Annotated in this window: 48 protein-coding genes, 1 pseudogene and 1 riboswitch (1 of these 50 cut by a window edge); of the genes and pseudogenes, 29 read left to right on the top strand and 20 right to left on the bottom strand. The window is 72.3% G+C overall.

Features of this window, described 5'->3' with window-relative positions:
- Positions 1-916, top strand: the 3' portion of a protein-coding gene (locus AB0E77_RS28815) for a LysR family transcriptional regulator (RefSeq protein WP_361576133.1). The gene continues 8 nt to the left of window position 1, outside the view; only the last 916 of its 924 coding nucleotides appear in the window; its start codon lies beyond the left edge, outside the window; it ends in the stop codon at positions 914-916.
- Between the two features lie 18 nt (positions 917-934).
- Here the strand turns inward: AB0E77_RS28815 and AB0E77_RS28810 are convergent, their stop codons facing one another.
- A complete protein-coding gene (locus tag AB0E77_RS28810; RefSeq protein WP_361576130.1) occupies positions 935-1,456 on the bottom strand; it encodes an N-acetyltransferase family protein in 522 nt (173 codons plus the stop codon).
- Here AB0E77_RS28810 and AB0E77_RS28805 point away from each other — a divergent pair.
- Complete coding sequence (locus tag AB0E77_RS28805; protein ID WP_361576127.1) at positions 1,455-2,105, top strand: helix-turn-helix domain-containing protein; 651 nt, start codon at positions 1,455-1,457, stop codon at positions 2,103-2,105. The two genes, AB0E77_RS28810 and AB0E77_RS28805, sit on opposite strands and share 2 nt — an antisense overlap.
- A gap of 263 nt (positions 2,106-2,368) precedes the next feature.
- Here AB0E77_RS28805 and modA read toward each other — a convergent pair whose 3' ends face one another.
- From modA to AB0E77_RS28760, 9 genes are all read right to left on the bottom strand, one after another.
- Positions 2,369-3,196, bottom strand: coding sequence for a molybdate ABC transporter substrate-binding protein (gene modA, locus AB0E77_RS28800; protein WP_361576124.1), 828 nt, complete (start codon positions 3,194-3,196; stop codon positions 2,369-2,371).
- Between the two features lie 59 nt (positions 3,197-3,255).
- Complete coding sequence (locus tag AB0E77_RS28795) at positions 3,256-4,905, bottom strand: hypothetical protein (protein ID WP_361576122.1); 1,650 nt, start codon at positions 4,903-4,905, stop codon at positions 3,256-3,258.
- A gap of 178 nt (positions 4,906-5,083) precedes the next feature.
- Positions 5,084-5,593: a nucleoside deaminase gene (locus AB0E77_RS28790; protein WP_361576120.1), complete on the bottom strand. Its 510-nt coding sequence runs from the start codon at positions 5,591-5,593 to the stop codon at positions 5,084-5,086.
- Positions 5,594-5,862: 269 nt separating this feature from the next.
- Complete coding sequence (gene xdhC / locus AB0E77_RS28785; protein ID WP_361576162.1) at positions 5,863-6,672, bottom strand: xanthine dehydrogenase accessory protein XdhC; 810 nt, start codon at positions 6,670-6,672, stop codon at positions 5,863-5,865.
- A gap of 1 nt (position 6,673) precedes the next feature.
- A complete protein-coding gene (xdhB, locus tag AB0E77_RS28780) occupies positions 6,674-9,061 on the bottom strand; it encodes a xanthine dehydrogenase molybdopterin binding subunit (protein WP_361576117.1) in 2,388 nt (795 codons plus the stop codon).
- On the bottom strand, positions 9,058-10,551 hold the full coding sequence (locus AB0E77_RS28775) for an FAD binding domain-containing protein (RefSeq protein ID WP_361576114.1): 1,494 nt from the start codon (positions 10,549-10,551) through the stop codon (positions 9,058-9,060). Before AB0E77_RS28775 ends, xdhB begins: the two co-directional genes overlap by 4 nt.
- Positions 10,552-11,297: 746 nt before the next feature.
- Complete coding sequence (locus AB0E77_RS28770; protein ID WP_361576111.1) at positions 11,298-13,361, bottom strand: SpoIIE family protein phosphatase; 2,064 nt, start codon at positions 13,359-13,361, stop codon at positions 11,298-11,300.
- Between the two features lie 162 nt (positions 13,362-13,523).
- On the bottom strand, positions 13,524-14,687 hold the full coding sequence (locus AB0E77_RS28765; RefSeq protein ID WP_361576108.1) for an SMI1/KNR4 family protein: 1,164 nt from the start codon (positions 14,685-14,687) through the stop codon (positions 13,524-13,526).
- A gap of 154 nt (positions 14,688-14,841) precedes the next feature.
- The gene (locus AB0E77_RS28760) at positions 14,842-15,441 is read right to left on the bottom strand and encodes a discoidin domain-containing protein (protein WP_361576105.1); all 600 of its coding nucleotides are present in this window, start codon (positions 15,439-15,441) and stop codon (positions 14,842-14,844) included.
- Positions 15,442-15,688: 247 nt separating this feature from the next.
- On the opposite strand from AB0E77_RS28760, the gene AB0E77_RS28755 reads away from it, so the two are divergent.
- Positions 15,689-16,150: a VOC family protein gene (locus tag AB0E77_RS28755; RefSeq protein WP_361576102.1), complete on the top strand. Its 462-nt coding sequence runs from the start codon at positions 15,689-15,691 to the stop codon at positions 16,148-16,150.
- A 12-nt stretch (positions 16,151-16,162) separates the two neighbouring features.
- Here the strand turns inward: AB0E77_RS28755 and AB0E77_RS28750 are convergent, their stop codons facing one another.
- A complete protein-coding gene (locus AB0E77_RS28750; protein ID WP_361576099.1) occupies positions 16,163-19,519 on the bottom strand; it encodes a CHAT domain-containing protein in 3,357 nt (1,118 codons plus the stop codon).
- A gap of 291 nt (positions 19,520-19,810) precedes the next feature.
- On the opposite strand from AB0E77_RS28750, the gene AB0E77_RS28745 reads away from it, so the two are divergent.
- From AB0E77_RS28745 to AB0E77_RS28670, 16 genes are all read left to right on the top strand, one after another.
- Entirely contained in the window at positions 19,811-20,404 is a 594-nt protein-coding gene (locus AB0E77_RS28745) for a hypothetical protein (RefSeq protein ID WP_361576096.1), read from the top strand.
- Between the two features lie 116 nt (positions 20,405-20,520).
- The gene (locus tag AB0E77_RS28740) at positions 20,521-21,222 is read left to right on the top strand and encodes a hypothetical protein (protein ID WP_361576093.1); all 702 of its coding nucleotides are present in this window, start codon (positions 20,521-20,523) and stop codon (positions 21,220-21,222) included.
- Positions 21,222-21,917 carry an RES family NAD+ phosphorylase gene (locus AB0E77_RS28735; protein ID WP_361576090.1) on the top strand — a complete coding sequence of 232 codons (696 nt, stop codon included), beginning with the start codon at positions 21,222-21,224 and terminating at the stop codon, positions 21,915-21,917. The genes AB0E77_RS28740 and AB0E77_RS28735 overlap by 1 nt, the downstream gene beginning before the upstream one ends.
- 99 nt (positions 21,918-22,016) lie before the next feature.
- Positions 22,017-23,141 carry a hypothetical protein gene (locus AB0E77_RS28730; RefSeq protein WP_361576087.1) on the top strand — a complete coding sequence of 375 codons (1,125 nt, stop codon included), beginning with the start codon at positions 22,017-22,019 and terminating at the stop codon, positions 23,139-23,141.
- A gap of 144 nt (positions 23,142-23,285) precedes the next feature.
- The gene (locus AB0E77_RS28725; RefSeq protein ID WP_361576085.1) at positions 23,286-23,516 is read left to right on the top strand and encodes a hypothetical protein; all 231 of its coding nucleotides are present in this window, start codon (positions 23,286-23,288) and stop codon (positions 23,514-23,516) included.
- Positions 23,509-24,279 (top strand): hypothetical protein, encoded by a 771-nt coding sequence (locus AB0E77_RS28720; RefSeq protein ID WP_361576082.1) that lies wholly within the window; start codon positions 23,509-23,511, stop codon positions 24,277-24,279. Before AB0E77_RS28725 ends, AB0E77_RS28720 begins: the two co-directional genes overlap by 8 nt.
- Positions 24,276-25,154: a protein phosphatase 2C domain-containing protein gene (locus tag AB0E77_RS28715; protein ID WP_361576079.1), complete on the top strand. Its 879-nt coding sequence runs from the start codon at positions 24,276-24,278 to the stop codon at positions 25,152-25,154. Before AB0E77_RS28720 ends, AB0E77_RS28715 begins: the two co-directional genes overlap by 4 nt.
- 2 nt (positions 25,155-25,156) lie before the next feature.
- Positions 25,157-26,221, top strand: a complete 1,065-nt coding sequence (locus AB0E77_RS28710) for a hypothetical protein (protein ID WP_361576076.1) — start codon at positions 25,157-25,159, stop codon at positions 26,219-26,221.
- Positions 26,218-26,865, top strand: a complete 648-nt coding sequence (locus AB0E77_RS28705) for a 4Fe-4S single cluster domain-containing protein (protein ID WP_361576073.1) — start codon at positions 26,218-26,220, stop codon at positions 26,863-26,865. The genes AB0E77_RS28710 and AB0E77_RS28705 overlap by 4 nt, the downstream gene beginning before the upstream one ends.
- Positions 26,862-28,316: a hypothetical protein gene (locus tag AB0E77_RS28700; protein WP_361576070.1), complete on the top strand. Its 1,455-nt coding sequence runs from the start codon at positions 26,862-26,864 to the stop codon at positions 28,314-28,316. Before AB0E77_RS28705 ends, AB0E77_RS28700 begins: the two co-directional genes overlap by 4 nt.
- Positions 28,313-30,469, top strand: a complete 2,157-nt coding sequence (locus AB0E77_RS28695; RefSeq protein WP_361576067.1) for an AAA family ATPase — start codon at positions 28,313-28,315, stop codon at positions 30,467-30,469. Before AB0E77_RS28700 ends, AB0E77_RS28695 begins: the two co-directional genes overlap by 4 nt.
- A complete protein-coding gene (locus AB0E77_RS28690) occupies positions 30,466-32,478 on the top strand; it encodes an Hsp70 family protein (protein ID WP_361576064.1) in 2,013 nt (670 codons plus the stop codon). The genes AB0E77_RS28695 and AB0E77_RS28690 overlap by 4 nt, the downstream gene beginning before the upstream one ends.
- Complete coding sequence (locus tag AB0E77_RS28685) at positions 32,478-33,668, top strand: hypothetical protein (RefSeq protein ID WP_361576061.1); 1,191 nt, start codon at positions 32,478-32,480, stop codon at positions 33,666-33,668. Before AB0E77_RS28690 ends, AB0E77_RS28685 begins: the two co-directional genes overlap by 1 nt.
- Entirely contained in the window at positions 33,665-36,187 is a 2,523-nt protein-coding gene (locus AB0E77_RS28680) for a GTPase-associated protein 1-related protein (protein ID WP_361576058.1), read from the top strand. Before AB0E77_RS28685 ends, AB0E77_RS28680 begins: the two co-directional genes overlap by 4 nt.
- A gap of 6 nt (positions 36,188-36,193) precedes the next feature.
- Positions 36,194-37,744 (top strand): hypothetical protein, encoded by a 1,551-nt coding sequence (locus AB0E77_RS28675; protein ID WP_361576055.1) that lies wholly within the window; start codon positions 36,194-36,196, stop codon positions 37,742-37,744.
- 77 nt (positions 37,745-37,821) lie between these two features.
- The gene (locus AB0E77_RS28670) at positions 37,822-38,478 is read left to right on the top strand and encodes a TetR/AcrR family transcriptional regulator (protein ID WP_361576052.1); all 657 of its coding nucleotides are present in this window, start codon (positions 37,822-37,824) and stop codon (positions 38,476-38,478) included.
- Positions 38,479-38,689: 211 nt separating this feature from the next.
- Here the strand turns inward: AB0E77_RS28670 and AB0E77_RS28665 are convergent, their stop codons facing one another.
- Complete coding sequence (locus tag AB0E77_RS28665; RefSeq protein WP_361576049.1) at positions 38,690-39,301, bottom strand: TetR family transcriptional regulator; 612 nt, start codon at positions 39,299-39,301, stop codon at positions 38,690-38,692.
- A 107-nt stretch (positions 39,302-39,408) separates the two neighbouring features.
- Between AB0E77_RS28665 and AB0E77_RS28660 the strand changes: the two genes are divergently transcribed.
- Positions 39,409-41,025: an MFS transporter gene (locus tag AB0E77_RS28660; RefSeq protein WP_361576046.1), complete on the top strand. Its 1,617-nt coding sequence runs from the start codon at positions 39,409-39,411 to the stop codon at positions 41,023-41,025.
- Between the two features lie 7 nt (positions 41,026-41,032).
- On the opposite strand, the gene AB0E77_RS28655 is transcribed toward AB0E77_RS28660, so the two are convergent.
- From AB0E77_RS28655 to AB0E77_RS28630, 6 genes are all read right to left on the bottom strand, one after another.
- A complete protein-coding gene (locus AB0E77_RS28655) occupies positions 41,033-41,872 on the bottom strand; it encodes an ATP-binding cassette domain-containing protein (protein WP_361576043.1) in 840 nt (279 codons plus the stop codon).
- Complete coding sequence (gene cbiQ, locus AB0E77_RS28650) at positions 41,869-42,618, bottom strand: cobalt ECF transporter T component CbiQ (protein ID WP_361576040.1); 750 nt, start codon at positions 42,616-42,618, stop codon at positions 41,869-41,871. Before cbiQ ends, AB0E77_RS28655 begins: the two co-directional genes overlap by 4 nt.
- Positions 42,619-42,966: an energy-coupling factor ABC transporter substrate-binding protein gene (locus AB0E77_RS28645; RefSeq protein ID WP_361576037.1), complete on the bottom strand. Its 348-nt coding sequence runs from the start codon at positions 42,964-42,966 to the stop codon at positions 42,619-42,621.
- Positions 42,963-43,658, bottom strand: a complete 696-nt coding sequence (locus AB0E77_RS28640) for an energy-coupling factor ABC transporter permease (protein ID WP_361576034.1) — start codon at positions 43,656-43,658, stop codon at positions 42,963-42,965. Before AB0E77_RS28640 ends, AB0E77_RS28645 begins: the two co-directional genes overlap by 4 nt.
- A gap of 29 nt (positions 43,659-43,687) precedes the next feature.
- A riboswitch (cobalamin riboswitch) is annotated at positions 43,688-43,873 on the bottom strand.
- Between the two features lie 60 nt (positions 43,874-43,933).
- Positions 43,934-44,467, bottom strand: coding sequence for a potassium channel family protein (locus AB0E77_RS28635; protein WP_361576159.1), 534 nt, complete (start codon positions 44,465-44,467; stop codon positions 43,934-43,936).
- Positions 44,468-44,526: 59 nt separating this feature from the next.
- Positions 44,527-45,912 carry a chloride channel protein gene (locus AB0E77_RS28630; RefSeq protein ID WP_361576031.1) on the bottom strand — a complete coding sequence of 462 codons (1,386 nt, stop codon included), beginning with the start codon at positions 45,910-45,912 and terminating at the stop codon, positions 44,527-44,529.
- A gap of 298 nt (positions 45,913-46,210) precedes the next feature.
- Here AB0E77_RS28630 and AB0E77_RS28625 point away from each other — a divergent pair, with 298 nt between their 5' ends.
- Entirely contained in the window at positions 46,211-46,603 is a 393-nt protein-coding gene (locus AB0E77_RS28625) for a cell division protein SepF (protein ID WP_361576028.1), read from the top strand.
- Between the two features lie 116 nt (positions 46,604-46,719).
- Here AB0E77_RS28625 and AB0E77_RS28620 read toward each other — a convergent pair whose 3' ends face one another.
- Positions 46,720-46,845: a hypothetical protein gene (locus tag AB0E77_RS28620; RefSeq protein ID WP_361576025.1), complete on the bottom strand. Its 126-nt coding sequence runs from the start codon at positions 46,843-46,845 to the stop codon at positions 46,720-46,722.
- Here AB0E77_RS28620 and AB0E77_RS28615 point away from each other — a divergent pair.
- From AB0E77_RS28615 to AB0E77_RS28585, 7 genes and pseudogenes are all read left to right on the top strand, one after another.
- On the top strand, positions 46,844-47,977 hold the full coding sequence (locus tag AB0E77_RS28615) for an ATP-binding protein (RefSeq protein ID WP_361576022.1): 1,134 nt from the start codon (positions 46,844-46,846) through the stop codon (positions 47,975-47,977). The genes AB0E77_RS28620 and AB0E77_RS28615 overlap by 2 nt on opposite strands.
- Entirely contained in the window at positions 47,974-48,327 is a 354-nt protein-coding gene (locus AB0E77_RS28610; protein ID WP_361576020.1) for a nucleotide pyrophosphohydrolase, read from the top strand. Before AB0E77_RS28615 ends, AB0E77_RS28610 begins: the two co-directional genes overlap by 4 nt.
- Positions 48,328-48,520: 193 nt before the next feature.
- On the top strand, positions 48,521-48,991 hold the full coding sequence (locus tag AB0E77_RS28605; RefSeq protein WP_361576156.1) for a DUF6099 family protein: 471 nt from the start codon (positions 48,521-48,523) through the stop codon (positions 48,989-48,991).
- 125 nt (positions 48,992-49,116) lie between these two features.
- The gene (locus AB0E77_RS28600) at positions 49,117-50,040 is read left to right on the top strand and encodes an LLM class F420-dependent oxidoreductase (RefSeq protein ID WP_361576017.1); all 924 of its coding nucleotides are present in this window, start codon (positions 49,117-49,119) and stop codon (positions 50,038-50,040) included.
- Positions 50,041-50,206: 166 nt separating this feature from the next.
- Positions 50,207-51,757 (top strand): 3' terminal RNA ribose 2'-O-methyltransferase Hen1, encoded by a 1,551-nt coding sequence (locus tag AB0E77_RS28595; protein ID WP_361576014.1) that lies wholly within the window; start codon positions 50,207-50,209, stop codon positions 51,755-51,757.
- Positions 51,754-54,261: a polynucleotide kinase-phosphatase gene (locus tag AB0E77_RS28590; RefSeq protein WP_361576011.1), complete on the top strand. Its 2,508-nt coding sequence runs from the start codon at positions 51,754-51,756 to the stop codon at positions 54,259-54,261. Before AB0E77_RS28595 ends, AB0E77_RS28590 begins: the two co-directional genes overlap by 4 nt.
- A pseudogene (locus AB0E77_RS28585) lies at positions 54,218-54,397 on the top strand (lincosamide nucleotidyltransferase Lnu(A)); the annotation flags it as partial. The gene AB0E77_RS28590 and the pseudogene AB0E77_RS28585, both read left to right, overlap by 44 nt.
- A gap of 927 nt (positions 54,398-55,324) precedes the next feature.
- Here AB0E77_RS28585 and AB0E77_RS28580 read toward each other — a convergent pair.
- Entirely contained in the window at positions 55,325-56,329 is a 1,005-nt protein-coding gene (locus AB0E77_RS28580) for a protein rep (protein ID WP_019467630.1), read from the bottom strand.
- Between the two features lie 220 nt (positions 56,330-56,549).
- On the opposite strand from AB0E77_RS28580, the gene lnu(A) reads away from it, so the two are divergent.
- The coding region (lnu(A), locus tag AB0E77_RS28575; protein ID WP_361576008.1) for a lincosamide nucleotidyltransferase Lnu(A) at positions 56,550-56,950 on the top strand (401 nt) is incomplete at its 3' end.

Below are 56,950 nucleotides of genomic sequence, written 5' to 3'. Positions count from 1 at the left end.
GGCATCGGGGCGGGGGGCGCGGGTGGAGCTGCGTGACATCGAGATCTTTCTGACCCTGGCCGAGGAGCTGCACTTCGGCCGTACCGCGGACCGTCTGCACGTGTCGCAGGCGCGCGTCAGTCAGTCGATCGCCAAGCAGGAGCGGCAGATCGGCGCCCGCCTCTTCACACGGAACAGCCGCAGGGTCGAACTGACCGCCATCGGGGAGCAGTTGCGCCATGACCTCGGCGCCGGGTACCGGCGCATCCTCGACGGCACCCGTGCGGCGGCGGCCGCGGCCGGCCGTGCCACGAGAACGCTGACCCTCGGCCTGCACGGTCCCCAGCCCCTTGACCAGGCACACATCCTCGACCTGTTCCGCAGCCGGCACCCGGAGATCGACCTGCGGATCAAGGAGATGACCTTCGCGGACCCCTTCGGCCCGCTGCGCGACGGCTCGGTCGAGGTGGCGACGGCCTGGCTGCCCGTCCGGGAACCGGATCTCACCGTCGGCCCGGTCGTGGTCGCGGAACCGGCGGTCATCATGGTCGCCGCGGAACACCCGCTGGCCCGGCGCGACGCGGTCAGCATGGAGGACCTGGCCGACTGGACACTGCCGCACTGCGCGACGCCCATCCCGGAGTACTGGCAGCAGACCCTGGTGCCCACGCACACACCGGGCGGACGGCCCATCCGGCGCGGCCCGAAGGTCTCCACCTTCCAGGAGGTCGCCGCGGTGGTCGCGGCGGGTACGGCGATCTGCGTCGTCCACGGCGTGGCCGCCCGCTACTACCCGTGGCCGGGCCTGCGTTACCTGCGCCCGGTCGACGCCCCGACCGTGGGCTGGGCCCTCATCTGGCCGACGGCCGGAGAGACGGCTCCCGTCCGCGAACTCGCGCGCGCGGTACGGGACGCGGAACCACCCACCGCCGTCTGACCCCGCGTCGGCCGCGGATCAGGTCAGCGGCAGTCGCATGAGCGTCAGGTCGAGCCAGCGGCCGAACTTCGTGCCCACCTCAGGCACCGTGCCGACGTGCCGGAACCCGTGCCGCTCGTGCAGCCGGACCGACGCCGTGTTCTCCGCCTCGATGCCGGCGACGACGACATGGTGGCCGGCGTCGCGCGCCGCCGCGACGAGCCCGGTGAGCAGGGCGGAGCCGATGCCGAGCCCGTGCCTGCCCTCACGGACGTAGACCGAGTCCTCCACCGTGTGGCGGTATCCGTCCAGCTGGCGCCAGGGGCCGTAGACCGCGAACCCGGCGACCTCGCCGTCCACCTCGGCCACGAACGCCGAGCCGCGCTCCAGATGAGCGGCCAGCCAGACCGCCCCCTCGGCGGGGGACTGAGGGGTCTCGGTCCACAGGGCCGTCGAGTGCTCGATCGCGTCGTTGCGGATCGCGCGGACCGCCTCGCCGTCACCGGGGCGCGCGGGACGCACCGTCACGGCGGTCCGGCGTATCTCATATAGTGGATTCATGGCTAATATAGTAGACCCGCTGGTGGGGCAGATCGCGGCCCGCGTCCGCACCGAGCGGGAACGCCGCCGGTGGACCCTGGCACAGCTCGCGGACGCCTCCGGTGTCTCCCAGGCCATGATCAGCCGGATCGAGCGCGGCGAGAGCAGCCCCACCGCCGTCGTCCTGGGCAAGCTGTCGGCCGCCTTCCAGCTCAGCGTCGCCTCCCTGCTCGCCCTCGCCGAAGGGTCCCTCGCCGACGGGACCCGGGCCGACGGGGTGCAGACCGAAGGGACGCGGGAGGAAGGGGCGGGGGGCCACGGGGGCGCCGCCGGGGGAGTGCGTCGCCGGGACGACGCGGCCGAGTGGCGCGACCCCGCCACCGGCTACGAGCGCCGCCAGATCACCAGCCCGCGCTTCCCCGCGGAGATCGCAGAGATCCGCCTGCCCGCCGGTGCCCGCGTGCCGTACCCGGCCGCGGCCTTCGCGTTCGTCCGGCAGGTCGTCTGGGTCCTCGACGGCCGTCTGACCTTCCACGACGGCGACACGGTCCACGAACTCGGCGCGGGGGACACCATCGAACTCGGCGCGCCCGTCGAGCGGGTCTTCGCCAACACCACGGACGCCGTGTGCCGTTACGCCGTCGTCCTCACCCGCGGCGCACGGCCGTGACCCGTCCGCCCGTGCGCCTCGTCGGCCGGGCCGGCCGACGAGGTGACGACTGCGCAAGGTGACGGCTCTCTCCGGGGCGGCGTGGTGGCGCGCCTCGGTAGCCGTCGTCGCGGACGTGGCGTTTGTCGGCGGCGGGCCGACGGACGTACCCACCCCGTGCACAGGCGACGGCGGCGCCGTGTGAGACCGAGCGGAGTCCCACACGGCGGTGCCGCGGACCGCCCGGACGGCGGCGGCCGCGGCACCGGTCTCGTGCGGCCGGGTCACGGCGCGGTGAACCCGGCCCCGGTCAGGACCCGCTGGCCCTCGGCGGACCGCACCAGCTCGATGAACGCCCTGCCGGCCGCGGCGTTGGGGGCGTCCTCGAGCAGGGTGATCGGGTAGTCGTTGACGGCCTTCGCCGACTCGGGGAACTCGACGCCCTCCACCTTGTCACCGGCCGCCTTCACGTCGGTCCTGTAGACGACCGCGGCGTCGGCCTCCTTGAGGACCACCTTGTTCAGCGCCGACTTGACGTCCTCCTCGTAGGAGACCGGGGTGAGCTTCAGGCCGGCGGCGGTCAGCGCCTTCTGGGCCGCCGCGCCGCACGGCACCGCCTCGTCGCACAGCACGACCTTCACATCCGAGTCCGTGAGGTCCTTCAGAGAGGCGATCTCGTCCGGGTTGCCGGGCAGGGTCGCGATCTCCAGCCGGTTGCGGACGAAGGTGGCCGGCGTCCCTGCGGCGTCCCCGGCGTCGGTGACGATCTTCATCGTCCTGGGGCTGGCGGACGCGAACACGTCGGCCGGCGCGCCGCTGGTGATGCCCGCGGCTAGCGAGTCGCTGCCGCCGAAGTTGAAGACGACCTTGGTGCCGGGATGCCGCTTCTCGAACTCCTTCCCCAGCTCGGTGAAGCCCTCCGTCAGCGAGGCCGCGGCGAAGACGTTCACCGTGCCGGACACCTTGTCGGCACCCCCGGGCGACGAGGAGGCGCCGGAGCCGGCGGCGGAGTCGTCGTCGGAGGAGGAGCAGGCGCTCAGGGCCAGCAGTGCGGCGGCGCCCGCTCCGGTCACCTGGAGCATCCGGCGGGTCCGACGCGCGGAACGGGTCATCACGGTTTCACTCCCTCGGGGTCCTCGACGGGCGCATCTGCGGTCCGCCGACCACCCGATCATGCCGCACATGCGAGGATCAAGTCTCCTGTTGCTTCGCATGAGCATGCACTTTCGGTCCTGGAGCATGGCATGTGCGTTTGTACGGCAGGGATGTCGGGTGCGGTCCACGTCCTGCTCGCCGCGGGGCCCGCCACATCAGCGGCATCGACGCGATCCGCGTGGACGGTGGCCACACCGCCGCCCGGGACTGACGGCGCACGAAGAGGAGGGACCTGGACGAGAAGAGGAGGGACCTGGACGAACAGCCGCCGCGCCTGCCTCGCGCGGCTGAGTCCCGCCGGGTAGGGCAGGGCGCGGGCCAGGTCCGTGGCCAGGGCGAGGGTCCGGGCGGCGGACTCCGCCTCGCCCAGGCGGGACAGCGCGGCGGCGTGCACGAGGCGGGCCTCCACCTCCGCGAGGCGCTCGCCCGTGCCCGCCGCGCGGTCCGCCTCCCGGCCGGCGACGGCGCAGGCGGGCCCGGGCCGGTCCGACAGGAGCTCGGCCCACGCCGTCAGGTCAGGCGCGCCGACGGCGGCGCCGTCGAGGACACGCAGGGCCTCTGCGGGGCGCCCGGTGCGCAGGGCCAGTTCGGCCCGGGCCCGGACCGTCTCGTGGCGGGCCTGCTGGTCGCCGGACCGGTCGGCGTGGGCCTCGGCCCGGTCGAGGAGCTCCTCGACCGCGGACGCCTCGGCTCCGGTCCGCAGCCGTACCCGGGCCAGCGCCGTCAGCGCGAACGGCAGGCACCAGGCGCCGTCCAGGTCGGCACCCGACACCGCGGCCTCGGCGAGTTCCCGGGCGGCCTCGAACTCCTCCAGCAGAAGACGCAGTTCGGCGAGGTTCGAGCGTTCGAATGCGGCGGCCGTGGTGTCCCCCGACCGTTCCGCCTGATCGAGGGCGCGCTGCCCGAAGCCCACCGCGTCGTGCAGCCGGCCGTGGCGCCGCGCGTTCTCGCGCAGCGTGGACAGGACCGAACCGAGCAGAGTCGGGTCGCCGTACGCCTGGGCCGGGGCGAGCGCCAGGTCGCCGGCCTCGCGGGCCTCGCCGAACCGGCCGGCCAGGCCCAGGTTGACGGCCTGCGTGGCGTAGGAGCGGGCGAGCAGCAGCTGCCCCGCCGTCCCCCGCACCCGGCGGGCCGGCCCGAGGGCCCGGCGCGCGGCCTCGTACCCGTCCTCGTAGCGGCCCTGGATCCGGCGGGCCACGGCCCACGCGAGGCCGTGCAGGGCGACGGGCTCCGCGGCGGTGGTCTCGCCGGGGGAGTGGGCCCCGAGCACCTCCACGAGCTGCAGGTCACCGGTGACCTGGACCACGTTGGCGATCCAGTAGTCCCGGTGGCCCACCGTCCTGCGGTCGAGGAAGGAGTGCAGCGAACGCTGTCCCTCCTCGGCGGTGGCGCGCAGTTCCTGGTAGGCGGTCCTCGCGGCCTCGGCGTGCGAGGTCTTCTTCCCGGCCCGGCTCAGGTCCGCCTGGTCCTGGAGGACGACGAAGAAGGTCGCGTCCGCGCCGCCGCGGACGGCGCTTCGGAGAGCCGAGTCCACCTTGGCGGAACTCGTCGGGGAGTCGGCGGCCGTGGCCGCGGGCAGGGGGCCGGTCAGCAGGGCGGTCGCGGTGGTCAGCGAGGCCGCCGCCCACATGGCGCGTCTGCGCCGGGACGGTCGGGGCAGGTGCATCGGGTGCTCCTCCGGGGGCGGTACGGGGGAGCACGGACGCCAGGCAGCGGCCGTTACTGCGGTATTACAGGCCGGCCGGGGCAGGGAGGACCGTCGGCGCGGGCAGCGGTGATGTGCGGGCTCACCGCTGTTCCGGGCACGGCGAGGGGCTGCCGCCGGCGTGTGGGGCGGGCCGGGATCAGTAGTCGACGCGGTCCGACTTGGCCAGCCACGCGTCGAACGGAGCCGTGCGGTTCGGCAGGTCGAGGTGCTCGATCCCCATCGGCCAGTTCGCCTGCGGCTTCTTGTCGAACAGGTCGTAGAACTTGCGGTCGTCGAAGCCGGCCACAGCGGCGTCGTGCCGGTCGGCGGAGTACACGATCCCGTCGACGCGCGCCCACAGCGCGGAGGACAGGCACATCGGGCACGGCTCGCACGAGGTGATCAGCACGCAGCCCTCGAGGGAGAAGGTGTCCAGCTCCTTGCAGGCGGCCCGCAGCGCGCTCACCTCGGCGTGCGCCGTCGGGTCCAGGGTCGCGGTGACCTGGTTGTTCCCGAGTGCCACGACCTTGCCGTCCTTGGCGACCAGTGCGCCGAACGGGCCGCCGCCGTTGCGCACGCTGGTGGTGGCGAGGTCGATGGCCTCTTCCATCCAGGCGCGCTTGAGGTCCTGGATGCTCGCTTCTTGGGTGTGCACGGTCACGGTCACTCCTTCTCGGACAGGGTGGGGACTTCCCCGGACGCTCCGCCCCGTGCGGGGCGGAGCCGCATCTCTCGGCCTGCACCGTCGATCGGCAGGAGGAGAGCGGCTCGTGAGAGGAGTACACAGCCGGTCGAGGGGTGTCAGCTAGGGGTGGAAAACATGAAAACCCCGCAGGCGGCGACCGGCTCTTCGGAGATTTCTACAAGGACGGTCCGTCGTCGTCCCTGTCGCTTGACTCGAGACCCGGGCCGGTCGGCACCCGCCACCGGCACCGCTCAGCGTCCGTCCTGTTCGAAGGCGCGCAGCAGGTCCGCGGCGACGCTCACCGCGATCGTGGCGGGCTCCTTGCCCGTGATCTCGGCCAGTCCGATCGGGGTCTTGATCCGGTCGATGGTGGCGGCGTCGTGGCCGCCCTCGGTGGCCAGGCGGTGCCGGAACCGGGTCCATTTGGCAGCCGATCCGATCAGGCCGATCGAGCCGAGCCCGGGGGTGCGCAGGGCGGCGTCGGCCAGCGCGGCGTCCTCCGCGTGGTCGTGCGTCATGATCAGCACGTGGGTGCCCGGCGCCAGCTCCTCGAGCACCTCCTCCGGAAGCAGCGGCGTGTGGTGCACATGGACCTGCGCCACCGCGTCCGCCAGTACCGCGAGCCGCTCGTCGGTGAGCATGTCCGGGCGGCTGTCGACCAGGTGCAGGTCGAGGTGGTGGCGGGCCAGGATGCGGGCCAGCTCCAGCCCGACGTGACCGACGCCGAACACCGCCACGGCCGGCACCACCGGCAGCGGTTCGAGCAGGACGGTGACGGCGCCGCCGCAGCACTGGACGCCGTGCCGGTTGGTGACCTTGTCGTTGAGCTTGAACTCCATCAGCTCCGGCTCGGCGTCATGTCTGCCGATCAGCTCGCGGGCCCGGTCGATCGCGACCGCCTCGATGTTGCCGCCGCCGATGGAACCCCACGTCCCGGACGGTCCCACGACGAGCTTGGCGCCGGCCTTGCGGGGGGCGTGACCGCGCACGGCCGCGACGGTCACGAGCACGCCGGCTTCCCGGCGTGCCCGCAACCGCGCGACCGCGGCCACCCAGGTCATGTCAGGCATGGCTCAGCGCGTCGGCGTCGGCGGTGATCCCGCGGGCCTCGCCGTCGCCCCCCTTGCGGGCGGCGTCGATCGCCCAGTACACGGCCTCCGGGGTCGCCGGGGAGGCCAGCTCCAGGCTGATGCCGGCCGGCCCGAACGCGGCGGCGGCCTGCCGCAGCGCCTCGCGCACCGAGAACGCCAGCATCAGCGGTGGCTCACCGACCGCCTTGGAGCCGTAGACCGCGCCCTCCTCGGTGGCGTTCTCCAGCAGCGTCACGTGGAACTCCTCGGGCATCTCCGAGAAGCTCGGCAGCTTGTACGTGCTCGCCGCCTGGGTCAGCAGCCGGCCGCGGTGCGGGCCGTCGCCGGTGTCCCAGCGCAGGTCCTCCAGCGTCAGCCAGCCCGCACCCTGCACGAACCCGCCCTCGACCTGACCGATGTCGATCATCGGGGAGAGGCTGTCGCCGACGTCGTGCACGATGTCCACCCGCCGGATGCGGTACGCGCCGGTGAAACCGTCCACCTCCACCTCGGTCGCCGCGGCGCCGTGGGCGAAGTACTTGAACGGGGAACCCCGGAACGTCTTCGCGTCCCAGTGCAGCCCCTCGGTCCGGTAGAAACCGGCCGCCGACAGCTGCACCCGCTGGAAGTACGCCGTGTGCACCAGGTCGTCCCAGGCCAGCTCCCTGTCGCTGCCCAGGGCGCGCGCGACGCCGTCGACGATGCGGACGTCCGAGGCGTTCGCGCCGAGCTGGGAGGCGGCCACCTGGAGAAGCCGCTCGCGCAGCTGCTCGCACGCGTTCTTCACCGCGCCGCCGTTCAGGTCGGCTCCCGAACTCGCCGCGGTCGCGGAGGTGTTGGGCACCTTGTCGGTGCGCGTCGGGGCGAGGCGCACCTTGTGCAGCGGGATGCCCAGCGTGGTCGCGGCCACCTGGAGCATCTTGGTGTGCAGGCCCTGGCCCATCTCGGTGCCGCCGTGGTTGATCAGGACCGAGCCGTCCTTGTAGATCAGCACCAGCGCGCCGCCCTGGTTGAAGGCGGTGAGGTTGAACGAGATGCCGAACTTGATGCCGGTGACCGCGAGGGCCCGCTTGGTGTGCGGGTGCGCGGCGTTGAACGCGGCGATCTCGCGCCTGCGGTCGGCGATGCCGGCGTTCTCCTGGACCTGCTGCCAGACGGTGGAGATCCGCTCGGGCTGTGTGACCGGCTGCCCGTACGGCGTGGTCTGGCCCTGGCCCGGCCGGTAGAAGTTGCGCTCCCGCAGCTCCATGGGGTCGAGGCCCAGCAGCGGCGCGCAACGGCCCAGGACGTCCTCGATCACCAGCATGCCCTGCGGCCCGCCGAAGCCGCGGAAGGCGGTGTTGGAGACCGTGTTGGTGCGGGCGATGAGCCCGGCGACGCGCGCGTTGGGGATCCAGTAGGTGTTGTCGATGTGGCACAGCGCGCGGGCCAGCACCGGCTCGGACAGGTCCAGGCTCCAGCCGCCGTCGGCGACCAGGGTGGCGTCCAGCGCCTGGATACGGCCGTCCGCGTCGAAGCCGATCTTCCACCTGGCGTGGAAGCCGTGCCGCTTGCCGGACATGGTCAGGTCCTGCGTCCGGTTGAGCCGGAAGCGGACCGGCCGGCCGGTGAGCTTGGCGCCGAGCGCGGCGACGGCCGCGAACCCGTGCGGCTGCATCTCCTTGCCGCCGAAGCCGCCGCCCATCCGCAGGCACTGCACGGTGACCTCGTGCGAGGGCACGCCGAGCACGTGCGCGACGATCTCCTGCGTCTCCGACGGGTGCTGGGTGCTGCTCTGGATGAACACCTGGCCGTTCTCGTCGACCTGGGCCAGCGCCGCGTGCGTCTCCAGGTAGAAGTGCTCCTGGCCGGAGAACTGGAACTCGCCGGTGAACACGTGCGCCGAGTCGGCGAAACCGGCGTCGATGTCGCCGGCCTCCATCACGGGCCGGGCGCCGTGGTAGCTGTCCGCCGCGATGGCGTCCTGGAGCGTGATCAGGGAGGGCAGTTCCTCGAGCTCCACCTCGACGGCCGCCGCGCCGAGCCGGGCCGCCTCCAGGGTCTCGCCGAGCACCCAGGCGACGGCGTGGCCGTGGAACATGACCTCGTCGGGGAAGAGCGGCTCGTCGTGCTTCATGCCGGCGTCGTTGACACCGGGCACGTCCGCCTTGGTCAGCACGCGCACCACACCGGGCACGGCGAGCGCGGGCGCGGCGTCCAGGGACAGGATCCGGCCGTGGGCCTTCATGACCTGCACCGGGTAGGCGTGCAGCACGTCCTTGGTGCGCTGGACCAGGTCGTCGGTGTAGAGCGCGGTGCCGGTGACGTGCAGGGTCGCGCTCTCGTGCGGCATCGAGACACCGACGACGGGCTTCTCGGGACGCTCGGACAGATGGCTCATGACGACACCGCCTCACGGGTCTGTGCGTACAGCTTCAGCAGGCTCTGGCCGAGCATCGCGGCGCGGTACTCGGAGCTGGCGCGGTGGTCGCTCATCGGCGTGCCCTGGGCCCGGAGCACCTGCGCCGCCGCCTCCACGGTCTCCGTCGACCACGGCTTGCCCTCCAGGGCCGCCTCGGTGGCCAGGGCGCGGATCGGGGTGGCGGCCACGCCGCCCAATCCGATGCGCGCCTTGCGGACGACGCCGTCCTCGATGTCGAGGGCGAACGCGACCGCCACGCTGGAGATGTCGTCGAAGCGCCGCTTGGCGATCTTGTGGAAGGCCGTGACGGGCGACAGCGGAAGCGGGACGCGCACCGCGCGGATCAGCTCGCCGGGGCGGCGCACGCTCTGCCGGTACCCGGTGAAGTAGTCGGCCAGCGGGACCACGCGCTCGCCGTCGGCGTCGGCCAGCACCAGCGACGCCTCCAGCGCGAGCAGCACCGGCGGGCTGTCACCGATCGGGGAGCCGGTACCCAGGTTGCCGCCGAGGGTCGCGCTGTTGCGGATCAGCCGGGACGCGAACTGCGGGAACAGTTCGGCCAGCAGCGGTACCTCGCCGTCCAGGCGCCGCTCGATCTCGGTGAGCGTCTGTGCCGCGCCGATCTCGATGTGGCCGGACTCGACGCGCAGCTCGCGCAGTTCGGGCAGCCGGTCGACGGCGACGACGTAATCGGCCCGGCGGGAGCGGATGTTGACCTCCACGCCCCAGTCGGTGCTGCCGGCGACCACCACCGCGTCAGGCCGCTCGCGCAGCAGCCGGACGGCCTCGTCGAGGGAGCCCGGCCGGACGAAGGTGCCCTCGTCCCGGGTGTACTCGGTGGCGACCGGCGCCGGCGGGGCCTGCTCGCGGCGCCGCGCCAGCGGGTCGTCCTCGGTGGGCGCGCCGACGGCGAACGCGGCGTCGCGGATCGGGCGGTAGCCGGTGCAGCGGCACAGGTTTCCGCTCAACGAGTGCAGGTCGAACCCGTTCGGGCCGTGCTCGGCGTCGGCGCCGTGGGCGGCGTCGCCGTCCGTGCCCGGCTCCGTCTTCACCTCCGCATGCGCGCAGCGGTCGGGCCGGTAGTACTCGGCGGCCATGCTGCACACGAAACCGGGCGTGCAGTAACCGCACTGCGAGCCGCCGCGGACCGCCATCTCCTCCTGCACCGGGTGCAGTGCGGGCGGCGTACCGGGTGCGCCGGCGGTGGCCAGGCCCTCGGAGGTGACGATCTCCTGACCGTCGAGGGAGGCGACCGGGACCAGGCAGGCGTTGACCGCCACCCAGTCGGTGGGCTTGTTCACCCCGGGGCGGGCCACCAGGACCGAACACGCGCCGCATTCGCCCTCGGCGCAGCCTTCCTTGGTCCCGGTGAGACCGCGGTCGCGCAGGAAATCCAGGACCGTCGTCTGGGGTGCGGCCGGGGAAATCGGTGTGCTCTTCCCGTTGACCGTGATCCGTGCCTCTACCATGGCACATCCTCATTTCGGAGCGCGGTCGTACAGATGGTGCTCGTCGCCATTTCAGGGACTTTCTTTTTCGGTGACGCAGTTGAGGCGTGTGAATTCCGGCGGAAAATGCAGCATGCGAGGGCGTGCCGCCGACGGGCGAGAAGATCAGAGGACACCGGGGCCGTTGAGCAGGCGCGCCGGTGAGAAGAGGCTGTTCAGCAGCCGTGTGCGACGCGACCCGGGACCCAGACGGTCCGCTGCGCGAGGCGATGCAGGTCGGAGATGATCGACATCCGACTTCGCCTCCTTCCAGCAGCTCACGAGTCCGTTCGGTCGAAAATACGGTGCCGCGGCGCCGCCGGTCAAGGCTCCGTTGCGGGCCGGCACCGGTCCGGGCTGCCGTCCTGTAGGAGTGCACATACACGGGGGCCGCGGGCAGGGTGATCCGACGATCGGGGCGGATGCCTCCCATGGAAGTCGACCTCGCATTTACCAGGGGCTCCAGCGTTATTCCACCGCATATGCGATGCGAGGCGAAGAAATTGCGGGGCGCGTATTCCTCCCTTCGCCGGCCGCCGGGACGCGCGGGTGCACGGGTCCGAGCGGGGCCGGCGGGACGGGCGGGGCGGGTGATCCGGCGTCAGGGGGCGTTGTCAGTGCCTCCGCCGATGGAGATCCGCCCCTTCATCGACTCCCACCCGGGCGTCACCTGTGAACGCGGCGCCTGCTGCTCCGAGACCCGCCTGCCGGTCATGCTCTGGGCGCGGTCAGGGCTGGGGCGGCGCCCCGTTCGTCACCCGTAGGGCCAGCATCGCCACGTCGTCCGTGCTGCCCTCCGGCAGCAGGGTGGCCAGGAGGTCGTCGCACAGGACCTCGAGGGGCTGTTCCGCGGCCTTCGACGCCGCACGGCGCAGTCGGTCCAGGCCCTGCTGCAGGTCCTCGTCGCGGCGTTCCACCAGGCCGTCGGTGTAGAGGAGCAGCGTGCAGCCCTGCGGAAGGGGCTGCTGGGCGCTGGTGTAGCGGGGGTCCGGCACCAGGCCGATGAGGGGGTTGCGGGCGTCGGTCAGGAAGCCGGCGGTGCCGTCGGGGGCGACGAGCAGCGGCGGCGGGTGGCCGGCGACGGAGTACTGGAGGCGGAAGCCGTCGGGGCCGGGCCGCTCCACGCGGGCCAGGATGCAGGTGGCCGTCCCCTCGGGGTACAGGGTCTGCACGGAGATGTCCAGGCGGTGCAGGATCTCCCCGGTGGGCTCCTCCCGGTCCAGGGCGAGTCCGCGCAGCATGTTGCGCAACTGGCTCATGGTGACGGCGGCCGGCAGATCGTGCCCGGCGACGTCGCCGATGGTCACGACGACGGCACCGTCGCGCAGGACGAAGGAGTCGTACCAGTCACCGCCGACCTCGGCGCCGACGGTGCTGGGCCGGTAGCGCACGGCGATGTCCAGCCCCGGCACCTCGGGCGGGGCGGTCAGCAGGCTGCGCTGGAGGGCGAGGGCGACCTGCCGGGTGCGCTGGTACTCCAGGGCGCTGCGCAGCGGCGCGTGCGTCTGCTCGGCCAGATCGCGCAGCAGGTCCACCTCGGGGCGGCCGAGCGGCGGCCGGTCGTCGCTGACGGAGGCGGTGAGCAGGGCCGCGGTGGTGCCGTCCACGACGACGGGCAGCAGGACGATGCTGTTGACGCCGCCGGACAGCCACGGCGCGTCCGCCGGTCCCGCCAGGTCCGGCGGCGGCTCGCCCGGCGGGAAGGCTGCGTACAGGGGACTGCCCTGCTCGATGGCGCGGGCGAGCAGGCTGTCGGGCCGCAGGTGCTCCTCGCGGTGCGGAGGCAGGTCGGGCATGCCGGGGCGGGTGAGGGCGACGACGCGTTCGGCGGTCAGCGCGCCCCCGGCGGGACGGTCCAGGGTCTGCGGCAGCAGGTAGACGCGGCAGGCGTCGGCGACGTCGGGCACGATCACATGACTGAGGGCGTCCAGCATCTCCTGGAGCCGCACCGTGTCGGCCGTGGCGGCCGCGGCGCGGGCCAGCAGGGTGTCGCGGCGGTCGGCCTGCCACTGCTGCTCGATGTCGGCGCAGGTGCCGACCCATTCGATGACGGTGTCGCCGTCGCGCACGGGGGCCGCGTAGATGGAGAAGTGCCGGTAGCCGCCGCCGGCCAGCCGCAGCCGGTAGACGTGCGTGAAGTCGGTGGGGACGTCGGCCAGGGCGCGGTTCCACTCCCTGACGATGTCCTCCCGGTCGTCGGGGTGGACGGCGTCGAGCCAGCCGTCGCCGCGGAACTCCTCCCAGGTCTGCCCGGTCACCCGCTCCCACCCGGGGCTGGGCTCGATCACGCCGCCCTCGGGCGCGGTCACCCACACCATCTGGCTCCCGGCCTTGACCAGGCTGCGGTAGCGCAGCAGGGCGCGGCGGCGCTCCTCGGCCAGGACCCGGATGCGTTCGGCGGCCTCGACCTGCTCGGTGACCTCGACGATGACGGCCAGAATGCCGTGCTCCCCCGCGCCGAACGTCGACCGGGAGATGCTGAAGTCGAAGTAGCGCGTGACGCCGTGGGCCTCGCCCGGATAGGTCACGTCGACGGGGGCCGTGGAGACCCGTTCGGCGTGGCCGGTGGTGAGCACGCGGTCGAGGATGTCGAAGTAGCCGGTCTGCGCCAGGTCGGGGAAGGCCTCCCGCAGGGACCGGCCGAGCGGGCGGTCGCCGAAGGTCTGCCGGTAGAGCGTGTTGGTGTAGACGATGCGGTGGTCCGGGCCGCGGGCGAGGAGGACGCCCACGGGGGCCGGATCGAACACGTCGAGTCCGATCCCGCTCGTCAGGCGCTGCGTCTCTTCGCTCATCAGGTGTCTCCCGCATCGCCGCTTATGAGGACATATGCGGCCTCGGTCACCTTATGTCAGCTATGCCCACCGAAGCGTCGGAGCCGCACCCGGCGGCGTGCCGGACGGATCGGGCACGCCGCCGGGTGCGGGGCAGAGCGGGTCATGAGGGCGACGGGGTGGTCACCACCGGGGTCGGTCCTGGCCTCGGGCGTACTGAGCTGCGTACCAGCTGGAGTCGATGGCGGGGTTGCTCAGGGTCCCCAGGAACCGTTCGTCGGGCAGCGGGGGCAGTGGCGGACTGCCCAGGTCCGCGTGGAGGTCCGCACGCCAGTCGACGGTGAGGCGGCTCCGGATCGTCGCGCTCTCGTACACGGACCGGTAGGGCGAGCCCCAGATCCCGTGCGGCATCTTCTCCGCGGCCCACCTGCGCGTGCTGTCCCGGTGGGCTTCGGCCTGCACGAGCACCGCGCGCAGTCGCAGGGCGAGCGGGCCGGCCTGGTCCGGCGGGGAGGGGGCCTCGCCGCGCTCCAGCGCGTCCAGGGCCGATTCGACCTCCGGGTACTTGTGCAGGCCCGTGTCGACCGCCAGTCTGCGCAGCTGCCTGCGAGCGGCCTCGGCCACCCGCTCCCGCGGGAGGACCGCGATGAGCGCACCGAGCTCCTCCAGTGCGTTCAGGTGGCTCGCGTGGAGGAGGTCGGTGGGGCTGCAGGAGAGGTCCAGCTCCGGTAGCCGCTCGTCCCGGGCGGGGAGAGGGTCGTCCGCACTGCCCCACTCCGGGCGGGCGGACATGGCCCACTCCCAGATCAGCCGGCCGTTGAACGTGACGGCACCGGCATCCCGGCCGCGCTCGAGCTCGTCGGCCAGCTCCGCCAGGTACTCACCCAGGGAGCCGGCCTTCCCGAAACCGGTGCCGGTCTCGTCGAAGAACCGTCCGACCGCACCGAAGGAGTCCCGCCCGGTGCGGCAGTCGACCATGAGTCCGTCCGAGGTCGCCTCGTAGGAACCGAACTTCACGTAGTCGTGGTGCCAGTAGTACTCGGCGTCCTCGTCGTCGAGGCCGTCGGCGGTGTTGCGCAGGAACCCGGTGTCCGCGAGCACCCCGCTCACCGAGAGGAGCCGGTCGTGCGTGCTGAACAGGAAGGCCTCCGGTCCCTCCGACGCCCCGTCGTGGCAGAGCAGCGAAGCGACCAGGTCCGGGGGAAAGGTGACACCCAGCTCCTCCTGTGCTGCAGCTATCTCCTCGTGCTCCGCGGGCGGCCGGAGCGTGGCGAACGTGCGAGGCGCGTACTCGCGAAGCCACGCGTCGATGCGGCGCCACGAATCCCGGACCAGGTCTGCTGTCATGCGGCCGACTCTAGAGCCGGCCACTGACAGGTGATCGTCGCCCGCCCACAGCCTGGTGCCGCGGGCCCCGACGAGGGCGCTGACGGCGCGCGGTCCGGGAGTCGCGCCGCGTCGGGCAGGACGCGGCGACGTCCAGGCGCTCGACTCCCGGGCCTCAGGAGGCCGGGGCCCCGTAGGCGCCCAGCTCGTGGATCGAGTAGCCCCAGGTGGTCCTGCGCTCCACGCCCTGCATACGGACGTACCGGACCGGGTCCGTGCCGGGGAGGCGGACGACGTCGTCGCCGCAGCTCTCGGGGCGCTGCGTGGAGACGGTGGTCCAGTGCGTGCCGTCCTGCGAGGTCTGGACGGTGTACTGCTTCGCGCAGGCGCTCTCCCACGCGAGGGTCACCGCCGCGACCCTCGCCGGGGTGGCGAGCTCGACCTGCACCCATGCGTCGTCCGCGTAGCCGGATGCCCAACGGGTGCCGAGCAGACCGTCGTTGACATGGCGCGGGGCCTGACGGTCGAGGTCCTGCTCCACGCTGGACGCGGACGCCGTGCCCTTGAGGGCGAGGTTCTCCCCGCCGCCCGCGACGTCCCACGACCGGAGCCGGACGCCGGCCTGCACGAGGAAGGCGTCCAGCACTCCGTCACCGGCCTTGGGCTGCACCGAGCCCCAGGAGTTGCGCGGCGGGTCGACCCGCACCGCGCGGGCCCGCTGCCGGAGGTCGTCCGACTCGGCCACCAGCCGGTCCGGGGCAGTTGCCTGGACCATCAACCGGGTGCTGTGCTCATAGAAGATGGGGTGACGCGGCGAGGAACATAAGACGTATGGGTCTAGACCTCTTTCTCGATCGGCTTTACTCCGGGCAACGTCGGCGTCGACGCGGCGCCCATGCCCGTGCCGTGGTCGCCGGCGGCTCGGCCGGTCTTTTCTTCGTGTCGCGCCGGAGATGTAGGACGGGATCCGACCGCGTGGGGTGTCAGGGTGGGACCCGGCCCTCTGCGAACGGAGCAACCCGATGAGCCGTCACTTCCAGGTCACCTTCGACGCCCACGACCCCCGCGCGCTGTCCGGCTTCTGGCGCGACGTCCTCGGCTACGCGCACCCCGGCCCGCCCGGAGTCGACGTGCCCGAGGGCGCCGACCCGCTGGCCGCGTGGGACGAGTTCCTCGCGCGGGTCGGCGTGCCCGAGGACCAGCGCAACAGCAGATCGGCCATCGAGGACCCGGACGGGGACGGTCCTCGGCTCTTCTTCCAGCAGGTGCCGGAGGGCAAGGCCGCCAAGAACCGGGTCCACCTCGACGTCCGGGTGGCCCCGGGGCTCCAGGGGGAGGAGCGGATGGCGGCGCTCGAGGCCGAGTGCGAGCGGCTCGTGGCGCTGGGCGCGACGCGGGTCCGCCGCTTCGAGCCCGAACCGCCCCTCGGCACCGGCTTCATCGTGATGGCCGACCCCGAGGGCAACGAGTTCTGCCTGGACTGACGCGGCCCGCGCTCAGCCGGTGACCCGGGTGGCGCGCGGGGCGCCGGGGCCCGGGTGGCCCTGGTGGATGAAGGCCGCCCAGGCCGCCGGACGGTCCAGCACCGGGCCCTTGGCCAACTCGTCGAGCAGGGCGCCGCCGAGCGACTCCGGGGCCGTGCGGTGCGGGTCGAGCATCCACATCTGCGCGGCCCTGAGCGCGTCGACCGGGCTGCGTCCCTCGACCGCCACGTGGTGGTGGAACACGGCCATCATCAGCGCCGAGGCCGAGTCGCGGGTGGCCCAGCGCGAGCCCACCACGTCCCGTGCGCCGCCCGCCACGAACGCGGTCGTCAGGGTCAGCGCCTCGTCGTGGTCGCGCCGGCTCAGGTCCGTCTCGCACGCACTGAGCACGATCAGCGGGCCGCCCGGGGCGTCCGCGCCGTCCGAGGGGCCTCGTCCGCCCGGCCGGCGGCCCAGCAGCCGGGCGACCGTCAGCAGGCCGGGGCCCGGTCCGGCGGCGCCGCCCGTACGGTCCTCCGGATGCGCCAGTTGCAGCGCGGACGCCGTCGGGCTCGGGCCGGCCGAGCCGTGGCAGGCGACGTGCAGCAGCGACGGCGTACCGGCGAGCACGTCGAGGAGGTCGTCCGGGGTGCCGGCGCCCTCCGGCTCGGCCGGCGGTTCGTACAGCTCCCCGTACAGCCGCGCCCCGGGATACACGGACCGCTGGAGCGCGGTCACCTCCAGGTCGGCGTACGGCAGGCTCAGGCTCGGGTCCGCCACCAGCACGGGGTCCGCGCCGGGGGCCCGCCGGGCGCGGCGGACCGTGTCCAGGAACTGCCGCCCGGACGCCGCGTAGCTGAACACGATCGCCTGGCACGCGTACGCGTGCGGTGCCTCGTCGGGGAACCGCGCCGCGTGCCACGGCACGATGCCGAGGCGCCCGCACGGCACCAGCACGATCCTGGGCGGCCCCGGGCGGCCCTTGCGCCGGTCCTCGTTGGCGGCGAGCCGTTCCGCGACGCCGCTCATGACGGGCACGACCATCGCCCCGGTCGCCCAGTCGCACAGCTCGGCGAGGGCGTCCTCCCACGCCGATGCGGCCTCGGCGTCCCCAGGGCTCGCCTGGTGCCGGGTCACGGCGTCGATGTAGCGCTCCAGGGGCCCGCTGTGCTCGCCGGAGAGCAGCGGCATGGCCCGTACGCCGGTGCCGATGTCGGGGCCCACCACGATGGCCATGCCCGGCAGGGTTCCCTCGCCCTCCAGCAGGTAGACCAGCGCGTCCGCGTCGCCCTCCGCGACACCGGCCTTGAGCTCCTCGACCGTGGGCGTGCGGAACAGGACGCCGCCCGGCTCCCGGTGGCCGAGGGCCTCCAGCGCGCGGCGGCGCAGCGAGCTGGGCAGTTCGCGGGGGAGCGCGTCGGACCGTCCGCCGGGTGCGCTGCCCGCCGCCCGCCACTCCCGGGCCAGGTCATGATGGCCGCGGGACTCCAGCAGTTCGGGCACGGCCCGCGAGGTGGACGCCGCCTGCAGCACCAGGGCCCGGCCCAGCTCCAGCGCGGCCACGGCCTCCTCGACCCGGCCCTGCGAAGCCGCCCAGATCGCGGCCCGGATGCCCCGGTCGGCTCCGGACCGGGCGGCGAGCAGTCCGTGGTCGGGGCCGTCCTGGAGGACGACGTCACCGGCGAGCGCCTGGAGGGACTCCAGCGCCGCGTCCGTGGCGGCGTCGCGGTCCGCGGGGTCGCGGGTGCGCTCGAGGCGCAGCCGGTGGCACTCCGCGAGCTGCCACAGGGCGGGGGCGGCGACCTGCGGGGACCGCCCCTGCCGGACCCGGTCGCGGACCCGCCGCAGTTCGTCGATGGCGGCGTCCAGGTCGGCCGGGTCCCGGGTCACCGTGTGCCGCATCGACGCCGACAGGGCGGCGAGGTAGCGGGTCTCCGTGGAGGCGTCCGCGCCGGGCGGGGTGTACCGCGGCATCAGGTCCGGGGTGCCGCCCACGACGGCCCGGGCGGTGCGGAACGTGTCCTTGAGCGCATCGGCCAGCGCTTCCGGGACGCCGAGGGACGCGGCGCTCATGGCGGCCAGCGCCTCCTCCTGCTCGGCGAACCCGCGCTGGAGCGCCTCCGTGTCCTGGGTGTACGCGCCGAGGCTGGTCAGCGCGTTGCCCAGGGCCAGCCGCACCATCGGACGGAAGGGATCGCCGTCCGGCAGGGACCGCTCCAGGGACTCGAGTTCCGCCACCAGCGCCGGCAGATCCTCCGGGGACTCCGTCTCCTCGGCCTCGCGCACCCGGCCGAGCAGCTCCAGCGCCCGGTTGCCGGTCAGGAGCCCGGAGGCGGCGGGATCGGCGGCGGCCTGCCGCTCGAGGTGCTCGGTGACCCGCCGCGCGTGGCCGCGGGCGACGTCCGTGTCCTGGTGGCTGCCGCTCAGCGGCATCCCCGTCTGCAGCACCAGACGCATCAGGTGCTCGATCTCGGGTGCCCGGTCGTGGCCCTCCGGCAGGCGGTCCAGGTCCGCGCCGAGCCGCCGGAGCAAGCGGCTGACCTGCTCGGGGTCGCCCGTGCGCAGGGCGTCCGTGGTGCCGAGCATCGCGGCCAGCCAGGAGCCGGTGACCGTGTCGTCGTCCTCACCGGCGCCGGCATCGCCGTCGGTGCGGGAGCCGGCCGGCGTGGTCGTGGCCGCCGGTGGTGTCTCGGGCAGGTCCTTGGCCAGCTCGAGCAGCATCCGGAGCTGATCGGCGAACGGGAAGCCGTCGGGCAGCATGGCCAGCAGCGCCTCCGGGTCGGACAGGTCGGTCAGTGCCGGATGGGTGAGCAGGTTCCGCATCAGCGTGAGCTGTTCCAGCAACTCCGGTGACACCGGAAGCTGCCCGGCTTCGGCGGCCTCCGCGGCCTCCGCGGCCAGCGCGGCGAGCCGCGCCCCCTCCTCGGCCGCGGCCCCCGGCCCCGTCCGCTGCGCCCGGTCGAAGACGTGCCAGAGATCCGGTGCCGTCCCCGGCGGGCCCACGGGCATCGACGAGTCCGACACCATCAGCAGGAGCAACGCCGTCATCCGCCGGTCCTGTTCCGTCACCGCCTCGCCCGCGGGCGTCGAGGGGTCCCGTGCCTCGGTCAGCAGGCGCTGCGCACGCTCGCGGTCCTCCGCGGTGCCCTTCCCGGTGGCGTACCGGAAGGCGAGCAGCAGGCCGAGCCGCACGGTGACCACGCCGAGGAGCGGCCGGTCGTGGTCCAGGAGGTCGCGCAGTGCGGTCAGTTCGGCCACGAGGCCGTCGTAGTCCGCCGGGGTCACCGTCGCGTCGCCCGACCGGGCGATCAACCGGGCGGTGCGCCCGATCACGTCGTCCGCCCAGAGCCGCAGCCCCCGGACGCCCCCGTCCGCCTCGTCGTCCACCATGTTCGCGCGCCCCCTGTCCGCCGCGGCATCCGTACCCGCCGGCTCACCGGCCCCCGTGACCTCATGATGGCGCGACCGCACGCCGTCCGGTACGGCGATGAGGCCGACTTCCGTGAGACGACCGGAAATCGGCCAGGACGCGCCCTGTCCCGCCGCCCGCGCGTGGGCCCGGCCGCGGTGCCCGGGCGGTCGGCGGCGGGGCGAACACCGGTCGTCGTCCGGGCCCGGGGTTCACCGGGCGGGTGACCCGGTGCTTCGCTGGTGCCGGAGCAGATCGAGGGAGGAGGCGCCGTGGACCTCGGGGATGTGACCGCGCCGGTCGCCGCGGTCGTGGGAGTCGTCGGAACCCTGCTGTCCGCGCTGCTGACCCAGCGGGCGGCGGACCGCAGCCGGCAGCGTGAGCTGGAACGCGCCGAGGAACTGCGGGAGCGGCGCAGCCAGACCCAGGAGCTGCGGTCCTGCTACGTCGCGCTCAACACCGCCGGCCGGCAGTATCTCGCCGCGCTCACCGACCAGTTGCACGCCCTGGGCCGCGCCGGGGAACTGTCCGCCGCGCGGCAGCGGCTGACCGGGGCGCGCGACCAGTACCGGGACGTGTACGCGGAGGCGCAGATGCGGCTGCCGCAGCGGGTGCTCGCGCACGCGGGGGACGTCAGCCGCGACCTGGGCGCCGTGTACGGCATGATCCGGCGCCTGGACGACGGTGTACCGCGGCCGGGGGACTCGCCGGCCGCCGTGCAGGCGGGCATCGACGCGCTGTGGGAACGGCTGCGGGAGATGCGGCGCGAGATGCGCGCCGATCTGGGCAGCACCCGGGCGGATTCCGGGCGCCGGGCACGGGAAACGGGCGGAACGGCCACCGGACGCCCTGACGGGTCGGCATAGTGACGCCCTGACGGACCGGCACCGTACGGACGGGCGCGCGGCGTCCGGCGCCCGGCGCGGGAGCCGGACGGCACGACGGGCAGCACGACCGACGGCACGACGGAAGGGAGGGACGCGTGAACGACGACGGCACGGGCGAGGGCCGCGGCGGGGGAGCGGAAAGGCTGCTCGCCCTGATCGGCGAGCACCGGGACACCGTCCGGGAAGGCCTCGACGACGAGCAGTACGCGGAACTGCTCACCAGGCTGGCGGCGCTCGCCGACGCGGCGTCCGACGACAGGAGGGCGGTCCTCAAGGCGGTGCGGGGCGTGCAGCTCGCGCTGCTGCCGCTGCCCCTGGACCACCCGGTGCGCGCCGCGCTGGACCCCCTGCGCCTGGTCGCGGCGCCGCCCGGACCGGCCACGGTGACCGGGGCACGCGAGCTGCTGGCCCACCTGGTGATCCCGGCACCGTCGCCCGCAGCCGCCGGGTCCGACGACGGCGCCCAGGAACAGCTCCTCAGGGCCCCCGCCCTCTCCGCCGACGAGGCGCGGACCCGGTGCGGCGGCACGGCACCGCCGCCCGAACTGATCAGACTGACGGACGCCCAGGGCGGCGACCGCTACCCGGAGTTCCAGTTCGGCGCGGGCGACGGCAGCCCTTGCGAGGTGGTCCTCGAGGTCAACCGCGTCCTCCTCGCCGACATCGACCCCTGGGGGGCCGCGGCCTGGTGGCTCAGCGGCAACAGCTGGCTGGGCGGGACACCTGCGTCGCTCCTCGGCCGGCTGCCCGACGGCGAGCTGGTCGGCGCGGCCACGGCACTGGCGGAGGGGGACTGATGACCGGCTTCTTCCCCACGACGCCCCTGGAGCTGCGGCCCAACCACGAGGTGGTCCCGGCGGGCACGGAGCTGTGGCGGGTGCACAAGTCCCGGTACGCGCCGGACGAGTTCAACCCGACCCTCGCCGACGTGCACGACCACCGGGCGGGCAGCCGCTTCGACGGCACGGTGCTCGACCCGTACCACTCCCTGTACCTCGCGGCCGACCCGACGACGGCCCTGGCCGAGAGCGTGCTGCGGTCGCGGCCGTTCGACCCCCGGTACAGCATGCGGTACATCCCCTGGATCACCGTCCGGGGACGGTCGTTGAGCGCCCTGCGGACCCGGTGCGAGCTCAGTCTCGTCTCGCTGCTCGAGGAACGGGACCTGGCCGCCGTCTGCCAGGACTCCGCACTCCTGGAGGACGAGCGCAACTACCCGCAGGCCAGACGCTGGGCGAGCGAGATCCGGGCGCAGGCGCCGGACATCGTGGGCCTGGTCTGGCAGTCGCGGCGCAACCGGCCCCGCCGGGCGCTGGTGCTCTTCCACGACCGGTTCGACGACTGCCCCGGCTGCGACGGCAAACCGTTGGAGGTCCTGCCCGAGGCCGGGATCGCCGACCTCGGCTCCGACGCGGGCATCGACCGGGCGAACGAACTCCTCGCGCCGCTCCGGTCCGAGATCTCCAGGCCGGTACGGCCGGGGCGGCCATGAGGACCGCGACGGAGTGAGACGAGGGACGGACGACCCGCCCTGTTCCGGGGCCGGTCGTCCCGCTTGTCCGGGTGTGACACCTGGTGCCATCGTGAGTCCATGGCATCGACTGCTCCTGACCAGGCGTCACTTCACCGCGACCTCAAGGAGGTCAGGCGCGTCGGGCTGGTCCGGCTGCGCGGGCGCGCGCTGCCCGCGCTGGAGCCGGCCGCCGAGGCGGTGGGCGCCGGCACCGCCCGCCCCCCGGGCGCCGGCACCGCCGTCGAGGCGCTGCTGCGGCTCGCCGTGTCCCGCCTGGACGCGGGCACGCTGCGCACCGCCGCCGAGTACACCCTCGGTCTGGCGCAGGGCACCAGGGACTGGCCCGCATCCTCCCGGCGTGCCCGGGCGGCCGCGGTGTACGGAGTGAGCGTCGAACGGTTCCGCAAGGACCACGAGGTGATGGTCCTCGGCCAGATCGCCGAGCACGTCGTGCTGCTGATGACCGAGGCGGCGGCCGGGACAGCCGCCGTGCCGGACGGCGCCGGGGAGCACGGCGCCACCGGCACCCACCGCTGCGTGACGGCCCGCGTCGCCGGCCGGGACGTACGGCTCACCCTCCACATGCACCCCGCCGACCTGCTGCGCGACGTGGACGTGATCGTCTCCCCGGCCAACGTCTACTTCGCGCTGCCCGAGTCGTACAAGTCGTCGGTCGCCGCGTCGCTGCGCCGGGCGGCCGCCGTGCGCGGGGTGACCGGCGAGGTCCTGGACGACCCGGTGCGCGACGAGCTGCGGGCCTGGGCCGGCCGGCACGGCACCGCGGGCCGCGCGGTGCTGCCCGGCACGGTCGTGCCCACCGGCCCGGGAGCCCTGGCGGAGCAGGGCCTCCGGCGGATCTACCACGCCGCCGTCGCCGTGCCCCGGGCCGGCACCAACGACTACGACGTCCTGCCGGCCGACGTCACCCGGGCCGCGTCCCGGGCACTGGCCGTACTGGCCGAGGAGCACGAGCGGCACGACCCGCCGCTGCGCTCGGTGTGCTTCCCGCTGCTCGGATCGGGCCGTGGGGGACTGCCGTACCACGTCAGCCTCGCCGCCGTGTGGGCCGCCCTCGAGGCCGAACTCGCGCGCGGGGCACGGTGGGACGTCCACTTCCTGGTGCGCACGCCGGAGGCCGCGGCGGTGGTCGAACGGGTGCGGGCCAGGATCCGACCGGCCCGCGACCAGCGGCCGACCGGCTGATCCGGTCCAATGGAAGGGCGCCCCGGTCCGCGCGAGGAGGCACAGGGGCGCGCACGGGGGCGCGAGGAGGTGTCAGACGTTGCACACACCACGGTTTTCCGTTCTGCCAGGGACAGTTGACGAACTGTCACCTACCGTGGGCGCATGAGCGGCGAGATGCGGGAGTGGGCTCTCGGGGCGCCGGGCCGGATCGTCACCTGGCCGGCGCCCGACGCGTACGTACTGGTCGAAGGCGTGCTGCTGCGCATGCGGCCGGATTCCCCGGACATGCCCCCGGGGACGGAGGTCGTCGTGGGCCGCGACGACGGGCGGCCCGGTCTCGTCGCCCGCAGGGCCGTGCCGGCGGCGGGGGACGGGTGGTCCGCGGATGAGTGAGTACGGCATCGGGCTCGCGGAGGGCTACGACGAGCGGCAGCCCGTCGTCCTGCTCCTCGACACGTCCGCCTCCATGGGGCGGCCCGCGGGGAGTCCCCGCATCGACGAACTCAACGACGCGCTGGACCGCTGGTTCGCCGGCGTCAGGGCGGAGCCGAGACTGCGCGCGCGCGTGGAGGTGTGCCTGATCGCGTTCGACTCGCGGGTGCGGGTCTTCGACCCGGCCCGCCAGGCGCTGGTCCCGGCCGGGGAGACCCCGGCGGACCGGCTTTTCGTGCCGGTGGACCGGATGCGCCCGCCCCGGCTGGAGGCGTCCGGGCTCACCCGTATGACGGAGGCCGTCGAGACGGCCCTCGACCTCGCCCGGGAACGCTACCGGGCGCTCCAGGCCCAGCGCGTCCAGGTGCGGCGGCCGTTCCTGTGGGTGCTGACCGACGGTGCGCCGAGCGACGCCGACGGGCGGCGGATGGCCCCCGCGGCCCTGGCAGGCACCGCGGCGAAGGTGCGGCGCGGCGAGGAGCGCGGGGAGTGCGTGTTCCAGGCCGTCGGGGTGCGCGGCGCCGACCTGGAACTCCTCCGGGTCCTGGCGCCCAAGGCCACGCTGATGCTCGAGGAGCAGGGCTTCGAGCGGATCCTCGAGCTGATGTTCCAGAGCTCGGACCGCAGCGACCCGGACCAGGCCGCCGACGAGATCCACGGTCAGGTCGCCGCCCTCGCGGAACGGCAGCGGCGTCTGCAACTGCTCGAGGAGCGATACCAGTGATCGTCGCGGGGGCCGTCGTCCAGGGCACCGGCCACCTGGCGGCGGGGCAGGGGTGCCAGGACGCCTTCAAGGCGGTCGACCTGGGCGAGAGCGCGGTCCTCGCCGTCGCGGACGGCGCCGGCGGACGCGAACGCAGCGCCCTCGGCGCCCACATCGCCGTGGACGCGGCCTGCCGGGTGCTGGCCGAGGACGCCCCCGAGGCGGGGGACCCGCCGGAGACCTGGACCCGGTGGACCGCCGCGGCCGGCGCCCGGGTGGTCGCCGAGTACCTGCGGTCGGTCACGGCCGTCCTGTCGGCGACGGCCCCGGCACCCGCCGCGCACCGGGCGGACCCGCCGGACCCCCGGCCCGTTGACGCCGGCGCCCTCGCGGCCACCCTGGCCGCCGCCCTCGTCCGGCCGCCGTGGGCGGCGTTCGTCTCGGTCGGCGACTGCTTCGGCACCCTGCTCACCCGGCCGGCCCCGGCCCCCGCGGAACCGGACGCGGAAACGGACGCGGAACCGGAGCCGGAACCCGCCGAGCGCTGTCACCTCGTCCTGCCGCCGCCCGAACCCCGGCGACCGGGGCCGGTGTTCCTCTCCTCGCCCGGCGCCGCGCTGCGCGCCCGGACGTTCGTGGTGTGGGAGCCGGAACTCAGCGGGGTCGTCCTCGCCACGGACGGCTGCACCGCGCTCACCCTCGACCACCCCTCCGTACGCGGACTGCCCCCGGAGGCCGGGCCGTTGCCGTCGGAGCGGTTCTTCCGCGGGCTCGCCGCCACCCTCCGCGCCAACGGCGGGGACGCCGCACCCCTGCGAGCCCTGCTCTGCGGACCCGGGGCGGCCCGTACCGGCGACGACCTGACCGTGCTGTGCGCCCTGGTCGAGGGGAGGTGACGATGGCCCTCACCGTGGTGTCCGGCAACGGACGCGAATGGCGGCTCACCGAGCGCATCGGCAGCGGCTCGGAAGGCGTCGTGTACGGCGTCGACGACGCGCGACCCCTGGTGGCCAAGCTCGTCCCCGACCCGCCCGACCCGGCCGCCTACCGCCGCCGCATAGCCCGGCTGGTCCGCCAGCGCCGCGAGCCGCGCACGGTGCGGCTGCTCTCCGCGACGCCGGTACGGGTCGCCTGGCCGATGGTGGGGGTGCGCACCGGCGGCCCGGGCGCCGAGGGCGTCGACGGCTACGTGATGCCCGACATGCGCCACGCCCACCGGCCCTTCCCGCACCTGCTGACCCCGGCCGCCCGCCGCGCCCTGCTGCCCCGGGCCACCTGGGCGACCGCCCTGGCCGCCGCCCTCTCCCTCGCCCGCCTCCTGGCCGACCTGCACGCCGAGGGCTATGTGGTCGGCGACCTCAAACCCGACAACCTGTGGGTGGACGACCGAGGCGCGGTCGGCATGGCCGACGTGGACTCCTGGCAGTTCACGGACGGCGGCGAACTCTTCCCGGGCCGGATGGGCACCCCCGGCTACCTGGCGCCCGAACGCATCGGCGCACCCGCCGGCACCCCGCCGCAGCGGACCTCGGACGACTTCGTGCTCGCCGTGCTGGTCCACCAGCTGCTGATGGACGGACTGCACCCCTTCGCCGGATATCCCGCGGACGGCGCGGAATACCGCTCCTACGACGACAACGTCCTGCACGGCCGCTGCCGCCTCCTCGACCGCACGTCGGTGCTGCTGCCCCGGACGGCGCCGCCCGTCGACCTGCTGCCCCGCCGGATCGCGGACCTGCTGCGCGCCGCGTTCGGCGGCGTACGTCCCACCGCGCCGGCCTGGGCCGAGGCACTGGCCGCCGAGTCGGCTCCCGGGCGGCTGCGGGCATGCCGGACGGACCCCCGGCACGTGCACACCGTGGAGCGGCCCTGGTGCCCGTGGTGCGACCTGGCCGAACGGGCCGGTGGGAGAAGCCGGCGCCCGGACGAGGAGACGAAGGACGAGGAGACGAACACGGTATGACCGAGACGCCCCTGCTCTCCGTGGCCCGCAGGCTCGACCACTGCACCGTCCTCGGCCCGGGAAAGCGCGCCGTGATCTGGGTGCAGGGCTGCCCCCTGCGCTGCCACGGCTGCGTGGCGGCCGAGACCCTGCCCTTCGAGGGCGGCACCGCCCACACCGTGGACGAACTCGCCGACTGGCTCTGCGCCCTGCCCGACGTCGAGGGCGTCACCCTCTCCGGCGGGGAGCCCTTCAGCCAGGCGGCCCCCCTCGCGGCACTGCTCGACGCGGTACGCGCGCGCAGGCCGGGCTTCAGCGCGATGGCGTACTCGGGATTCCGGCACGAGACCCTGCGCCGCGACCCCGGACGGCGGGTCCTGCTGCGGCGCCTCGACCTCCTCGTCGACGGCCCCTACGTCGCAGCCCGCCACGCCGCCCTGCGCTGGCGCGGCTCGGCCAACCAGCGCATCGTCGCCCTCACCGGCCGCTACGCCCACCTGACCGACGAGCCCGACACCGGCGCGGGCATCGAACTCTCGCTGGAGGCCGACGGATCGCTCTCCTGGGCCGGGGTGCCACCGACCCCCGGATTCCGGGAGGGACTCGAGGAACAACTCGCGGCGCGGGGCTTCGTGCTGCACACCCAGGCACGGAGGGAAGCATGAGCGGATCACCGAAGTACAGCACCGTCACGGTCGCTCCCGCCTACCGGCGGCGCGAGGAGCAGCGGCGCCGCGAACAGCAGGCCGCACGCCGCCGCCGCGAGGCCCAGCGCGCCGAGGAGCGCGCCGAACTCGCCGCCAGGCGCGCCCGGGAGGCCGCCGCGCGCCGGGAACGGGCACGCGCCGAGGCCGAGCGCCGGCGCCACGAACTCGCGGCCCGGCGCGCCGCCGAACAGCAGGCCCACGCCTCCCGGCTCGGCCAGGAGCAGGCGGGCGCCGATGCCCGCCGCCTCGACGAGGTGCAGGACCTCCTCGTCCGCGTCCGCACGTCCGGCAGCGGCGCCCCGCCCAACGAACTGGACGCCCTGGAACAGCAGTTGCGGACGCTGCGCGGCAGGATCGGCCACGCCGGACAGCTCGGCGGGGCGATCGAGGAACTGCGCGGCCGCATCGTCCTGCTGGACCGGCGGGCGGACGACGCCGGCCCGGGCACCGACCCCGGCGCCGTGCTGGCCGGCTTCGAACGCAGGCTGGCCGAGATCGGCCCGGACGCCGCGGAACACGACGCGGAGGGCCGCCGGCGGTGCCTGGAACTGCTCGACCGGCTGCGCGCCTCGGCCGGCCCGGACGGCCGGACCCGCTTCGAGGCGCTGCTCGGCACGATGGAGCACGCGCTGGCCCGGCACGCCGCGACCGCCGCGGGACACGTCGAGGCGGAACGGCAGCGCGAACGGCAGGTGCGGGAGGCACGGCGGCAGGCCGAGGAACGCGCCGCCGCGCAGGCCGCCGCGGACGAGGCGGCGGCGGAGGCGGAACGCGAGCGCCTGGCGGCCGCCCTCGCCGAGGCCGCCGACCGGCTCGACGTCGTGGGCCGAGCCGCCGAGGACGCGGCCGAGGACGCCCGCGAACTCGCCGACCCGGACCTCGCCGGGCGGATCGAGGAAGCACTGCGCGCCGTCACCGGGCCCCTCGCGGCGGGGCAGGCGACCGAGGCCCTCGCGGCGGTCGGCGCACTGGAGGAACTGCTCCCCGAGGCCGAGGCGCGGCTCGACGAGCTCCAGCTCGCGCACACCCGGCGGATGGACCTCGGGCAGGCGCTCCAGGACGCCATGCTCGGCGAGGGCTTCGCCTTCCTCGGCGGCGAGGACCAGGGCGAGCGCCTCGTCCTGCGCTTCGAACGGCCCAGCGGTGCGAGCTACGAGACCACGATCGCCACGGACACCGGCGGCACACCCGTGCTCGTCTACCACGTGGACGGCGAGCCGGACGTGGCTCTGGAGCCGGCGCCCGAGGGCGCGGTGTGCGACCGCACGGAGGACCTCCTGGAGCGGGTGCACGAGGCGGTCGGCGGCCAGGACGGCTTCGTCCCCGGCGAACTCACCTGGCAGGGCAAGCCGCCCTCGCGGCAGGCCCGGCAGCTGCCCGGCGCGGAGGAATGGACGTGGAGCCGGTGAGCACGGTCGGGTGGGAGAAACGGGCGAACGGCGTCGGCGGCCCGCCGCCCGCCGAGCGTGCCGCGCACCGGGACGGTGCCGGCCGGGACGGGGAACCGGCCGCCGCGGACGGGATGATGCCGCTGTGGGCGGTCTCCCTCGGCTGGGAGCTGCGGCGCGGGCGCCAGGTGATCCTGAACGGGCAGATCCGGGACCGCTGGTGGTTCGAGGACCGGCCCGCCTCCTTCCGCGAGGTGGTCGCCGGAGTGCTGGAGCTGCGCGGCGCGGAGGTCGTCGGCTGGTGGGACCCGGTCGCCGGGCTCACCTTCCCGGTCCCGGGGCACGCCGAACGCTTCGACCGCCTGGTGGCGGGACTCCCGTCGAACGACCCCCAGGGCACCCGCCCCGGCCCCGGGGCCCGGGGCGGCACGTCCGGCGCCCCGTCGGACGGCCGGGCGGCACGCCCCTGGGAGAACCGCGGTGAGAGCGAGAGCCCGGGCGAGAGTGCCCGCGACGACCGCGCCTCCCGCGACGGCGACGCCCCCGCCGCGCGTACCCGGCGCGGCGACGAGCGGCAGCGCGGCCGGGACCGGCTGCTGTCCCCGCGTACGCCGGGGCGGCCCCGGACCTTCGACGACGTCGTCGCCACCGTGCACCGCCTGGCCGCCTCGCCCGACGCGGCCACGGCCTTCGTCTTCGAGGACGTCGACCACCAGCTCCCCCCGGGACAGCCCGACTCGCACCTCGGTCATCTGCGGCTGCGCGCCGCGATGACGGACGCCGTGACCCCGCACGCCGCCGCGGGACCCGCCCCGCACGCCCGCAACGCCGTCCTGTGCGCGGTGGGCGACATCGGACGCCTGCCCGGCTGGTTCCACCTGGAGGACCCCCGGATCGCCGCCCTGCACATCGGCCCGCCCGACCCCAGCGAACGCCGGCTCTGGCTGACCTGGCTGCACCGGCACTTCAACGGCGCGCAGGACGCCTCGCGCGCCGACCTCGAAGGCCTCGTCGGCGCCACCGACGGCATGGCGGGCTGGGACATCGAGTCCCTCGCCCGGACCTCGTGGCTGCGCAACGCGCCCCTGCGCAAGCCCGACAAGCTCCTGGAGCTCCACCGGCTCAACGTGAGCGTCGACCCGTGGACCCAGCTCGACCGCGACACCGTCGCCGGCGCCGCGGGGGTCCTCGGAGCCCGGGTCGTCGGCCAGGACACGGCCGTGAACGCCGTCGCGTCGGCCCTCCAGTCGGCCTTCGTCGGCGTCGACTTCGGCAACTCCGGCAACGCGCGGCCCCGGGGCGCGTTCTTCTTCGTCGGGCCCACCGGCGTCGGCAAGACCGAACTGGCCAAGTCGGTCGCCGAGCTGATGTTCGGCGACCAGAGCGCGTACGCCCGGTTCGACATGAGCGAGTACCAGCAGGAGCACGCCGCCGAACGCCTCGCCGGTGCACCGCCGGGCTACATCGGGCACGAGCAGGGCGGCGAGCTGACCCGCAGGGTGCAGGAACGGCCGTTCAGCGTGCTGCTCTTCGACGAGATCGAGAAGGCCCACCCCAAGGTCCTGGACAAGTTCCTGCAGATCCTGGAGGACGGCCGGCTCACCGACGGACGCGGCCAGACCGCGTACTTCTCCCAGTGCCTGATCATCTTCACCTCCAACACGGGGGCGGAGGCGGTGCAGGACCTGCTGAGCGAGCGCGACGCCGACCTCACGTACGCCGAGCTGGAGGCGCACTTCACCCGGGCGGTGGAGGAGAAGTTCCGGCAGATCGGCAGGCCCGAGATCTACGGGCGGCTCAAGCCCGGCGTGGTCGTCTTCGACATGCTGCGCCGCGAGCACATCGTCCGCATCGCCGACCGGCTCCTCGCCCAGCTCACCGAGTCGGTGCGCGAACGGCACCGCGTCGAACTGGTCCCCGACACGGACACCCTGCACCCGTGGATCACCGAGCGGATGTCGGACCCCGAGCACCAGGCGTACGGAGGACGGCAGATCCGCAACGAACTGGAACAGGTGCGGGCGGCCGTCGTGCGCCACCTGCTGGAGCACCGGCCGGACCCCGGCAGCAGGATCCGGGCCGGGATCGCCGCCGACGGCACCGCCCGAGTCACGGCGGACGTCACGGCCGGCGGGACCGCGCCCCGGGCGTGGGAGGAGAGCGAGGGAACATGATCGGCATCGACCTCGGGCACCGTTTCGGACGCGTCGGGCGGATCGGCCCCGACGGTGCGCCGACGGTGACCGCCACCGCGCTCGACGGCGCGGACGGCGTCCTGGAGCCGCGGCGGGCGCTGCCCCTGCTGTTCGGGCCGGCCCCGGCCGGTACGGCCGCCGCCGCGGCGGAACCCGACCCGCAGGCGGTCCTCGGCATACCGGCGTCCGGCGGCCGGGAGGACGAGCTGCGGCGCGCGGCCGAGAGCGCCGGGCTGGACGTCGCCCGGGTCGTGCCGGACCCGGTGGCGGTGGCCCTGCACTACGGGGCGGTCGACGAGGGCGTGGACCGCACGGTGCTGGTCTGCGACCAGGGGGCCACCACGCTGGAGCTGACCGTCCTCGCCGTCACGCCCGACCTCACGGTGCGCCTCGTACGGACCAGCGGCCACCGGCTCGGCGGCGACGACTGGGACGCGGCCCTCGCCGACGCGCTCGCCGGGCGGCTGCCGGACGGGGTGGACCCGCTGCGGGCGGCGGAGCGGCTGCGGCGCGCGCTCGGCACCTCGGACGAGGCCGAGGAGACCGTCGAGGACGCGTCCGGCGTCCGGCACCGGCTGACCCTGGACCGGGCCGGCTTCGAACGGGCGGTGGCACCCCTGCGGCAGCGGACGCTGGAAGCCGTCGCGGAGCAACTGACCGCGGCCGGCCCGGCGGTGGACACCGTCCTGCTGGCGGGCGGCCTGTGCGCGACGCCCGGCCGGCGCGCCGAGATCGAGGACCTGCCGGCCGCCCAGGGCCTGACGGTCCGCAGCCATCTGCCCGAACTCGCCGTCGTACGGGGCCTGCTGGCCCTGCGCGATTTCCCCGTCCTGCGCATCGTCGACGGCCCCGCGCCGTCACCGGCCCGGACCGACGACCGGTACTTCGTGCCCGACCAGGCTGCGGACCGTTCCGACCCGCCCGTACGGGACCCGGACCCGGAGCCGCGCCCCCGGCGCCCGCTGCCCGAGGACCCCGAACCGGCGACGCACCGCGCCACGCCCACGACCGCCGCCGGCGCCCCGCGGACCGCCACGGACGGCCCCCGGCCGACGGACGCGCCGTCGCCGCCGCGCCCGTCCCCGCCCCACGGGCCCCCGCTCGACGAGCCTTCCCGCCCGCAGGCCCCGGACGCCGAGCCCGCGGCCGAACCCACCGTCACCGTCCCGGGCCCCCGCCGGGCAGCGGAGCCACCGCCGCCGGCCCCCGAGCCGCCGCCGGCCCCGCACACGACCCGCGCCGCCGACCCCGCCGGCAGCCCGTCCGGCCCGGCCGCCCCCGGCCCCGCACCCGGCACCACCGCGCAGGACCCCGCCGATCCCTCCACGGACCCCCGGGACCACCTCGCCGTCCCCGTCGGACAGCTCCAGGCCCTGCGGCGCGGCGACCACCTCCTCGTCCTGTGGGCCTGGCCCGACGGCGCCCTCAGCGCCCGCGTCCGCTGGCGCCGCGAGACGGGCTCCGGCGGCGCCGGTCCGAGCGGCGGCGTCCCGAGGGAGGGAGAGCTGCTCTGCCGGCGCCGGGTCTACGAGCACGACGGCGGCCTCGACCTGGCCGTCGGCCGGGGCGCGGTCACCCTCACCGTCGAGGCCCTGGCCGCCGCCCCCGGCACCGACTGCGAGGGCGCCTCCTCCCTCCTCGTCCCCGCCGAGGCACCCGTCGTGGAGTACGAGCCGAGTGTGCGCCGGCGCCTCAAGGGCCGGATCGCCTCCGTCGCCTTCACCTCCCCGACCGGCTGCGACCTGCCGGCGCTGCGCATCGTCCACAGCCTCGGCCGCTTCCGCCCCACCAGTACCGCCGAGGGCACCGTGCTGCACGAGGTGCCCGCACAACGACTGCCCGCCGGAACCCCGCTGACCGTGGAGTTCCCGCTGCCCGCCACCCGGGGCCCCTCCTGGCTGGTCTGCTTCCCGGCGGACGCGAACGCCGCCACCGACACGCCCGTCGACATCCGCCCGACGGCGCTGCACCGACTGCGAGTGACGTGATGGCCAGACGACTCACCTGCCCCTACTGCTACGAGAGCTTCGCGCCCCGCGAGATCCGCTTCCGCTGCAACAGCCGCCTCAGCCGCACCGGGAAGCAGTGCTCACGCCGCCGCGACCAGGTGCTCGACGAGCGCCGGGGCCCACGCCCGAGCCACGATCTCGGACCGGACTTCGCCGCCGACGGCCGCAAGCCCACGGCCCTGTGCCCCGACTGCGAAGGCGAGACCACGTATCGGATCTGCCCGGTCTGCCACTCCGAACTCCCCGTCCAGTTCGGCCGGGTGGACAACCGCCTGATCGCCATGGTCGGCGCCAAGGCGTCCGGCAAGACCGTCTACATGACGGTGCTGCTGCACGAGATGCGCAACAGGGTGGGCGAGGCGTTCGGCGCCGCCCTGATGGGCCTGGACGACGCGACGATGCGCCGCTACAGCTCCGACTACGAGGACCGCCTCTACCGCGACAACCAGATGTTCCCCGGCACCCAGACGGCCTCCACCAACCTCAACCGGGTGGACCCGCTGGTCTTCCGCTTCAGCCTGGGCCGGCGCACCTTCCTCGGCGAACGCCCCCAGCACACCGTCCTGTCCTTCTTCGACACCGCCGGGGAGGACTTCAGCTCCAGGGAGAGTGTGGAGCTCAACACCCGCTACCTCACCGGCGCCGACGGCATCATCCTGCTCCTCGACCCGCTCCAGATGTCCGACGCCCGGGCCGGCGCCCTGCCGGGCACACCGCTGCCGGGGACCGAGGGACTCGACGCGCCCGTCAACGTCCTCTCCCGCGTCACCAGCCTGCTGCTCGCGCCGCGCGGCGGCCGGGCCGCGCAGAAGATCGGCACGCCGATCGCGGTGGTCTTCTCCAAGATGGACGCCTTCTGGCACCAACTGGACACCGCCAGCCCGCTGCGCGACTACGCCCCGCCGGGCGACCGCTTCGACGTGGGCGACAGCCTCAGCGTCCACGAGGAGGTGCGCCGGCTCCTCAAGGACTGGGACGGTGTCCAGATCGACCAGCTCCTCGACAACCACTACACCCGCTACCGCTACTTCGGCGTCTCCGCCCTCGGCCGCAACCCCACGCCCGAGGCGCGGGTCGCCCCCACCGGCATCCAGCCGTACCGGGTGGCCGACCCGCTGCTGTGGCTGCTCTCCGAGTTCGGTTCGGTGCCGAAGGCGGGACGCGGATGACCGGCGGGGCCGCGACCGGGCGGCCACCCGGCCCCCGGGCCCGCTTCCAGCAGCTCTACTACACCTCCTGCGAGCACGGTCTCAGCGGCTTCTCCGGGTTCCAGTTCAACGCCGTCAGCCCCGGCGTCAGCGCCGAGACCCGGCACGCCGTGGAGGCCCTCGCCGGATACGAACCGCCGCGCTCCATGGTGGAGTCGGACACCCCGGAGCTGCTCGCGCGCTGCCCGGTCAACCTCTGCTACCGGCCCCACGACCGGCAGGGCCGCGCCGCCACCGCGCTGTGCGTGCGCTACGTGGGCCGGGACTCGGCCCGCCGCTTCGGCAACTACTTCGCCCACGCCCTGCACAGCGACGACTTCCCCGCGGCCGCCGGCGGGCTGCTCGGGATCGAGCTGTGGGACTCGCCGGCATGGACCCGTTCGCCGTCCCCGGACACCGAGATCCCGGCGCTCGCGGCGCCCCCGCGCGGCCCGCTCGGCGCCCGCGCCGTCCACGACTTCGTCCGGTCCCACCCGCACGCGGAGCGGCTGCCGGAGCTGCTGGCCGCCGTGTTCGCCGCGCTCACCGACCACGGCTCGGTGGTCGTCGTCGACGAATCGACCGACCGGATCGCGCACTGGTTCGCCGCCGTGTCCTACCTGCTGCCGCCGCCGCTCGCCCGCCGTCTCTCGTTCGCCACCTACGTCTTCCGCCCCGCCCGCAGCCGGCTGCACCTGATCGGCACGGTGCCCGAGGCACAGCTCGACTTCGGGACGGACGACGAGGCCGCCTACACCGTCTTCGACTTCTCCCGGGGCCGCTTCCCGCGGGTGGACCTCCCCGGCCTGGTGCCGCTGCTGACCCGGATCGGCGTCGGTTCCGTCCGGCCCGTCTGGTCCTGGACGGCGGACTACACCCACGGCGGCGAGGAGACCCCGGCCGACTGGCACGCCCCGGTCGCCGCGGCGGCGGCCTCGGGCGGCATCGCGCTCACCGCCGCCGACGTCCGTGCGGTGATCGGCTGGCTGGCCGGCGCCGGCCACCTGGGGCCGCGCCGGGCAGCCGTCGCCGCCGACCTGCACCGCAAGCACCGGAACCTGGACGACGCGCAGCTCGCGGCGCTCAGCGACGCCGCGAAGGCCGGCGGCGACACGGCCGTCCACCAGGAGATCGAGGGGAAGCTGCACGAGTCCCGGATGCGGGCCTACATGACCGGAGCGGAGGACGCCGCCGCGCCGGTGCCGATCACCGACCGGGCGGAACGCGCACGGGCCACCGCCCTGTGGGAACGGCTGCTGGGCGACGAGGCGACCACGGCCCGGCAGCGGGTGCGGCTGCTGCTGTGGGCGCTCGGCGCCCGCCTCGCCCCGGCACCGGGCCTCGTCGAGCGCGAGACGCTCGCCCTCGCCCGCACCCTGCTCGGCTCCGCCACCCCCGGGCCCGGCCTGCGCCGGGACGTGGTCGAACTCGTCGGCGGCATGTCCCTGATGCGCGAGGCCCTCGCGGAGGCCGTGCAGGAGGCCCTGGAGGCGCGGGACGGACAGGAGCAGCTCTTCGCGCAGTTCCCCGCCGAACTGCTCGGCGAGCGGGACCTGCGGGACCGCCCGCTGCTCCTGGAGTACCACTGGCGGGCCCGGGCCGAACGGGAACCGTCCCGCACCGTGGAGATCATGTTCGCGATCCTCGAGGTGCGCGGCCGGACCTCGCCCGACGCGGAACTGCTGCGCGGCCTGTGGCGCCCCTCACGGTCCTGGACCCACGAGGAGGCCCTGCGGATCGTCCGCGGGCTGGACGGCGTTGGGCGGGTGGACGAGGCGGTCGGTGAGTGGCTCGACCGCGCGGTCGGCCGGCGGATCGACGACGAGGAGGGGCTCGCGGCCTGCCTGGAGCTGTGCGAGGCGCTCTCCTCGCCCGGCCGCATGGCCTGGCTGCCGCCGGCCGCACGGGAACGCGTGCGAATCGTCCTGGAGCTGGACCGGGCGCTGCGCACGGAACGCGAGGCCGTCGGACTCGCCCGCGCGTTCGCGGTGTCGGGCACGGCCACCTGGACCGCGGTGCAGGCGCTGAAGCGCCACCGCCTGGTGCCGGCCATGCTGGCCCTGCCCGTCGACGTCCGCCGGCTCCGCGAGGAGCTCCCGGAGTTCGGCCACTCCCTCGCGGAGGAGTACCTGGAGGCCGTACGCCGGACGGCCACGGGCGCCGGACGGCCCGGCGACGTCCTGCTCGGCCATGTCGCCGCCGTGGCCGCGCTGCCCACGGCCGACGGGCGGCTCTCCCAGGCCCAGCAGGACCTCATCCACACCGTCCGGGGGCACACCGGCAGGTACTGGCCGACGGACGACGTCGGGCGGCTGGAGCACCTGGTCCGCCCCCATCACCCGCAACTCGCCGACTACTACCGGGAGTGCGCCGAGGCCCGCCGCAGCGGCGCGCAGCGGCTGGCCGGGAAGGTGCGACGCCCGTTCCGCCGCGGCAGGGGCACGTCCCCCGGCGACGGTTCCCGCGGTGACGGTTCCCGGCGCGACAAGAAGGGACGGTGACGTCCGGTGGCCGAGATCGTCGCCTGGGTCCTCATACCCGTGCTCTACCTCGCCGCGCTCACCGCCTACCTGGTCGTCGTCCCGGCCATCGTGCTGCTGCGGGGACTCGCGCTGACCATGGAACTCCTGTGGGGTCACATCCGCCTGCTGACCGGCGTCCTGTACCGGCGCACCCCCGAGTTCCGCACGATGCCGCCCTACCGCCCGCAGGACGAGGCGGTGAAGGCGTACCGCAACTACTTCTTCGGCCCGGGCTACCGGGACCTGCGCCAACTCCTCACACTGGAGCGGCGGTCGTACGTGCGGACGACCGGCGACTCCTTCCGGGCCGTCACCACACGGCAGTTCACGGCCCCGGTACGGCACCGCGCGTTCACGGTGCCGTACGGAGTGACGCTCTACCTGGGCCTGTGTCTGGGCGCGGTCCTCGCGCTGCCGCCGCTCGCCCTGCTGCTCGCCCTGCACGCACTCGTGCTCGTCCTCCTGACGGGCGGCGCCCGGGCGGTCGCCGGGACCCTGCGGGCGGCCGACCGGGCGGTGCTGTGGGTGAAGCGGCTGCGCACCGGCATGCTCTGCCCGCACTGCTTCGAACGCGTCCCCTACCCGGCGTACGACTGCCCCCGCGCGAGCTGCCGGCGCCGGCACGCGGACATCCGCCCGGGCACGTACGGCGTCTTCCGGCGCCGCTGCGAGTGCGGACAGCGCATGCCGACCCTGCTGATGCTGATGAGCAGGGACGCCCGGCTCCAGGCGTACTGCGTGCACCCGCACTGCGAGAAGCCGATGAACGCGGACGCCGGGCACATGCCCGAGGTGGTGCTGCCGCTGATCGGCGGACAGGCCGCGGGCAAGACGCAGTTGATGGCGGCAATGCTCCTCTCGCTGGAGAACGCGGCGGCCGACGGCGGACCGGCGCTCACGCTCGCCGACGCCGACTCGGACGCCAACTACCAGGTGCTGCGCGAGGTCCTGCGGATGCAGGGCCACACCCGGGCCACCCAGAAGGCGCTGCCGCGGGCGCACTCCTTCGTCCTCGGCTCCGGACGCTCCGAACGGCTGGTGCATCTCTTCGACACGGCCGGCGAACGGTTCGTCGACCGCGACGAGACGGACGCGCTGCGCTACGCCCGGGCCGCGCGCACCTTCCTGTTCGTCCTCGACCCGATGTCGGTGAAGGCGTTCTGGACCTCGCTGGAACCGGCGCCGGGTCCGCTGCTGGACCGCACCCTCGCCTCGACGGTCGACCCGGAGGAGGTCTTCGGCCGGTCGGTCCAGGCGGTGGCCGCGATGGGCGCCCCGCTGAAGCGTTCGCGGCTGGCCGTGGCCATCAGCAAGACCGACCTGCTGGCCGGACACGGCCTGGTGCCCGACCGCCTCGACGACAGCGACGGCGCCCGTGCCTGGCTGTGCGAGGGTCTCGGTCTGCGCAGCCTCGTCCAGGCGATGGAGCTGGACTTCCAGGAGGTCCGCTACTTCTGCACGGCGGCGGTGGCGGACGAGGACGCCCGGGTGGACGCCAGCATCACCCGGTTCGTCGAGTGGTGCCTGCGGGACTGAGGCGTCGGCCGGGCCGGGGGAGGCCTCCGTGCCAGAATGGACGCTCCGCCGTCCCGTTGATCCGCCGAGGTTCTCCCGTGTCCAAGCCCGTGGCCCGCGAGCCGCAGCGACGCAACGCGCGCTCCAACCGGGCGCGCATCCTGGCCACGGCCCGCCGGGAGCTCGGCCGGAACCCGGACACCACGCTGGAGGAACTGGCGCGCGCCGCCGGTGTCGTACGGCGCACCCTCTTCGGGCACTTCCCGGGCCGCGCGGCGCTGCTGGAGGCCCTCGCCGAGGAGGCCTCGGAGGTGCTGCGGAGCACGATGGAGTCGGCCGGGGAGGGGGCCGGGCCCGAGGTGCCGGCCGAGCGCGCGCTCGCGTACTTCCTGCTGCTGATGTGGCCCGTCGGCGACCGCTACCGGATGCTGCTCGCGCTGGCCCGGCACGACCTGGGCGCGGAGCGCGTGGCCGAGATCCTCTCGCCGGCCCGTGCCGAGGTCACCGCCATCCTGGAGCGCGGCCAGCGCGACGGCACCTTCCCCGCCCATCTGCCGCCCGACGTGCTGAGCGCCGGTCTGGAGGCGATGACGGTCGCCCTGCTGGAGCAGGTCAACACCGGCGCGCTGGAGGACGACGGCACGCGGGCCGCCGTCGCCACCCTCGTCGCGGCCGGCGTCCCCCAGGACCGCGCCCGCACCGTCGTCGACTCGGTGGCGCCCACCCTCCCCGCACCCCCGCCGACGACCGACTGACCCCGCCCCGCGCGTCCTTAGGGGCTGTCTGACGATTCCCGTCGTCGCCCGAAGGGCGGCCGCGCGGCGTCAGGTGCGTGCTCTCGGCGTGCCGGCCCGAGATCCGCGTACTGGATGTACTCGGGTCAGGGCCCGGTGCGGCGAGTGGGGGTGCCCCCTCCGGGGGAGCGTGCGTGGCGTCGCGCGGCAGACGGGAATCGTCAGACAGCCCCTACGGCCCGACCCGCGCCCGGTGGGCCGTCCGCGCCGCCGTGTCCGCGGGGACGCCCGCCGTGATCAGCGCGGCCGTGGCCGCACCGGTGCCGTCGTCGGTCCACGTGCCGCGGCGTACGCAGTCGAGGAGGGCCAGCAGATGCGCCTCGACGGCCGCGCCGAGCACCCCGTCCGGCAGCCCGGTCCGGAAGGCGCCCTCCCGCCGGCCGCGGGCGATGATCGCGGCCAGCGTGTCCCGGGCCGGGGCCAGCAGCAGCCCCACCCGCTCGCTCGTCCGGTCGGGCCCCAGGTCCCGGCGGGCGAGGGCGATCAGCGTGCCGTAGCGGTCGCCGACCGGCCACAGGGCGTACACGAAGCGGGCCAGCGCGGTCGCCGGGTCGTCCCGTGCCGTGTCGCCCACCGGGGCGCCGGGGCCGGCGAGCGCCTGCCGTACCGCCTCCGCGGCCTCCCCGACCAGCCCCTCGATCAGCGCGGCCCGCCCGGCGAAGTGCCCGTACAGGGTGCGGCGGGCCACCCCGGCCGCGTCGGCGATCGCGGCGAGGGTGCGGTCGGGGTCCCGGCCCAGTTCGCGCTCGGCGGCGCGCAGGATCCGGCTGCGGGTGGTGATCATCGGCGGGTACTCCCAGGACTGTTTGCACATCGATGGGCAAGAATCTAACCTGAAACCAGTCTGCACACCGATGGGCAATTAACTCGCCCTCGTACCCGGGAGCCTCCATGCCCCTACTGGCCACCACACCCGTCGAGAAGATGACCGGGCCGTATCAACGGCGCTGGTGGGCCCTGATCGTGCTGTGCCTCAGCCTGCTGATCGTCGTCATGGCCAACACGTCCCTGATCGTGGCCGCCCCGGCGATGACCACCGACCTCGGCCTGAGCAGCAGCGACCTCCAGTGGGTCATCGACGGCTACACCGTCCCCTACGCCGCGCTGATGCTCGTGCTCGGTGCCATCGGCGACAAGTACAGCCGCCGCGGCGCCCTGGTCACCGGTCTCGTGGTCTTCGCGGGCGGCTCGGTGATGGGCAGCCTGGTCCACGAGACGGGGCTGGTCATCGCCGCCCGGGCGGTCATGGGCGTCGGCGCCGCCGTCGTCATGCCGGCCACGCTGTCCCTGCTCGTCGCGATCTTCCCGAGGGGCGAGCGGGCCCGCGCCATCACGGCCTGGACCGCCACGTCCGGCCTCGCCATCGCCGTCGGCCCGCTGGTCGCCGGCTGGCTGCTCGGCGACCACGCCTGGGGGTCGACCTTCCTGGTCAACGTCCCCGTCGCGGTCCTCGCCGTCGTCGGCGCGCTGCTCCTCGTGCCGCCGTCCCGCGCGGCCGGCATGGGCCGCATCGACTACGTGGGCGGCCTGCTCTCCATCGTCTCCGTCGGCAGCCTGGTCTACGCGACCATCGAGGGCCCGCACTTCGGCTGGGGCGCCGGTCCGGTCACCGCGGCGGTCGTCGCCGTCGTCGGCCTCGTGGCGTTCGTCGCCTGGGAGCTGCGCCACCCGCACCCCATGCTGGACGTGCGCCGGTTCCTCCAGCGGCCGTTCAGCGGCTCCATGCTGGCCGTGCTGTTCTTCTTCTTCGGCACCTACGGCGCCATCTACTACTCCACGCAGTTCCTGCAGTTCGTCCTCGGCTACGGCGCCCTGGAGACCGGCGTACGGCTGCTGCCGCTGGCCGGTGCCGTGTTCGTCGGCGCCGCCGTGACGGGGCGGCTGACCCCGAAGCTGGGCGTCAAGGCCATGATCGGGTCCGGCATGGTGATCGGCACCGCCGGCGTCTTCCTGCTCGTCCTCATCGACAGGACCTCGACGTACTCCGGCTTCCTGGCCCCGATGCTGCTCCTCGGCCTAGCGATCGGCCTCAGCGTCTCCCCGGCCACCGACACCATCATGGGCTCCTTCCCGGAGAGCGAACTCGGTGTCGGCGGCGGCGCCAACGACACCGCACTCGAACTCGGCGGCTCGCTCGGCATCGCCGTCCTCGGCTCCCTGCTCGGCACCGCCTACCGCGACGAACTGGCCGACCTGGCCGGGGGCCGGCTCCCGGCCGCCGCGCTGGACACCGCGCAGGACTCCGTCGGCGGCGGGCTCGCGGTCGCCGAGCAGATCGCGAAGACGCCGTCGGCCGGACCGCAGCAGGCCCAGGCCCTGGCCGACGCCGTCCACGAGGCCTTCGCCCACGGCGTCGCCACCACCAGCCTGATCGGCGGCATCATCATGGCCGCCGGCACGGTGATCGTCCTCGCGGTGCTGCCCGGCCGCCGGGCCGCCGCTGCGCAGCGGGCCGAGGACGAGACGGCGAAGGCCCGGGAGACGGGGCACAGCCACTCGGCGGGCTGAGCCCCGGTCAGTCGGCCAGGGCCGCCAGCTCCTCCGCCGTGCGCGGCCCTGCCGCCGGGTCGGCCAACAGCCCTCGGGCGCACAGCAGTCGCGCAGCCGCCACGCCCCACGGCAGCCGCAGCCCCGCCAGACCCAGCAGGTCGCTGCGGGCCAGCGTCGGCGCCGTGGGGCCGGTGTGCACCCCGGACGGTGTGAGCAGGGCCGCGTCGTCGGACCAGCGCAGGGCGAGGTCCACGTCGTGCGTGGCCATCACCACCGTGGTGCCGGCCGCCCGCAGCCGGCTGAGGGTCTCCAGCAGCCGCTCCTGCCCGTCCGGATCGAGCCCGGCGGTCGGCTCGTCGAGGATCAGCACCCGGGGCCGCATCGCGACCGCACCGGCGATCGCCGTCCGCTTGCGCTGCCCGTACGACAGCAGATGCGTGGGCCGGTCGGCGAGCGCGGTGATGTCCAGCGCCGCGAGCGCCTCCTCGACCCGGACCCGGACCTCGGGGTCGGGCAGCCCGAGGTTCAGCGGCCCGAACGACACGTCCTGGGCGACCGACGCGGCGAACAACTGGTCGTCCGGATCCTGCACCACCAGCTGCACGGTGGTCCGCAGCCGCGTCAGCCCCGCCCGGTCGTACGTCACCGGCCGTCCGTCCACCGTCAACTGCCCGGCGTCCGGCCGCAGTCCGCCGCTGAGCAGCCGCATCAGCGTCGTCTTGCCGCTGCCGTTGCGGCCCAGCAGCGCCAGCGCGCGCCCCTCGCGCACCGCGAAGTCCATGCCGTCCAGCACCAGCGGCCCCTCCTCGTAGCCGAAGGACGCGCCCCGCAGGGCGACCAGGGCCGGTTCGGCGGACTCGTTCACGACAGGGGCCTTTCCAGGACGAAGGTGAGGGCGGTCAGCGCCGCCAGCAGCACGACGCTCGCCGCCGTGAAGGGCACCGAGACCCGGGCCTCGGGCACCAGGACGCGCAGCGTGCCGTCGTAGCCGCGCCCGGCGAGTCCGGCCTGCAGCCGCGTCGCCCGGTCGAAGGCCCGCACGAACGCGGTGGCGCCCAGCCCGCCGAGCGAACGCCAGGCCGCGGCCCGGGTGGTGTGCCCGAGCCGCGCCGCCTGCGCCTCGCGGATCCGGCGCACGGAGTCGAGCAGCAGGAAACTCATGCGGTACGTCACCAGCGCCACGTCCACCACGGGCGCCGGCACCCCGGCCCGCACCAGCCGGGGCAGCAGGTCGGACATGGGCGTGGTGAACGCGAACAGCAGCACCCCGAGCGACGCCGCCGACGTGCGCAGCAGCAGCTCCCCGGCACGCACCGCACCGCCGTCCGCCACGCCCACGAAGCCGCCCGGGCCCCCGACCCGCACCAGCAGCGGCAGCGCGCCGGTCACACAGAAGCCCAACGGCACCCGGTACGCCCGCCACAGCCGCCGCCGGGGCACACCGGCCGGGCCGAGCAGCACCGCCAGCGCCGCGAGCAGCACCAGCGCCGCGCCCGGCCAGGGCGGCAGCGAGATCGCCAGCACGGTCAGTCCCAGCCCGAGCACGGCCTTGTCCACCGGGTGCCGGTGACGCCACCGGCTGCTGTGCGCCGCCGCGTCGATCGGCAGCACTCAGTCCCCTTCGGGTACGCGCGGGTCCTGCCGGGCGGCGCGGGCCGCCCGCTCCTCGCCCTGCCGCCGGCCCCGGCGCAGCCCGAAGTAGTAGGCCAGCACGCCCGCGCCGAGCGCCGCCTGGAGGGCGAACAGCGCGGACTCGATCTCCCCGGACGGCGGCTCGTACAGCGGCGAGAACCACGGCTCGTAGTCCGGCTCGATCTCCGTGATCGCCGTCTCCGCCTCGGCGTCGGCCCCGGCGAACGGCTCCTCCTTGTGGTCGCCGAGGCCGAGCACCAGCGGCAGCACCGCCAGCGCGGCCACGGCGAGCAGCAGCAGCGCGTTGATCCTCGTGCTGCGCTTCATCGGACGACCGCCTCCTCGCGGGCGCCGGCGGCCGCCGGCAGCACGCCCAGCCGGGTCAGCTCGCCCTTGCTGGACTGCACCAGCAGCCGCATCACGACCACCGTGAGCAGGCCCTCGCTCACCGCGAGCGGGATCTGCGTGACGGCGAAGATGGACCCGAACTTGCCGAGCGCGCCCAGGAAGCCGCTGCTCGGGTCGGGGAAGGCCAGCGCCAGCTGCACGCTGGTGACGCAGTACGTGGACAGGTCGGCGACGAACGCCGCGAAGAACACCGTGACCATCAGCGGCGCCCCGTACCGGCGCAGCAGGCGGTAGGTGCCGTAGCCGGCCCAGGGGCCGGCGATCGCCATCGAGAAGACGTTGGCGCCCAGCGTGGTCAGACCGCCGTGCGCGAGCAGCAGCGCCTGGAAGAGCAGGGTGATGGTGCCCAGGACGGCCATGACGGGCGGCCGGAACAGGACGGCGCCCAGACCGGTCCCGGTGGGATGCGAGCAACTCCCGGTCACGGAAGGCAGTTTCAGGGCCGACAGCACGAACGTGAAGGCCCCGGACGCCCCGAGCAGCAGCGTGCTCTCGGGGTGCTCCCTGACCTCACGGGTGAGTGACCGTACTCCGTGGACGACGAACGGCGCGGACGCGACACCCCAGGCGATCGCGTGCGCCGGAGGCAGAAAGCCCTCGGCTATGTGCATGGCTCAGCAGACCCTCTCCAGCACCTCGTGGATGGACGACGCGCCTTGGCCGGTCTCCTGGCTTACGGGTACCACCGCCCGAACTCCGCCTTCCCGGGTCCCATGAGACCCAGTGGCTGCCCGCGAGGGCCGGAGCCGGACTTCCCGATCACAGTGGCGAGGGCCGCACCGGTACTTCACCGGATTTCCCGTTCACCAAGGCGTGGCGACAGTAGTGCGCCGACGAGGGTGGTGACAAGCGGGCCTCCCCCCGGCGCGACGTGGTGAAGATCTCCTCAGGCCTGCGACGGAGGGCGGGGTGGCGGGTCGTCATGGGAGGGGTGGCCGTCGGGGTGCCGGACCACCCGGGACCGCAGCTGCTGGCCCAGTGCCGTTCCGGCGGCGGTGAGGAAGACGAAGCTGTAGAGGATCTGCAGGATGGCCACGAACCGCGCCGTCTGGCCCTGCGGGGTGATGTCGCCGTAGCCGACCGTGGCGAGGGTGACGACGGTGAAGTAGAGGGAGTCGAGGCGGGTGTGCAGACCGGCGAACTCGCCGGGCTGCTTGGCCAGGATGTAGTAGGCCGCCGCGAAGACGTGCACCGACAGCAGGATCAGCAGCGGGATGACCACGCCGGGATGGCTGTCCGGACGGCCGGTCAGGACATGGCGGATCTGCCGCAGCAGCAGGACGGCCACGATCCCCAGCGCGAGGGAGAACAGACACCAGGTGAGGGCGGGGCGGCCCGGGCCCAGCAGGTCGAGGGGGAGCAGGAAGTAGGACACGACCAGACCCACGCACGCACACCCCCACAGCAGCCAGGGCCGCATCCGGTGCAGGGAGCCACCGGGCCCGGCCCGGCCGTCCCGCCCGCCGCCCCCGCGGCCGGTCACCGGCCCGGCTCCGCCTCGGGGCCCGCCCCCGGCCGCGGCGCCGCCTCCGTCCCGGGCGGACTGCGGCGGATCACCTGCACGACGACGAACGCGACCACCGACGCGATGACGATCAGCGGCATCTGGTCGTGCGCGTCCCGGCCCATCAGCAGCACCGCGAGCACCGAGCTGGCCAGCGGCAGCCCCGTCACGGCGGCCGCCGCGGCGGCGATGCCGAGGGCGAGGGCCGGGGTGGCGCCGAAACCGGGAAGGCCCGAGCAGGCCAGGGCCGTCGCCGTGCCCAGCAGCACGGCCGGGAAGATCGGACCGCCGCGCAGACTGCCCAGCGCGATGCCCCACGCCAGCCCCTTGCACGCGACGAGCGCGACGAGCGCGCCCACGGACCAGGCGTGCGGATGCGCGGCGAGCTGCGCGAGGGCCGTCTGCCCGGACAGCGCCGCCTCCGCCGGCGACCGGCCCGTGATCAGGGCGTACGCGGCGATGCAGACGCCGACCGCCGTGGCGCACAGCACGGTGCGTACGGCCGTGCGGTGCCCCGTCCAGGTGACGGTGCGCCGGCCGAGCGCGCGGGCCAGCGTGATCAGCACCGCGATCAGCGCCGCCGTGGGGATGCCCCACAGGAAGTCCCCGGCGTCGGGCCCGACGTCCGGCGGCACGTCCGGCAGCGACAGGGCGCCGATGTCCAGACCGGTCCACTGTCCGAACCCGGTGAAGACCAGGGCGCCCGTCGCGCTGGCCAGCAGGCAGGGCAGCAGCAGGGCGACCATACGGGTGCCGGCGAGCCCCGCCCCCTCGATGAGCAGGACGGCCGCCGCCACCGGGCCGCCTAGGATCGTCGAGATCGCGGCGGTGGAGCCGGCCGTCGCCAGGATCGCGCTCGCCCCCGGGTCCGCGTCCTTGCCCGTCCGCCGCATCGCGAGCAGGGCGAGCCCGCTGCCGACGGCCATCAACGGGGCCTCGGGACCCAGGACCACACCGAGCGGCAGAGTGGCCAGCGCGGCCAGCACGGCCCCCGGCAGCGCCTTCGGCCCGACCGGCGCACCGCCCAGCCCGTTCACCGGCAGATGTCCTCCGCCGCCGGGCATCCGGGTCACGATCGGTGCCAGGATCAGCCCCGCGAGCACCAGGGCGGGCAGCGGCCACCACCAGGGCGGGGTGCCGTACCCCACGGCCTTCGGCAGCGAGGTCCACACCCAGTGCTGGAGCTCGTGCTGGAGGCCGACGAAGAAGAAGCAGGCCAGCGCGATGGGCACGCCGAGCAGCACGCACAGCAGCAACAGCAGCAGATAGCCGGGGCTGAGCAGGGTGCGCCGCAGGGACTGCTCCGCCCGGTCCGGGACGGCGTTCGCCGGCTGGGCCGGCGGGCTCCCGGCCGCCGTCACGGGGCCGTCCGGCGTGACCCCGGCCCGGGCCCGGCGCGCGGCGGCAGGGGCTGAGTCGTCACGGGCCCTCCCATCGTCCGCCCACCTCCCGGCACGGGCCGACGGCCCGTCACGCGTGCATCGTGCGCCTCAGTTAACGCGAGGGGGCGGGCCGCCGCATGCCACGGACCGCCCTCCGGGCGTAGCCGCGCCGACCGGGTGACCGTCGGGCGGACCGTGTCGTTGTTGGGCCGAACGGGTGAGTTGACGTAAGAATTGGCTGGTGCACGCATTGAAGGCGAGTGGAATCGGGGGACCGGTGAACAGCTACGACGTCACCGACGAACAGTGGGAAGGGCTCGCCCAGGTCGTTCCGTTGCGCGGCCGTGACGCCTGGCCGTCGTCGGTCGGCCACCGCGCGTTGCCGGAGGCGGAGACCGAGGCACGGCGGCGCTTCGTCGTCCTGCGGGTCAACGTCTTCGCCGATGCCCGGGAGGTCGCCGAGACGCTGATGGGGGGCATCCCGGTGCTCCTGGACCTGACCAACGCCGAGACCGAGGTCGCCAAGCGCGTCCTGGACTTCAGTACGGGCGTCGTCTTCGGCCTGGCCAGCGGCATGCACCGGGTCGACCGCAACGTGTTCCTGCTGACACCGGCCGGCACCGAGGTGAACGGCCTGATGGAGGGCGCGGCCGGAGTTCCCGGCATGTGACGCCCGGGCCGGGGGCGGCGCGGCACGCTCTGTGTGTCCCACCCCCGGCCCGGCGGGCCGTCCCCCGATCGTGGGAACGTCGCCCGGGCGGAACGGTTCGCCCGTGATCCGGAGCCCTACGGTCCGGACATGGCCGTGTCACCCGCGTCGACGGCGCCCCCCACGATGACGTCCCCCTTGACGTCGCCCCCCTCGATGGCGCCTCCTTCGACGGCGTCCTCGTCGGCGGCGGCGCCCTCCATGGCGTCCGCCGCCCCCGTGCCCCCGGATCGGCCGTGCGTCACGGAACTGCGGCTGTCCGCCTTCGCCCGGCACCGGCGGACCCGGATCCCGCTCGCGCCCCTCACCCTGCTCGCCGGGCCCAGCGGCAGCGGGAAGACCAGCGCGCTGCGGGCCTACGAGGCGCTCGCCCGGCTCGGCGGCGGCGCGGAACTCCGCACGGTCTTCCCCGACCCGGTCGCCTGCGTCCCCGAGCGGGCCAGGCCCGACGCCCAGCGGCGCCGCGGCTTCCGCATCGGCTGCACGGTCGACGGCCCCGAGGGCCCCGTCAGCCTCGACGTGGCCGTGCAGGCGGAGCCCGAACTGCGCATCGTGGGGGAGAGGCTGACGGCCGGCGGGCTCGTCCTGCTGGAGACGGCCCTGCGCGACCCCGGCCGGCGCGCCGTGCAGGCCGCCTGGCACACGGGGGGCTCGGCGCCGGTCACCCGCGCCCCGCTGCCCGACGACCGGCTCGGCACGGCGCTGCTGCCGCTGCGCGTGTCCGGCAGGACCGACGGGCAGCGCAGGGTGCTGGCGGCGGCCGAGCAGACGGTGGTCGCCCTGCGCTCCGTCTTCGCCTGCGACCCGCGCCCGGCCAGGATGCGCGAGCCCGTGCCCACCGGCTCCGGACGGCTGCTCGGCGGCTGCGACAACCTCGCCGACGTGCTGTGGCGCACCCGGACCGAGTGCGGCCGGCGGCACGCCCAGTTCGTCGCCGCCGTACGCGCCGGGTGCGCGGGTCCCGTCGAGGACGTCCTGGCCGAACCGGTCGTCGGCGGGGTGGTCCGCGCGCTCCTCGACCGGGGCGACGGCGTCCGCACCGGCCTCCCGCGCCTCGGCTACGGCGAACTGCGCTACCTCGCCCTCGCGCTCGTGCTGTTCACCGGCCCCGGCGTGCTGGAGGTCGACCCGGCCGGCGAGGTGCCCGCCGCGCTGCAGACCCTCACCGTCCTCGCCGACGGCCTCGACCGGGGCCTGGACGCGCGGCAGCGTGCCGAACTCCTCCACCTCGCGGCCCGGATGTGCGACCGCGGCCACATCCGCCTCGTCGGCGCCGTCGCGGACGCCTCCCGGGCGGCGGCGCCCGGCGTCACGGTGGTACACCTGAGGCCGTGACCGATCATCCCCGCCCCGTCCCCGACCTGGCGGCGCTGCAGCGCAGGCTGGCCGAGTTCGCCGCCGCCCGGAACTGGCAGCCGTACCATACCCCGAAGAACCTGGCCGCCGCCCTCAGCGTGGAGGCGTCCGAACTCGTCGAGATCTTCCAGTGGCTGACGCCCGAGCAGTCGGCCCGTGTCATGGACGACCCCGGCTCCGCACACCGGGTCCGGGACGAGGTCGCCGACGTGCTGGCGTATCTGCTCCAGTTCTGCGAGGTGCTCGGAGTCGATCCGCTCGCCGCGCTGGACGCGAAGATCGACCGCAACGAGTCCCGGTTCCCGCCGCGCGGCGAGGGCGGAGCGTAGGGCGCGGGAGAACAGAGGAGCCTCACACTCCGCTATCACTCTCCGCAGTCGATATCGCGTCCGTTGTCCCTTTGTTGTCCGAATATTTCTGTCTAGCTATAGCTTTTCGCCCCACGCGCCTTCACTCTGGGTAGTGAACAACGGAGTTCGGGTGGACGCGCCGCGGGCGCGTCGGGACGGACGGGGGCAGCGCATGGACGCGGTGCGGCTCATCGTGACGAGCGGGCGTGCCCTGGCAGCCGGCGGCGAGGTGCCGGACATTCTGACGGAGGTGTGGCAGGCGCAGGCGCTCGCCCAGGCGATCGGCAGCCGGCTGGCGGTCCACGGACCACCCGAACTGCGCGGCGAGGCCCTGGGACTGACCGAGCTGGCGGGCCGCGGCTGCGGAGTGCTGCGCACCCCGGACCTGGCCCCCGGCGAACTGCGCGCCGCCCAGCTGACCGAACTGGGCGACGCCCGCCAGGCCCTGATGTGCCTCGGTACGCTCCTCGGCGAGATCGGCATCGCCCTGGTCGGCATCGCCTGCACGGTCGAGGACGAGGGGACGTACTGGCGCTGCATGGAGGCCATCGACGCGGCCGACGAGTCGCGGGACCGGGTCCGGGAGATGCTGCGCCGACTGGCGGACCGGGACGCGGCGTTACCGGCCCGGGAGGCGGGCTAGGGGCTGTCTGGCTGTTCCCGTCCGCCGCGCGGTCGCCGCCCGTTCACCCGGCGAGGGGCCGGTAAGTGCCGTGCCACGCCGCGGCCTGTCCGGTGGACGCCGCCCGACCAGGCAGGATGGACGGTATGGAACTCCGTATCTTCACCGAGCCCCAGCAGGGGGCCACCTACGACACCTTGCTCACCGTCGCGAAGGCCACCGAGGACCTCGGGTTCGACGCCTTCTTCCGCAGCGACCACTACCTCGCCATGGGATCCGTGGACGGCCTCCCCGGTCCCACCGACGCCTGGATCACCCTCGCCGGCCTCGCCCGCGAGACCCGGCGCATCCGGCTCGGCACGCTCATGACGGCCGGCACCTTCCGGCTGCCCGGCGTGCTCGCCATCCAGGTCGCGCAGGTCGACCGGATGTCCGGCGGCCGCGTCGAGCTGGGCCTGGGCGCGGGCTGGTTCGAGGAGGAGCACAAGGCGTACGGCATCCCCTTCCCGAAGGAGAAGTTCGCCCGCCTCGAGGAGCAGCTGGCGATCGTCACCGGCCTGTGGGCCACCGAGACCGGCAAGACCTTCGACTTCCACGGGACGTTCTACGACCTCACCGAGTCGCCCGCGCTGCCCAAGCCCGCGCAGGCCAAGGTCCCCGTGCTCATCGGCGGCCACGGCGCCACCCGCACCCCCCGTCTCGCCGCGCGGTACGCCGACGAGTTCAACATCCCGTTCGCCTCGATCGAGGACACCGAGCGGCAGTTCGGCCGGGTCCGGGCCGCCGCCGAGGAGGCCGGCCGCGGCGCCGACGCGCTGACCTACTCCAACGCCCTGGTCGTCTGCGTCGGCAAGGACGACGCCGAGGTCGCCCGCCGCGCCGCCGTGATCGGCCGCGAGGTCGACGAGCTGAAGGCCAACGGCCTCGCCGGCTCCCCGGCCGAGGTCGTCGACAAGATCGGCCGCTACGCCGCCGTCGGCGCCCAGCGGATCTACCTCCAGATCCTCGACCTCGACGACCTGGACCACCTGGAGCTGATCTCCTCCCAGGTGCAGACCCAGCTGTCCTGAGGAACGCCCCGCCTCCCGAAATAACCGAAGGCGCCGGTCACCCGCCCCGTGCGATGGTGTGAAGGTCGTCCTGCCGGAGCCCCCGGGCAACGCCCCCGGGGGCTCCCGTGCGCACGGCACCCACGCAGTCGCCCCCTGTTGACCGTCGACCCGGCCGGAGAGGCCCATGTTCCTGACCATCACCACCACCGGCACCCCCGAGCGCCCCGCGACCGACCTCGGCTTCCTGCTGCACAAGCATCCCGACAAGGCGCAGACGTTCTCCACCTCCTTCGGCACCGCCCACGTGCTGTATCCCGAGGCGGAGGAGCAGCGCTGCACGGCGGCGCTCCTGCTGGAGGTGGACACGGTGGCCCTGGTCCGGCGCGGCAAGGGCAAGGGCCGGGGCGGCGCCCCCGACGCGGCACTCGCGCAGTACGTCAACGACCGGCCCTACGCGGCCTCGTCGCTGCTCGCCGTCGCGCTGAGCAACGTCTTCTCCAGTGCCATGCGCGGCGTGTGCAAGGCCCGCCCCGAGCGCGCCGCCGAGCCGCTGCCGCTGCGCGTCGAGGTGCCCGCGCTGCCCGCCCGCGGCGGCCCCGGCCTCGTACGCCGCCTGTTCGAGCCGCTCGGCTGGGCGGTGACCGTGGAGTCCGTCCCGCTGGACACCGAGTTCCCCGAGTGGGGCGACTCGCGCTACGTCCGCCTGGTCCTGGAGTCCGACACCCTCACCGTCTCCAGGGCCCTGCGCCATCTGTACGTCCTGCTGCCGGTCCTCGACGACGCGAAGCACTACTGGGTCTCGCCGGACGAGGTCGAGAAGCTGATCCGGGTCGGTGGAGCCTGGCTGTACCACCACCCCGAGATGAAGCTGATCACCAGCCGTTTCCTGTCCCGCCGCTGGTCCCTTACCCGGGACGCGATGGAACGCCTGGAGCTGATCAGGCTGGCCGAGACCGACGACAGCGAGGTGGAGGAGATCGACAACGCGGTCGAGGAGGAGGCGGAGCAGGAGGAGAAGCCCACCCCGCTCGCCGTGCAGCGCCGCGAGGCGATCCTGACCGCCCTGCGGGACCACTCCGCCGCCCGCGTCCTCGACCTGGGCTGCGGCGAGGGCCACCTCGTGCGGGAACTGCTCAAGGACCCGCGGTTCACCGAGATCGTCGGAACCGACGTGTCCGTGCGGGCCCTCACCATCGCCTCGCGGCGGCTGAAGCTGGACCGCATGGGCGAGCGTCAGGCCGCGCGCGTCACCCTCTTCCAGGGCTCCCTCGCCTACACCGACAGGCGCCTCAAGGGGTACGACGCCGCCGTGCTCAGCGAGGTGATCGAGCACCTGGACCTGCCGAGGCTGCCCGCCCTGGAGTACGCCGTGTTCGGCGCGGCACGCCCCCGCACCGTCGTCGTCACCACGCCGAACGTCGAGTACAACGTGCGCTGGGAGAGCCTGCCCGCCGGGCAGGTCCGCCACCGCGACCACCGCTTCGAGTGGACCCGCGAGGAGTTCCGCACATGGGCGCACACGGTCGCCGAACGGCACGGCTATGACGTGGAGTTCCGGCCCGTCGGACCCGACGACCCCGAGGTGGGCCCGCCCACGCAGATGGCCGTGTTCACCACGAGCACCGTGACGGAGAAGACCGAGTCGGCCGAGAAGACCGAGTCGGCTGAGAAGACCGAGTCGTCGGACACGACCGAGTCGTCGGACAAGACCGAGAAGGAGGCGAAGGCCGCATGAGCACCACCGACACCACCGCACCCGGCGCGCGCTCCCGCGCCCTGCCCGTCACCGACCTCTCCCTCGTCGTGCTGATCGGCGCCTCCGGCTCCGGCAAGTCCACCTTCGCGAGGCGCCACTTCAAGCCGACCGAGGTCATCTCCTCCGACTTCTGCCGGGGCCTGGTCGCGGACGACGAGAACGACCAGAGCGCCAGCCGCGACGCCTTCGACGTCCTGCACTACATCGCCGGCAAGCGGCTCGCCGCCGGCCGCCGCACCGTCGTGGACGCCACCAACGTGCAGCAGGACGCCCGCCGTCAGCTGATCGAGCTGGCCAGGGCCCACGACGTGCTGCCCATCGCCATCGTCCTCGACGTGCCCGAGCAGGTCTGCGCCGAGCGCAACGCCGCCCGCACCGACCGCGCCGACATGCCCCGCCGGGTCATCCAGCGCCACATCCGCGAACTCCGCCGCTCCCTGCGCCGACTGGAGCGCGAGGGCTTCCGCAAGGTGCACGTCCTGCGCGGCACCGAGGAGACCGAGCACGCCACCGTCGTCACCGAGAAGCGGTTCAACGACCTGACCCACCTCACCGGCCCCTTCGACATCGTCGGCGACATCCACGGCTGCGCGTCCGAGCTGGAGGCCTTGCTCGGCAAGCTCGGCTACACCGACGGCGTCCACCCCGAGGGCCGCACCGCCGTCTTCGTCGGCGACCTCGTCGACCGCGGCCCGGACAGCCCCGGCGTGCTGCGCCGCGTGATGTCCATGGTGAAGTCGGGCAACGCGCTGTGCGTGCCCGGCAACCACGAGAACAAGTACGGCCGTCACCTCAAGGGCCGCAAGGTCCGGTACACCCACGGACTCGCCGAGACCGTCGCGCAGATGGAGGGCGAGAGCGAGGAGTTCGTCGCCGAGGTACGGGAGTTCATCGACGGCCTGGTCAGTCACTACGTGCTCGACGACGGCAAGCTGGTGGTCTGCCACGCCGGTCTGCCCGAGAAGTACCACGGCCGCACCTCCGGCCGGGTCCGCAGCCACGCCCTGTACGGCGACACCACCGGCGAGACCGACGAGTTCGGGCTGCCGGTGCGCTACCCGTGGGCCGAGGACTACCGGGGCCGCGCGGCCGTCGTCTACGGCCACACTCCGGTCCCGGAGGCGAGCTGGCTCAACAACACCATCTGCCTGGACACCGGCGCCGTCTTCGGCGGCAAGCTCACCGCGCTGCGCTGGCCGGAGCGCGAGATCGTCGACGTACCGGCCGAGCGGGTCTGGTACGAGCCGGTCAAGCCGCTGCGCACCGAGGCGCCCGGCGGGCACGACGGCCGGCCACTGGACCTGGCTGACGTCCAGGGCCGCCGCGTGGTGGAGACCCGGCACGCGGGTCGCGTCACCGTGCGCGAGGAGAACGGGGCCGCGGCCCTGGAGGTCATGAGCCGCTTCGCGACGGACCCCCGGCTGCTGCCGTACCTCCCGCCGACGATGGCGCCGACCGCCACCTCGGGGGTGGACGGCTACCTCGAGCACCCGAAGGAGGCGTTCGCGCAGTACGCGGCCGACGGGGTGGTGCGGGTCGTGTGCGAGGAGAAGCACATGGGCTCGCGGGCGGTCGCCCTGGTCTGCCGCGACGCGCAGGCGGCGCGCGCCCGCTTCGGTGTGGACGGCCCCACCGGGTCCCTGTACACCCGCACCGGCCGCCCGTTCCTGGACGACGCGTCCCTCACCGAGGAGATCCTCGGCCGGCTGCGCACCGCGATCGGCGAGGCCGGACTGTGGGACGAGCTGTCCACGGACTGGCTGCTGCTGGACGCCGAGCTGATGCCCTGGTCGCTGAAGGCCGCCGGGTTGCTCCGCTCCCAGTACGCCGCCGTGGGCGCCGCCTCCGGCGCGGTGTTCCCGGGCGTGCTGTCCGCCCTGGAGGGCGCCGCCGCACGGGGCGTCGACGTCACGGAGCTGCTGGCCCGCCAGCGGGAGCGGTCCGCCGACGCCGCCGCGTTCACCGAGGCGTACCGCCGCTACTGCTGGCCCACCGACGGTCTGGACGGCGTGCGCCTGGCCCCGTTCCAGATCCTCGCCGTCCAGGGCCGCAGCCTGGCCGCGCTGCCGCACGACGAGCAGCTCGCCCTGATCGACCGGCTGGTCGAGCACGACGCGAGCGGCCTGCTGCACACCACCCGGCGGCTGTACGTCGACACCGGCGACCCCGAGTCGGTGCGGGCCGGTACCGACTGGTGGCTGGAGATGACCGGCCGGGGCGGCGAGGGCATGGTCGTCAAGCCGGTCGGCGCGCTGGTCAGGGACGACAAGGGCCGCCTGGTGCAGCCCGGCATCAAGTGCCGGGGCCGCGAGTACCTGCGGATCATCTACGGTCCCGAGTACACGCGCCCCGGCAACCTGGCCCGGCTGCGGCAGCGGTTCCTGAACCACAAGCGGTCGCTCGCGATCCGCGAGTACGCCCTCGGCCTGGAGGCCCTGTACTCAAGCAAACCCAGAAGGTGGCAATTACATCTTTCAAAATGAATGGTTTTCAGAAACTAATTATAAAGGTCGAAAAATACCATGCATTTCCAAAGAAGCTCAACTTCTTTTTCATTCCGGTTATGAATTAACAGAAAAAGACCATTTTGATATAAAAAATTTAAAATCAATAACTTAATTTCTTTATTCCAATTGCTTTATTCCAATTGCTTTATTGACGTTGAGCCTCCGAACCCTTAACGATCCCAAAACTTGCCGAATGGTCGGCTTAATAGCTCACGCTATGCCGACATTCGTCTGCAAGTTTAGTTAAGGGTTCTTCTCAACGCACAATAAATTTTCTCGGCATAAATGCGTGTTCTATTTTTTATTTTTACTCCTCTTGATAGCAAAAAACGCCATTCCAATACAAAACCACATACCTATAATCGATATCCAAATAGCAGTCATAAAATCGCTCCTTTTTAGCAAACTTTATCACAATAGTTATCACTTTACAGGTCTATTTTTCATCGTTATAATCTAGTTAAATCCCGTAAGGGCGCACTTATGCGTTCTAAAAGAACGCGTGTAAAAACCATAATCGACCTTCGTCGATTTTTTTAATCTTAGTTTTAAGTAATCGGTGTTGCAGCACAGATATAAAAATTAATACTGCATTATTAGTAATCGGCGTTGTGGCGCAGATACAAAAATTAATACTGCACGAATTTGAATCGACGTTGTAGCGTAGATATAAAAATTAATACTACATCAAAATTTAACTAAGGTTTAAGCTACTAGTTTTTTGCTAGTAGCTTTTTTATTTTTAAAATTTTAAATACCTTTATTTTGAATTTTAAGGGGGCATTTTAAAGATTTAGGGGTAATTCATATAGTTTTATGCCTGAAAACTTATATAAGCTCTTAAAACGCAAATATGAGCCAAATAAATATATGCTATTTCCAAAAACAAAAATTTGAGCAAAACCAGTGTCGAATTTTTTAAGACACTGCCCATCTACATGCAAATTAAAATTTTCATAGTAAAACTGGGCAACCATGCCGGTTGAACGCTATAGTTCCCGCAGGGGCAAAAATACATAAAAAAACGCTAGCTTTTAAGCTAACGTTTCAAATCTTTTAAGTAATAATTTTGTTTTTCAAAATTCCAAATTGCAGTAATTGAATGTGCTTTTTCTTCTTCGTCTGTTGTTTTATCTTCGTCACTTGTATTAATTAAATTACCATCTTCGGCATCGTCTAAATTTAAAATTTTATGTTTTTGTTTAAGCAAACCACCATAACTCAACATACGTTTTCGATATAAACCTTTTTCCAAATCATTCACGATTTCTTGATTTCTTTCATCATCATCAGTTAAAAAATCAGATGACTTAACCGAATATTTTGAGGTTTCTTTGATTGCTGCTTGAATATCTTTATCGCCTTTTTGATTTGGTTTGATCGCTTTGATATTCGCTACTGGTCGATAATTAACTTGTAATGCTTTTTGCCATAAATCGACCCATTCAACTTGCGTAATGTAATTTTCTTTTTTTCTAAAATACGCATTTTCAACACACAATAAAACGTGCATATGTTGATTATAACTACCGTCTTTTTGATTAACAGTAACCTCAGTTGAACGTAAAAATCCAACTAAATTCTTTTTAACTTTCGTATACATTTTTAATTTATTAAAAGCTTTAGACATATGCTTTAAGCTCTCTTCTAAATGTTCACCGTCTATTGCATTTCTAGTCGACAAAGTTAGGAATAACCAACGAGAAGTAGGTTTTTCTTTAACCACTTCTTCAATCACTTTTTGAGCTTGATAACTATTTTTCATAGCACGCCTCCAATTACAGACCGGACATAATTTAGATTTACAAAACCATGTCTTATGTAACTTCAAATATCCTTCATCAGTCGGCTTGAACTCTAAGACGTTTCCACATTGTTTTACGTTATAAGCCTTTTTTATTTTTAGTATTTCAAGTATATCTGCATAGCCTACATTATCTATTTTCTTTTCTCTCCATGGGCGTTGTTTCCCACTTTTTGTCATATCTTTTAATGTTTCGTTATCTTGATTTTCGTCTATATATTTTGTATGATTGTCTTGCATATAAAAAGACCTCCAGTATTAAGTTGATGAGTAGATGCTTCAATCTTATTATTGGAGCTTTTTTATGTCAAATTTTCTTTCACGCATAAAAATACATAAAAACACTGTCATATCAACGTTAATATGATGTTTAATATCTTTGAGTTATTTCTATATAGTATCAAGACAAGAAGAAACTCGTTTTCAACTCGTTTCAAATTCCTAAATTAGGAGGGGTAAAATGAAAATTGATAATGTAACAGAAAAGGATTTATTTTATATTTTAGACTTATTTGAAAAAATGGAAGTAACTCATTGGTTAGATGGAGGCTGGGGCGTAGATGTATTAACTGGAAAACAACAAAGAGAACACAGAGATATAGATATAGATTTTGACGCTCAACACACTCAAAAAGTTATAAAAAAATTAGAAGATATAGGATACAAAATAGAAGTTGATTGGATGCCTTCACGTATGGAACTTAAACATAAAGAATATGGATATTTAGATATTCATCCTATAAATTTAAATGATGATGGTTCCATTACTCAAGCAAACCCAGAAGGTGGCAATTACATCTTTCAAAATGAATGGTTTTCAGAAACTAATTATAAAGGTCGAAAAATACCATGCATTTCCAA

The sequence above is a fragment of the Streptomyces sp. NPDC032940 genome (assembly GCF_040636935.1).
GTDB lineage: Bacteria > Actinomycetota > Actinomycetes > Streptomycetales > Streptomycetaceae > Streptomyces.
This window is presented reverse-complemented; position numbering and strand designations above follow the sequence as displayed.

Excerpts from the sequence above, each read along its gene's own strand:
- AB0E77_RS28805 (WP_361576127.1), top strand. The coding sequence starts at position 1,455 with ATGGCTAATATAGTAGACCCGCTGGTGGGGCAGATCGCGGCCCGCGTC.
- AB0E77_RS28810 (WP_361576130.1), bottom strand. The coding sequence starts at position 1,456 with ATGAATCCACTATATGAGATACGCCGGACCGCCGTGACGGTGCGTCCC.
- modA (WP_361576124.1), bottom strand. The coding sequence starts at position 3,196 with ATGACCCGTTCCGCGCGTCGGACCCGCCGGATGCTCCAGGTGACCGGA.
- AB0E77_RS28795 (WP_361576122.1), bottom strand. The coding sequence starts at position 4,905 with ATGCACCTGCCCCGACCGTCCCGGCGCAGACGCGCCATGTGGGCGGCG.
- xdhC (WP_361576162.1), bottom strand. The coding sequence starts at position 6,672 with ATGACCTGGGTGGCCGCGGTCGCGCGGTTGCGGGCACGCCGGGAAGCC.
- xdhB (WP_361576117.1), bottom strand. The coding sequence starts at position 9,061 with ATGAGCCATCTGTCCGAGCGTCCCGAGAAGCCCGTCGTCGGTGTCTCG.
- AB0E77_RS28775 (WP_361576114.1), bottom strand. The coding sequence starts at position 10,551 with ATGGTAGAGGCACGGATCACGGTCAACGGGAAGAGCACACCGATTTCC.
- AB0E77_RS28770 (WP_361576111.1), bottom strand. The coding sequence starts at position 13,361 with ATGAGCGAAGAGACGCAGCGCCTGACGAGCGGGATCGGACTCGACGTG.
- AB0E77_RS28765 (WP_361576108.1), bottom strand. The coding sequence starts at position 14,687 with ATGACAGCAGACCTGGTCCGGGATTCGTGGCGCCGCATCGACGCGTGG.
- AB0E77_RS28760 (WP_361576105.1), bottom strand. The coding sequence starts at position 15,441 with ATGGTCCAGGCAACTGCCCCGGACCGGCTGGTGGCCGAGTCGGACGAC.
- AB0E77_RS28755 (WP_361576102.1), top strand. The coding sequence starts at position 15,689 with ATGAGCCGTCACTTCCAGGTCACCTTCGACGCCCACGACCCCCGCGCG.
- AB0E77_RS28750 (WP_361576099.1), bottom strand. The coding sequence starts at position 19,519 with ATGGTGGACGACGAGGCGGACGGGGGCGTCCGGGGGCTGCGGCTCTGG.
- AB0E77_RS28735 (WP_361576090.1), top strand. The coding sequence starts at position 21,222 with ATGACCGGCTTCTTCCCCACGACGCCCCTGGAGCTGCGGCCCAACCAC.
- AB0E77_RS28730 (WP_361576087.1), top strand. The coding sequence starts at position 22,017 with ATGGCATCGACTGCTCCTGACCAGGCGTCACTTCACCGCGACCTCAAG.
- AB0E77_RS28725 (WP_361576085.1), top strand. The coding sequence starts at position 23,286 with ATGAGCGGCGAGATGCGGGAGTGGGCTCTCGGGGCGCCGGGCCGGATC.
- AB0E77_RS28720 (WP_361576082.1), top strand. The coding sequence starts at position 23,509 with ATGAGTGAGTACGGCATCGGGCTCGCGGAGGGCTACGACGAGCGGCAG.
- AB0E77_RS28710 (WP_361576076.1), top strand. The coding sequence starts at position 25,157 with ATGGCCCTCACCGTGGTGTCCGGCAACGGACGCGAATGGCGGCTCACC.
- AB0E77_RS28705 (WP_361576073.1), top strand. The coding sequence starts at position 26,218 with ATGACCGAGACGCCCCTGCTCTCCGTGGCCCGCAGGCTCGACCACTGC.
- AB0E77_RS28700 (WP_361576070.1), top strand. The coding sequence starts at position 26,862 with ATGAGCGGATCACCGAAGTACAGCACCGTCACGGTCGCTCCCGCCTAC.
- AB0E77_RS28690 (WP_361576064.1), top strand. The coding sequence starts at position 30,466 with ATGATCGGCATCGACCTCGGGCACCGTTTCGGACGCGTCGGGCGGATC.
- AB0E77_RS28685 (WP_361576061.1), top strand. The coding sequence starts at position 32,478 with ATGGCCAGACGACTCACCTGCCCCTACTGCTACGAGAGCTTCGCGCCC.
- AB0E77_RS28680 (WP_361576058.1), top strand. The coding sequence starts at position 33,665 with ATGACCGGCGGGGCCGCGACCGGGCGGCCACCCGGCCCCCGGGCCCGC.
- AB0E77_RS28665 (WP_361576049.1), bottom strand. The coding sequence starts at position 39,301 with ATGATCACCACCCGCAGCCGGATCCTGCGCGCCGCCGAGCGCGAACTG.
- AB0E77_RS28660 (WP_361576046.1), top strand. The coding sequence starts at position 39,409 with ATGCCCCTACTGGCCACCACACCCGTCGAGAAGATGACCGGGCCGTAT.
- AB0E77_RS28645 (WP_361576037.1), bottom strand. The coding sequence starts at position 42,966 with ATGAAGCGCAGCACGAGGATCAACGCGCTGCTGCTGCTCGCCGTGGCC.
- AB0E77_RS28640 (WP_361576034.1), bottom strand. The coding sequence starts at position 43,658 with ATGCACATAGCCGAGGGCTTTCTGCCTCCGGCGCACGCGATCGCCTGG.
- AB0E77_RS28635 (WP_361576159.1), bottom strand. The coding sequence starts at position 44,467 with ATGCGGCCCTGGCTGCTGTGGGGGTGTGCGTGCGTGGGTCTGGTCGTG.
- AB0E77_RS28615 (WP_361576022.1), top strand. The coding sequence starts at position 46,844 with ATGGCGTCCGCCGCCCCCGTGCCCCCGGATCGGCCGTGCGTCACGGAA.
- AB0E77_RS28620 (WP_361576025.1), bottom strand. The coding sequence starts at position 46,845 with ATGGAGGGCGCCGCCGCCGACGAGGACGCCGTCGAAGGAGGCGCCATC.
- AB0E77_RS28605 (WP_361576156.1), top strand. The coding sequence starts at position 48,521 with ATGGACGCGGTGCGGCTCATCGTGACGAGCGGGCGTGCCCTGGCAGCC.
- AB0E77_RS28600 (WP_361576017.1), top strand. The coding sequence starts at position 49,117 with ATGGAACTCCGTATCTTCACCGAGCCCCAGCAGGGGGCCACCTACGAC.
- AB0E77_RS28595 (WP_361576014.1), top strand. The coding sequence starts at position 50,207 with ATGTTCCTGACCATCACCACCACCGGCACCCCCGAGCGCCCCGCGACC.
- AB0E77_RS28590 (WP_361576011.1), top strand. The coding sequence starts at position 51,754 with ATGAGCACCACCGACACCACCGCACCCGGCGCGCGCTCCCGCGCCCTG.
- AB0E77_RS28580 (WP_019467630.1), bottom strand. The coding sequence starts at position 56,329 with ATGCAAGACAATCATACAAAATATATAGACGAAAATCAAGATAACGAA.